This is a genomic window from Spirillospora sp. NPDC052242, from assembly GCF_040679555.1.
In the GTDB taxonomy this organism is placed as follows: Bacteria; Actinomycetota; Actinomycetes; order Streptosporangiales; family Streptosporangiaceae; genus Spirillospora.
The window spans coordinates 1-40,754 of the sequence record NZ_JBFAUZ010000072.1 but is presented as its reverse complement, the minus strand read 5'-3'; the positions used below and the strand labels follow the sequence as shown (position 1 = coordinate 40,754).

The 40,754-nt window shown below is 73.6% G+C and carries 36 protein-coding genes; 23 read left to right on the top strand and 13 right to left on the bottom strand.

Going from position 1 to position 40,754, the window contains the following annotated elements:
- The first annotated feature begins 847 nt into the window (after nt 1–847).
- Nucleotides 848–1,513, top strand: a complete 666-nt coding sequence (locus AB0L25_RS38160; protein WP_500178158.1) for an RlpA-like double-psi beta-barrel domain-containing protein — start codon at nt 848–850, stop codon at nt 1,511–1,513.
- Nucleotides 1,514–1,633: 120 nt separating this feature from the next.
- Here AB0L25_RS38160 and AB0L25_RS38155 read toward each other — a convergent pair whose 3' ends face one another.
- Both AB0L25_RS38155 and AB0L25_RS38150 read right to left on the bottom strand, forming a co-directional pair.
- Nucleotides 1,634–2,749 carry a M20 family metallopeptidase gene (locus AB0L25_RS38155; RefSeq protein ID WP_500178156.1) on the bottom strand — a complete coding sequence of 372 codons (1,116 nt, stop codon included), beginning with the start codon at nt 2,747–2,749 and terminating at the stop codon, nt 1,634–1,636.
- Nucleotides 2,750–2,765: 16 nt separating this feature from the next.
- On the bottom strand, nt 2,766–3,782 hold the full coding sequence (locus AB0L25_RS38150; RefSeq protein WP_500178159.1) for a LacI family DNA-binding transcriptional regulator: 1,017 nt from the start codon (nt 3,780–3,782) through the stop codon (nt 2,766–2,768).
- Nucleotides 3,783–3,933: 151 nt separating this feature from the next.
- On the opposite strand from AB0L25_RS38150, the gene AB0L25_RS38145 reads away from it, so the two are divergent.
- The 8 genes from AB0L25_RS38145 to AB0L25_RS38110 all read left to right on the top strand — a co-directional run bounded on the left by AB0L25_RS38145 (nt 3,934) and on the right by AB0L25_RS38110 (nt 11,187).
- Nucleotides 3,934–4,809, top strand: coding sequence for a BtpA/SgcQ family protein (locus tag AB0L25_RS38145; RefSeq protein ID WP_500178154.1), 876 nt, complete (start codon nt 3,934–3,936; stop codon nt 4,807–4,809).
- Nucleotides 4,806–5,861, top strand: a complete 1,056-nt coding sequence (locus AB0L25_RS38140; RefSeq protein WP_500178152.1) for a carbohydrate kinase family protein — start codon at nt 4,806–4,808, stop codon at nt 5,859–5,861. Before AB0L25_RS38145 ends, AB0L25_RS38140 begins: the two co-directional genes overlap by 4 nt.
- Nucleotides 5,858–6,874 carry a substrate-binding domain-containing protein gene (locus AB0L25_RS38135; RefSeq protein WP_500178150.1) on the top strand — a complete coding sequence of 339 codons (1,017 nt, stop codon included), beginning with the start codon at nt 5,858–5,860 and terminating at the stop codon, nt 6,872–6,874. The genes AB0L25_RS38140 and AB0L25_RS38135 overlap by 4 nt, the downstream gene beginning before the upstream one ends.
- Nucleotides 6,874–7,641: an ATP-binding cassette domain-containing protein gene (locus tag AB0L25_RS38130; RefSeq protein ID WP_500178149.1), complete on the top strand. Its 768-nt coding sequence runs from the start codon at nt 6,874–6,876 to the stop codon at nt 7,639–7,641. The genes AB0L25_RS38135 and AB0L25_RS38130 overlap by 1 nt, the downstream gene beginning before the upstream one ends.
- Nucleotide 7,642: 1 nt before the next feature.
- Entirely contained in the window at nt 7,643–8,689 is a 1,047-nt protein-coding gene (locus tag AB0L25_RS38125) for an ABC transporter permease (RefSeq protein ID WP_500178147.1), read from the top strand.
- Complete coding sequence (locus AB0L25_RS38120; protein ID WP_500178146.1) at nt 8,686–9,753, top strand: phosphotriesterase family protein; 1,068 nt, start codon at nt 8,686–8,688, stop codon at nt 9,751–9,753. Before AB0L25_RS38125 ends, AB0L25_RS38120 begins: the two co-directional genes overlap by 4 nt.
- Before the next feature lie 64 nt (nt 9,754–9,817).
- Nucleotides 9,818–10,564 carry a glutamine amidotransferase gene (locus tag AB0L25_RS38115; RefSeq protein ID WP_500178144.1) on the top strand — a complete coding sequence of 249 codons (747 nt, stop codon included), beginning with the start codon at nt 9,818–9,820 and terminating at the stop codon, nt 10,562–10,564.
- Nucleotides 10,561–11,187: a TenA family protein gene (locus AB0L25_RS38110; RefSeq protein WP_500178143.1), complete on the top strand. Its 627-nt coding sequence runs from the start codon at nt 10,561–10,563 to the stop codon at nt 11,185–11,187. The genes AB0L25_RS38115 and AB0L25_RS38110 overlap by 4 nt, the downstream gene beginning before the upstream one ends.
- Here the strand turns inward: AB0L25_RS38110 and AB0L25_RS38105 are convergent.
- From AB0L25_RS38105 to AB0L25_RS38095, 3 genes are all read right to left on the bottom strand, one after another.
- The gene (locus tag AB0L25_RS38105; RefSeq protein WP_500178141.1) at nt 11,178–12,149 is read right to left on the bottom strand and encodes a TIGR03621 family F420-dependent LLM class oxidoreductase; all 972 of its coding nucleotides are present in this window, start codon (nt 12,147–12,149) and stop codon (nt 11,178–11,180) included. The genes AB0L25_RS38110 and AB0L25_RS38105 overlap by 10 nt on opposite strands.
- Nucleotides 12,150–12,350: 201 nt before the next feature.
- Nucleotides 12,351–12,869, bottom strand: a complete 519-nt coding sequence (locus tag AB0L25_RS38100) for a GNAT family N-acetyltransferase (protein ID WP_500178139.1) — start codon at nt 12,867–12,869, stop codon at nt 12,351–12,353.
- A 59-nt stretch (nt 12,870–12,928) separates the two neighbouring features.
- The gene (locus AB0L25_RS38095; RefSeq protein WP_500178138.1) at nt 12,929–13,999 is read right to left on the bottom strand and encodes a phosphotransferase family protein; all 1,071 of its coding nucleotides are present in this window, start codon (nt 13,997–13,999) and stop codon (nt 12,929–12,931) included.
- Nucleotides 14,000–14,116: 117 nt separating this feature from the next.
- On the opposite strand from AB0L25_RS38095, the gene AB0L25_RS38090 reads away from it, so the two are divergent.
- The 6 genes from AB0L25_RS38090 to AB0L25_RS38065 all read left to right on the top strand — a co-directional run bounded on the left by AB0L25_RS38090 (nt 14,117) and on the right by AB0L25_RS38065 (nt 19,905).
- A complete protein-coding gene (locus AB0L25_RS38090; RefSeq protein WP_500178136.1) occupies nt 14,117–15,409 on the top strand; it encodes an acyl-CoA dehydrogenase family protein in 1,293 nt (430 codons plus the stop codon).
- A gap of 46 nt (nt 15,410–15,455) precedes the next feature.
- Nucleotides 15,456–16,103, top strand: a complete 648-nt coding sequence (locus tag AB0L25_RS38085; RefSeq protein ID WP_500178135.1) for a TetR/AcrR family transcriptional regulator — start codon at nt 15,456–15,458, stop codon at nt 16,101–16,103.
- A 73-nt stretch (nt 16,104–16,176) separates the two neighbouring features.
- Nucleotides 16,177–16,539: a VOC family protein gene (locus AB0L25_RS38080; RefSeq protein ID WP_500178133.1), complete on the top strand. Its 363-nt coding sequence runs from the start codon at nt 16,177–16,179 to the stop codon at nt 16,537–16,539.
- A gap of 52 nt (nt 16,540–16,591) precedes the next feature.
- The gene (locus tag AB0L25_RS38075) at nt 16,592–17,122 is read left to right on the top strand and encodes a DinB family protein (protein WP_500178131.1); all 531 of its coding nucleotides are present in this window, start codon (nt 16,592–16,594) and stop codon (nt 17,120–17,122) included.
- A gap of 153 nt (nt 17,123–17,275) precedes the next feature.
- Nucleotides 17,276–18,709 (top strand): hypothetical protein, encoded by a 1,434-nt coding sequence (locus tag AB0L25_RS38070; RefSeq protein WP_500178130.1) that lies wholly within the window; start codon nt 17,276–17,278, stop codon nt 18,707–18,709.
- Nucleotides 18,706–19,905: an ARPP-2 domain-containing protein gene (locus AB0L25_RS38065; protein WP_500178129.1), complete on the top strand. Its 1,200-nt coding sequence runs from the start codon at nt 18,706–18,708 to the stop codon at nt 19,903–19,905. Before AB0L25_RS38070 ends, AB0L25_RS38065 begins: the two co-directional genes overlap by 4 nt.
- Here the strand turns inward: AB0L25_RS38065 and AB0L25_RS38060 are convergent.
- A complete protein-coding gene (locus AB0L25_RS38060; RefSeq protein WP_500178127.1) occupies nt 19,898–20,776 on the bottom strand; it encodes a PIG-L family deacetylase in 879 nt (292 codons plus the stop codon). The two genes, AB0L25_RS38065 and AB0L25_RS38060, sit on opposite strands and share 8 nt — an antisense overlap.
- 71 nt (nt 20,777–20,847) lie before the next feature.
- Between AB0L25_RS38060 and AB0L25_RS38055 the strand changes: the two genes are divergently transcribed.
- Nucleotides 20,848–21,351 carry an HAD domain-containing protein gene (locus AB0L25_RS38055; protein ID WP_500178125.1) on the top strand — a complete coding sequence of 168 codons (504 nt, stop codon included), beginning with the start codon at nt 20,848–20,850 and terminating at the stop codon, nt 21,349–21,351.
- 37 nt (nt 21,352–21,388) lie between these two features.
- Here AB0L25_RS38055 and AB0L25_RS38050 read toward each other — a convergent pair whose 3' ends face one another.
- A complete protein-coding gene (locus AB0L25_RS38050; RefSeq protein ID WP_500178123.1) occupies nt 21,389–22,024 on the bottom strand; it encodes an NUDIX hydrolase in 636 nt (211 codons plus the stop codon).
- 150 nt (nt 22,025–22,174) lie between these two features.
- Between AB0L25_RS38050 and AB0L25_RS38045 the strand changes: the two genes are divergently transcribed.
- The gene (locus tag AB0L25_RS38045) at nt 22,175–22,753 is read left to right on the top strand and encodes a TIGR03086 family metal-binding protein (protein ID WP_500178121.1); all 579 of its coding nucleotides are present in this window, start codon (nt 22,175–22,177) and stop codon (nt 22,751–22,753) included.
- 77 nt (nt 22,754–22,830) lie between these two features.
- Nucleotides 22,831–24,231: a glutamate--tRNA ligase gene (gltX, locus tag AB0L25_RS38040; protein ID WP_500178119.1), complete on the top strand. Its 1,401-nt coding sequence runs from the start codon at nt 22,831–22,833 to the stop codon at nt 24,229–24,231.
- Between the two features lie 12 nt (nt 24,232–24,243).
- Here gltX and AB0L25_RS38035 read toward each other — a convergent pair whose 3' ends face one another.
- The 3 genes from AB0L25_RS38035 to AB0L25_RS38025 form a co-directional block, all read right to left on the bottom strand.
- Complete coding sequence (locus AB0L25_RS38035) at nt 24,244–26,349, bottom strand: prolyl oligopeptidase family serine peptidase (RefSeq protein ID WP_500178117.1); 2,106 nt, start codon at nt 26,347–26,349, stop codon at nt 24,244–24,246.
- 270 nt (nt 26,350–26,619) lie between these two features.
- Entirely contained in the window at nt 26,620–27,321 is a 702-nt protein-coding gene (locus AB0L25_RS38030; protein ID WP_500178115.1) for a response regulator, read from the bottom strand.
- A gap of 92 nt (nt 27,322–27,413) precedes the next feature.
- Nucleotides 27,414–31,670 carry a HAMP domain-containing protein gene (locus AB0L25_RS38025; protein ID WP_500178114.1) on the bottom strand — a complete coding sequence of 1,419 codons (4,257 nt, stop codon included), beginning with the start codon at nt 31,668–31,670 and terminating at the stop codon, nt 27,414–27,416.
- Between the two features lie 348 nt (nt 31,671–32,018).
- Here AB0L25_RS38025 and AB0L25_RS38020 point away from each other — a divergent pair, with 348 nt between their 5' ends.
- From AB0L25_RS38020 to AB0L25_RS38010, 3 genes are all read left to right on the top strand, one after another.
- The gene (locus AB0L25_RS38020) at nt 32,019–34,430 is read left to right on the top strand and encodes a SpoIIE family protein phosphatase (RefSeq protein WP_500178113.1); all 2,412 of its coding nucleotides are present in this window, start codon (nt 32,019–32,021) and stop codon (nt 34,428–34,430) included.
- Nucleotides 34,431–34,473: 43 nt separating this feature from the next.
- A complete protein-coding gene (locus AB0L25_RS38015) occupies nt 34,474–34,803 on the top strand; it encodes an STAS domain-containing protein (RefSeq protein WP_225961354.1) in 330 nt (109 codons plus the stop codon).
- Between the two features lie 118 nt (nt 34,804–34,921).
- Nucleotides 34,922–35,290, top strand: a complete 369-nt coding sequence (locus AB0L25_RS38010) for an ATP-binding protein (RefSeq protein ID WP_034517645.1) — start codon at nt 34,922–34,924, stop codon at nt 35,288–35,290.
- Between the two features lie 85 nt (nt 35,291–35,375).
- Here the strand turns inward: AB0L25_RS38010 and AB0L25_RS38005 are convergent, their stop codons facing one another.
- Together AB0L25_RS38005 and AB0L25_RS38000 are read right to left on the bottom strand one after the other, a co-directional pair.
- Nucleotides 35,376–36,725, bottom strand: a complete 1,350-nt coding sequence (locus AB0L25_RS38005) for a class II 3-deoxy-7-phosphoheptulonate synthase (protein WP_500178111.1) — start codon at nt 36,723–36,725, stop codon at nt 35,376–35,378.
- Nucleotides 36,726–36,870: 145 nt separating this feature from the next.
- Nucleotides 36,871–37,881: a sigma-70 family RNA polymerase sigma factor gene (locus AB0L25_RS38000; protein ID WP_500178109.1), complete on the bottom strand. Its 1,011-nt coding sequence runs from the start codon at nt 37,879–37,881 to the stop codon at nt 36,871–36,873.
- 130 nt (nt 37,882–38,011) lie between these two features.
- Between AB0L25_RS38000 and AB0L25_RS37995 the strand changes: the two genes are divergently transcribed.
- Entirely contained in the window at nt 38,012–38,365 is a 354-nt protein-coding gene (locus AB0L25_RS37995) for a thioredoxin family protein (protein ID WP_500178108.1), read from the top strand.
- Between the two features lie 208 nt (nt 38,366–38,573).
- Nucleotides 38,574–39,413, top strand: coding sequence for a putative RNA methyltransferase (locus tag AB0L25_RS37990; protein WP_500178107.1), 840 nt, complete (start codon nt 38,574–38,576; stop codon nt 39,411–39,413).
- Here AB0L25_RS37990 and AB0L25_RS37985 read toward each other — a convergent pair.
- Nucleotides 39,351–40,106, bottom strand: coding sequence for a hypothetical protein (locus tag AB0L25_RS37985; RefSeq protein ID WP_500178106.1), 756 nt, complete (start codon nt 40,104–40,106; stop codon nt 39,351–39,353). The genes AB0L25_RS37990 and AB0L25_RS37985 overlap by 63 nt on opposite strands.
- Nucleotides 40,107–40,754: the final 648 nt, after the last annotated feature.

Below are 40,754 nucleotides of genomic sequence, written 5' to 3'. Positions count from 1 at the left end.
CCGCGCCCGCCCCCCTGCCCCCCCCCGCGCCCCCCGCCCCGTTTGTCTTCCCCGCCCCCCGGCCGCCCTCAGGCGGCCGGGGCCGACTCGTTGAACGGGACGGGCGCACCGAACGACGTCCCCGCCCGCCTCGCAACGTTCGGGCCCGCCCGCCGGAGCGCTCGCAGCGCCCGCGGCGGGCCGTGAGCGGCGGGACGGGCCGCGGCCGGCGGCGCGAGGAATGCGGGCTCCCCGCGGGGCGTTACTCCCCGGACACGACGAGAGGGGCGGTAGCCCGCCCGTACGCCGTGAAGGTAGATCGACATCGACCGAGTCAAGCTCGGGCGCCTTCTCCGAGAAGATCCTTTCAAGGACGGGGCGACTGCCCGGGAACGCCGATGGGAAAGGCGATCCGGCGCAGTTCTCGATAAAACGATCTACCTTCTCAAAGGTAAAATATCCCTGGATTTGGCGAAATGCCGGTAATGGCGTATATGCTCGTCGTCAGGTCCTGGTCAAAGAACCCTTGACCTGGGCTGTCACAGAGCCGTCGCTCCCGCCCGCCAGGCGGGGACCACTCTGCCGAATCGCGGCCGCATCCATGCAGCCGGCCGCGGCCGGGCGGGCCTGAGCGCCCCCGGTCGGCAATTCTCCCGCTTCATTCCACCCGCGTCGACGCACGCCCATGCACGGGCGTCCGGCGAACGGCGCGGGCGCGATCCCGCCATGCCCGCGGGGCGCGGCATGCGGGGTCCGCTACGCGGCGGTGCAACTCGAGTCCCGAGTCTCGAAAGCCGTTCCCTCCTGCCCGGACGATCCCTGTCTCCGGCGCGGAACGGCGGTCCTGTTGGCCGAACGAAGGAATCACATGCAGAAGCGAGCGATCAACGTTGTCCTGACCAGCATCACCGGCACCGCACTGGCCGGCATGCTCGTGGCCGGTGTGGCGGCCGCCAGCGACGACGGCGCTCCCGACCAGCAGCGGCTCCTGTCCGAGAAGATCACCGCGCAGGAGCACACCCCCTCCCTTCCGGGCGAGGGCAAGGCGAAGCCCGAGTCCGGGAAGGCCGCCGGGTCCGGCGGCGCCGCGGCGAAGCAGCCCGAGAAGTCGGACGCCGCCAAGGACAAGAAGGACGAGGACGTTCTGCTCAGCGGCACCACGACCGCGTCCTACTTCTGGGACGACGGCTCCGGCATCCGCGGTGACACCGGCGCCCCCGCGAGCGGTGAGCCCATGCAGGAGGGCATGTTCGCCAGCCCGAGCTGGCCGATGATGACCAAGGTCCGGGTCAGCTACGACGGGCGCACCGTCACCGGCTTCGTCGGCGACCGCGGCCCCGGCGAGCCTTCGCACCGCGGCATCATGCTCGACCTCGACACCCACACCTTCCGGTACCTGCTGGACGGCGGGGAGCCCGAGAGCGACTACGACGCGGGCACCGGCCAGGGCCACATCGAGGGCCTCAAGTGGGAGGTCCTGGAGTGGGGCGACGGCGCGGGCGAGCGCGGCGAGCCGCAGCCCTTCGGGTCCTGACCCCCGGCTCCGCGCGACCGCACCCCGCGCGGACGGGTGGACGCCCCGGCGATCTTCGGATCGCCGGGGCGTTCCCCGTTCCATGACCGGTTCGAAGGCGCGACGCGGCCGGGCCGCAGATCAGGGGGTCGCCGGCCGGGAATCGTCGAGCAGCCGCCGGAACGCCGCGTTGGCCTCGCCGATCCGCCGCACCGAACAGGACTCGTCCGTGACGTGGGCCTGCTCGGGATCGCCGGGACCGTAGATCACGACGTCCGGTCCGCCGAGCATCCCCGTCAGCACCGAGGCGTCCGTGAAGTACGTCGCGTACTCGGGCTCGCGCGCGGACGCGCCGGGCGCGAGCAGCTCCAGTACCCGCGCGACGTCCGGGGCGGCGGCGTCCGTCGCGACGCCGGGCAGGTCGACGAGCCGCTCGAGCCCGATCTCCGGCCCGCACAGCTCCGCGATCGCCGCGACGGCCTCGTCCGACCCGAAGCCCGGGACGGTGCGGACGTCCAGCCGCATCTCGGCGCGGTCGGGCACCAGGTTCGGCTGCACGCCCGCGTGGAAGGTGCCGACGTTCACCGTCACCGGCCCGTGCGTCGGGCTCACCGGCCACCCCCGGTGCCCGTGCACCCGCGTCGCGGCGGCGGCCAGCGCCACGAGGGCGTTGCGGCCCAGCTCGGGACGCGAGCCGTGCGCCGACACCCCGCGCGCGGTCGCCCGCAGCCACAGCGTGCCCTTGTGTCCCAGGACCGTTCGGTTCGCGGTCGGCTCCGCCACCACGAGCAGGTCCGTCGGGACGAGCGACGCGGGGTCGAGCCGCGCGGCGCCGTCGCAGCCGGTCTCCTCCCCGAACGTGAACACCAGCTGGAGCGGACGGTCGCGGGCGGCGTCCGCCGCGGCGGCGATCTGGCACGCGACGCCCGCCTTCATGTCGCTGCCGCCGCGCCCGAGCAGCCGCCCGTCCCGCACCTCGCCGCCGAGCGGGTCGAACGACCAGCCGGACGGGTCGGCGGGCACGGTGTCCAGGTGCCCGGTGAAGGTGACCGGCACGCGGGGCACGGCCGGGCCGCGGCGGGCGACGACGTTCGCGCGCCCCGCCTCCGGCTCGTCCACGCGGACGTCGAACCCCGCGCCGTCGAGCACCGCGGCGACCAGGTCGGCGGCGGCGCGCTCCCCGCCGGCCCGGGTGTCGATCCGCACCAGCCGCCGCGCCAGGTCGAGCGCGTCGATCGTCCGGTCCGCCGTGTCCATTCCCGCTCCCTCAGGTTCAGGCGTCCGCGCGGGTGCTGTCGCGCACGACCAGGCTCGGCACCAGCGAGATGTGCGCGGACGGCCCGCGCTCCTCCCGATCGGTCCCGTCCGCGGCGGCCGCGGCCAGCAGCCGGACGGCCTCGGCCGCGATCCGCTCGCGGGGCTGGTCCACGGTCGTCAGCGCCGGCTCGCTCAGCCGCGCGAACTCGATGTTGTCGTAGCCGGTCACCTGCACGCGCCCCGGGACGTCCACGCCGTGCGCGCGGCAGGCGCGGGTGACGCCGAGGGCGATCAGGTCGTCGGCGCACACGATCGCGTCCGGCGGGCCGCCCTCGGCGATCAGCCGCGCGGCGGCGGTCTCGCCCCACTCCACGCTGTAGTCGCCGAGCAGGACATGCTCGGGCGCCACGACGATGCCGAGATCCTCGGCGCGGCGGCGGAACCCGGCGAAGCGCTGCTCGGTCGAGGAGTTGGTGAGCAGCGAGCCGACGAACGCGGCCGAGCGCGCCCCGCCCGCGTGCAGATGGTCCATGACCTGGCGCATAGCGGCGACGTCGTCCACACCGACCCAGTCGGTGCTGGTGCCGCCGACGAACCGGTCGAGCTGGACGAGCGGCAGCCGGTCGGCCGTCTCCTGCACGGCGGCGCCGCTCAGCGTGCCGTGGCTCGGGCTCACGATGATCCCGTCGACGTTGCGGGCGACGAGCGTCGCGAGCCGCCGCGCCTCGACCTCGGGGTCGGAGCGGGCGTCGCACAGCAGCAGCTCCTTGCCCTCGCGGCCGAGGGCGTGCTCGACGCTCTCCACCAGCGAGGTGAAGAACGGGTTGGAGATGCTCGGCACGACCATGCCGACGGTGTCGGTGCGGCTGTTGCGCAGGGCCCGCGCGATCGAGTTGACCTGGTAGCCGAGCTCGTCGGCGGCGGCCCTGACCTTGCGCTGCACGCCCGCGGAGACCGGCCCCCGGCCGGACAGGACGCGCGACACCGTGGCGGTGGACACGCCCGCGCGCTCGGCGACCTGCGCGATCGTCACCCGCTGCAATCGATTACTCCTCCAGTTGCCGCCGACATCCGTGTCCCGCAGGTTAAAGCCATGTTTCGGTGACTATACCCCTTGACGGCCTGGGGATTCGATACCTACGGTTCTCCTCACATTCACTGCAATCGATTACACAGGAGGCCCCATGACGGCGGCGACGGGGAACGAGCGGGCGCTGGGCGTCTTCCCGCCCAGGCCGAACGCGATCGAGGAGCTGTTCGGGACCCGCAAGGTCGTCATCGGCGTCGTGCACCTGCCCCCGCTGCCGGGCAGCCCGCACTACGAGGGCGTCCCGATGGACGACGTCTGCGCGTTCGCGATCGAGGAGGCGCGGGCCTACCTCGACGGCGGCTGCCACGGGATCATCGTCGAGAACCACTGGGACATCCCGTTCCTCAAGCCCGGCGAGCACGGCTACGAGACGGCCGCGGCGATGGCCGTCGTGACCGACCGGGTCCGGCACGCCACCGGCGGGCGGACGGGCGTGAGCGTGCTGTCCAACGCGGCCGAGTGCTCGATCGCCTCCGCGTGGTCGGGCGGCGCCGGGTTCGTCCGGGTCAACCAGTGGGCCAACGCCTACGTCGCGAACGAGGGGATCATCGAGGGGCAGGCCGCGCACGCCGCCCGCTACCGCAGCCGGATCGGCGCCGGGCCGGTGAAGGTCTTCGCCGACGTGCACGTCAAGCACGGCGCGCACGCGATCGTCGCGGACCGCACCCTCGCCGAGCAGACCGAGGACGCCGAGTTCTTCGGCGCCGACGTGCTGATCGCCACCGGTTCCCGGACGGGCGACGCCGCCGCCTTCGACGAGGTCGAGGGCATCGCCGCGCACACCAGCCTGCCCGTCGTGATCGGGTCGGGCATCACCGCCGCGAACATCGGGGAGCTGCTGCCCGCCTGCGACGGCGTGATCGTCGCGTCGTCGGTCAAGGACAACGGCCGCTGGTGGGGCCGCGTGGACGCGGCGAAGGTCCGCGAGCTGACCGCCGCCGCGGCGAAGGCCGGAGCGGAACTGCCGTGATCGTCTTCTGCGGGTACGCCAACGTCGACCTGACGGTCGAGGTCCCCGTGCTGCCCGGCCCGGCGGCGCGCGTGCAGGCCACCCGCGTCCGGCGCGGCGAGGGCGGGATGGCGGCGAACGCGGCGGTGGCGGCCGCCCGGATGGGGGCCGACGCCCGGTTCGCCGGGGTCGTGGGGTCCGATCCGGAGAGCACCGCGTTCCTCGCCGCCCTCGCCGGAGACGGCGTCGACACCCGCTGGACGCCCCGGTCGGGCGTCCTCACCACCGCCGTCGTGCTGCTCACCCCCGACGGGGAACGTTCCATCATCAGCCAGGACGACCTGGTGACGACCGAGCACGTGGCGGCCGCCGCGGCGGCTGCCCGGGAGGCCGGCGCCTGGCTCTACCTGGACGGCTACCGGTTCCCCGCGGCCGCGGACGTGCTCGCCGGCTCCGGGCGGCCGCGCCTGGTCGTCGACCTCGACGGCTGCGACGGGCCCGCCGCGATGCGGGCCGCGCTCGCCGCGGCCGACCACGCGCTCGTCGGCCGCGCGCAGGCCACCGCGTTCCTCGCCCCCGACTCGGCGGACCACGCCGCGGCGGACGCCGCGCTGGCCGCCGAGGCCGCCGCGCATCGGGTAAACCTGGTGGTCACCGACGGTGCGCGCGGCTGGACGCTGTTCGCGCCGGACGGTGCGCGGCACGCCGGGACGGCGATCCGCGTGACGGCCGTGGACGCCACCGGCGCGGGGGACTGCTTCGCCGGCGTCTACTGCGCGGAGCTCGACCGGGGGACCGCCCCGCCGGACGCGGCCCGCGTGGCCGCCGTCGCGGCCGGCCTGTCCTGCACCCGGCCGGGCGCGCGCGACGGGCTGCCGCACCGCGCGTCCGTCCTGTCCCGGATCCGCGCCGAGAACGACTCCCGAACCACCGCCCCCCGCCCGGACGAACCCCGGACGACCGACCCCCGAACCACCGACCCCCGAACGGACGGCTCCCGCCCGAACGACTCCCGCACACCGGCCCCGGACGCGCCCGCCGCGCCCGCCCGGCCCCATCGAGAGGAGACATGATGCGACACACGGTGCGGGCCGTGGTCGCGCTCTGCCTGCTGCTGACGGCGACCGTCGGGTGCGACGTGCAGGCCAGGCGTGAGATCGCGGCCGAGAAGAAGGCCACGGAGAAGGGGCCGCCGCCGCCCGAGCGGATCGCGGAGTCCTGCGAGGTGGACGGACGGCCGCCCAGGATCGGCGTCGTCCCGATCAACCTGCAGGCCCTCTTCTTCAACCAGATCAACACGGGCGCGAAGACGGTCGCGGACAAGGCCGGGGCGCACATGCAGGTCGTCAACGGGGACGACGACTCCACGAAGCAGGCCAACGCGATCGACAACCTGGTCGCGGGCGACTACGACGCGATCATCGTGGACGCGGTCGACACCGAGGGCATCAAGCCCGCGATCCGGCGCGCGAAGGCCGCCGGGGTGCCGGTCGTCGCGGTGGACGCCACCGTCGACGACCCGGCCGTCGCCACCCAGGTCGGCACCGCCAACGCCGAGGGCGGGAAGCAGATCGCCGCGGAACTGCTGGAGATGTCCGGCGGGAAGGGCGAGATCGGCGTCGTCGGCGCCCTCAACAGCACCGTTCAGAACGAGCGGCAGAAGGGCTTCACCGACGCGGTCGCCGCGGGCGGCATGAAGATCAAGACGGTGGTGGACGGCCGCAACATCCAAGAGCAGGCCCAGACCGCCGCCGAGAACCTGCTGACCGGCAACCCCGGCCTGCCCTACGCGTACGCGACGGGCGAGCCCGCGCTGATCGGCCTCGCGGCGGCCGTCCGCAGCCAGGAGCGCACCGACGACATCGAGGTCGTCGGCTGGGACCTGTCCCAGCAGGCCGTGGACGGGCTCCGCGAGGGCTGGATCGTCGGCGTCGTCCAGCAGAACACCTTCACGTTCGGCCACGCCGCCATGAACGCCGCGATCGACCTCGCCTGCGGCCGGTCCGCCCCGGCGGACGTGCCCGTCCCGACGCAGATCGTCACGCCCGCGAACGTCTCGGACTACCTGTACTACCTGGAGAAGTGATGACCGAAGCACCCCTGGTCTCACTGCGCGGCATCACCAAGTCGTTCGGCGCGGTGAAGTCGCTGCGCGGCGTCGATCTCACGCTGGCGCCGGGCGAGGTCCTCGGCCTCGTCGGCGACAACGGCGCCGGGAAGTCCACGCTGATGAAGGTCCTCGCCGGCGCGCTGCAGCACGACGCCGGGACGATCGCGATCGACGGCCGCGAAGTGCGGTTCGGCAGCCCCGCCGACGCGCGCCGCGAGCGGATCGGGATCGTCTACCAGGACCTCGCGCTGTGCGACACGCTCGACGTCGCGAGCAACCTGTTCCTCGGGCGCGAGCCCCGCAAGGGACCGTTCATCGACCGCCGCACCATGCACCGCCGGGCCGCCGAGACGCTGTCGGAACTGCACGTCCGCGTCAAGTCGACGTACCAGGAGATCGGGCACCTGTCCGGCGGGCAGCGGCAGGCCGTGGCGATCGCCCGCGCGGTGTCGTTCAAGCCGCGCGTGCTGATCCTGGACGAGCCGACGGCGGCCCTCGCGGTCGCCGAGGTCCGCCAGGTCCTGGCGATGATCAAGGACGTCGCGGCGCAGGGCGTCGGCGTCATCCTCATCACCCACCGGCTGCAGGACCTCTTCGAGGTCTGCGACCGCATCACCGTCATGTACGAGGGCCGCAGCGTGGACGACGAGCCGGTGTCCGCGCTCGACATCGAGCGGCTCGTCGCCCTGATCACCCGCTCCGGCGCCGCCACCGGGTCCGAGTCCACCGAGGAGGTGGCCTGACATGAGCGTGCAGGCCCCGCCCGCGCCCACCGTCCGCGCCGAGACGCCCGGCCTGTGGGAACGTGCCAACAAGGCGACCCTGGCGATGGCGGGCGTGACCGTCGCGCTGTTCGCGGTCTTCGGGATCGCCTCCGACAACTTCCTGACCTTCGACAACATGTCGAACCTGGCGACGCAGGTCGCGATCACGCTGATCGTTGCGGTGGCGATGACGTTCGTGATCACCACCGGGCAGATCGACCTGTCGGTGGGCTCGACGGTCGCGTTCGTCGCCGTCCTCACCGCCGAGATGCTCCGGGCGGGCTGGGACTCCTCGCTCGTGATCGTCGCGGCCCTGCTGGCCGGGCTGTTCTGGGGCGCGGTGAACGGCTACCTGTCGGCGTACCACCGGATCCCGCCGTTCATCGTCACGCTCGCGACGATGTCGGTGATCCGCGGGCTGGCGCAGCTGTGGACCGAGGGGTTCTCGGTCCCGATCGACGCCCGCCTGTACGTCGCCAAGATCGGACGCGCGGAGTTCCTCGGCTTCTCCGCGCTGGCGTGGATCGCCCTCGGCACCGTGGTGATCGGGGCGGTGCTGCTGTCCAAGACCCGGTTCGGCAACTACATCAACGGGATCGGCTCGCAGGAGGAGTCGGTCCGCCGCGCCGGAGTGAACACGAACCGCATCAAGATGGTCGCGCTGATGCTGACCGGTCTCGCCGCGGGCGTCGCCGGGCTGCTCACCGCGGCCCGGCTCGGCTCCGGGTCGGCGAACTCCGCCCAGGCGTTCGAGCTGACCGTGATCGCGGCGGTGGTGCTCGGCGGCACCGACCTGTTCGGCGGCCGCGGCACGATGACCGGCACCGTCATCGGCGCGGTGATCACCGGGGTGATCGCCAACGGGCTGACGCTGCTCGGGGTGAGCCCGTTCCTCACGCCGATCGTCACCGGCATGGTGCTGCTCGCCGCCATCTGGCTCAACCTGCGCGGTCACGGCATCGCCGAGCTGGGCGCGCACCTCCTGGGCCGCGGCCGCGGACGGGACCGCGCGAAGGAACCCGCGTGACCGCGGAGCGGCCCGGCCCCGGCGCGGCGGTCGAGGTGACCACGGTGACCGGCCCGGCGTCCAGCGCGGACCTGGGCCTCACCCTCACCCACGAGCACCTGCGCAACGACGTCCGGAAGGCGGTCGGCGCGCCGGCGGACCCCGGGCTGGCGTTCCTGCGCGACGCCCGCACGACCCCCGAACTGGCCTGGCTGCTGCGCGAGGAGCCCTACGCCTGCCTGGACCACTGCACGCTGGACGACGACGCCGCGATGCTCGCCGACCTGCGGGCCTTCGCGGCCGCGGGCGGCGGGACGGTCGTGGACGTCACGCCCGGCGGCCTCGGCCGCGACCCGGACGTCCTGCGGGCGTTCGCCGAGCGCAGCGGCCTGCGGATCGTCATGGGCTCCGGCTGGTACCTGGAGCCGTACCACCCGCCGCACCTGGCCGGGACGGACGAGCGGGACCTCGCGGCCGAGCTGGTCGCGGAGTTCACGGGCGGCGTCGCCGGCACGGGCGTCCGTCCGGGCGTGATCGGCGAGATCGGCGTGTCACCGGACTTCACGCCCGCCGAGCACCGCGCGCTGCGGGCCGCCGCCCGCGCGCAGCGGGAGACCGGCGTCCCGCTCTACGTGCACCTGCCCGGCTGGCAGCGGCGCGCGCACGAGGTCCTCGACATCGTCCTGGACGAGTACGGCGTGCCGCCCGGCGCGGTGGTCCTGTGCCACATGGACCCGTCCCACGACGACCCGGGCTACCAGCGCGCGGTCGCGGACCGGGGCGTCTGGCTGGAGTTCGACATGATCGGGATGCCGTTCCGCTACCCGGGCGAGGGCCAGTCGCCCGCCCCGCACGAGACCGCCCACGCGATCACGTGGCTCGTCGTGCACGGGTACGGCGGGCGGCTGCTGCTCAGCCACGACGTGTTCCTCAAGAGCATGCTCACCGCCTACGGAGGCAACGGCTTCCGGTACGTGCCGACCCTGTTCGTCCAGCGCCTCGCCGATCTCGGCGTGCCGCGCGACGTGGCGGAGGGCCTCCTGCGCGACAACCCCGCGCGGCTGTTCGAAGCCGCCGCGGCCTGACCGGCGCGGTCCCCGCGACCGGCCGTCCCCCACGAACGACCCCATCCGAAAGAGAGGAACCACAGTGAGCCGCGTCCTGATCGCAGGAGAGAGCTGGGTCACCCAGTCCACCCACATCAAGGGGGTGGACTCGTTCACCACCACCTCCTACGTCACCGGCGTCGAGCCGCTGCGCCGCGCGCTGGAGGGCCGGGGCCACGAGGTGGTGCACATGCCCGCCCATCTGGTGCCGGCCGAGTTCCCCGGGGACGCGGACGCCCTGGCGGCCTACGACGTCGTCGTCCTGTCGGACATCGGCGCGAACTCCCTGCAGCTCGCCCCGGAGGTGTTCGAGCGGGCCGTCCCGGGCCGGGACCGGCTCGGCGCGCTGCGCGACTGGACCCGGGACGGCGGCGGCCTGCTGATGGTCGGCGGGTACCTGTCGTTCACCGGTTTCGAGGCCAAGGCCGCGTTCCGCAACACGGTCCTGCACGAGGCGCTGCCCGTCGAGCTGCTGCCCGAGGACGACCGGGTGGAGCTGCCCGCGGGGGCCCGCGCGGCCGTCACGGGCGCCGATCATCCCGCGCTGGGCGGCGTGACGGGCGACTGGCCGCTGCTGCTCGGCTACAACCGGGTCAAGGCCCGGGAGGGCGCCGAGGTCCTGGCCACGCTGAACGGCGACCCGCTGGTCGCCGTCGCCGGGTACGGCACCGGCCGCTCGGCGGTGTTCACCTCCGACTGCTCGCCGCACTGGGCGCCCCGGCCGTTCTGCGAGGACTGGGACGGCTACGCGAAGGTGTTCGGCGGCCTGGTCGAATGGCTCGCGGCGTGACGCGCTCGCGGGCGCTGCTCGACGCGTGCGCCGAGCCGCTCGAGCGGGCCGCGGCCATGCGGTTCGCCGAGGACGTCCGCACGGGCGCCGTCGGCGTCCAGGAGTTCGCCGACTACCTGGAGATCGAGGCGTCGTTCGTCGCCACCGCCGCGCGGCTGCACGGGCTGGCGATCTGGGACGCGCCGGACGCCGCGGCGATCGAGCGGAACGCGTCGGCCGTCCACGCGCTGACCACCGAGCAGGCCGACTACTTCCGCGCCGCCCGCGCGGCCTGGCCGGTCCCGGCGCGTCCGGGGGCGGCGGCGCGCGGCGCGGTGCTGTCGGAGTTCGCGCTGGCGGCGGCCCGCGAGGGCGGGCACCCGGCCGTGGTGACGGTGATGTTCGCCGCCGAGAGCCTGTACCTCGCCTGGTGCGGCCGGGCGCACCGGGAGGGCCGGGTCCCGGCCGGGCCGGTCGCCGACTGGGTCGCGCTGCACGCGGGCGATGCGTTCCGGCGGGGCGTCGAGGCGCTCGCGCGGGAGGTCGACGCGATCCCCGCGGACGTCCCGGACGACCGGCTCGCGCGCTGGTTCGCCGGGATGCTGGAGGCGGAGATCGCCTTCCACGACGCCGTCTACGCCTGACGCGGCCGGTCCGCCCGGCCCGCGAGGAGCGCCACGACCGGCGCGAACTCCTCCATCGCCGAGTCGGGCACCTGGTAGTAGGTGAACCCGTAGCGCTCCCGGCGCCCGGTCATCTGCTCGGCGATGTGCTCGGGCGGCCCGACGAACTGGGACGGCATGCCGAGGACGAGGTCGGCGGAGGCGGCGCCCCACCCGCGCGCCGCCGCCACCCGGGCGGCGGCGGCGCGGGGATCGGCGCCGAACCGCGGCGTCACCATCATGCTCAGCTCGACGTCCCGGTCCCCGGCGGCCTCCCGGACGCGGTCGACCTTGCGGGCGATCGTGTCCGGGAGCCGCTCGGTGATCTCGTCGGAGATGGCGCCCTCGGGCAGCGCCCGCGGCAGGATCCCGACCGTGTCGGCGTGCCGCCCGGCGATGCCGAGCATCCGGGCGCTTCCGGCGCCGACGACCAGCGGCGGGCGCCGCGCGGGGCGCGGGAAGACGGTCAGCCCGTCGATCCGGTAGTGCTCGCCGGCGAACACGGTCTTCTCCCCGGCCAGGAGGCTCCGCAGGATCCGCAGCGACTCCTCCAGCCGCCCGACGCGCGTCCCGGCGTCGTCGAACGGGATCCCGGCGGCCGCGTACTCGGCCCGCAGCCATCCGGCGCCGACGCCCAGCTCGAACCGTCCGCCCGACAGGTGGTCGAGCGTCGCGGCCTCCTTGGCCAGCAGCACCGGGTGCCGGTGGTCGTTGGCGAGGACCATCGTGCCCAGCCGCAGGGTGCGGGTGACGGCCGCCGCCGAGGCGAGCGCGACCATCGGGGCCAGCTGGTCGCCGAAGGGCTCGGGCACGAAGTGGTCGCGCAGCGTCAGCGTCGCGTAGCCCAGCTCCTCCGCGCGCCGCGCGGTGGCGGCCAGTTCGGCGCCGGACCGGATCGACTCCCCGACGACCCCGAAGCGGAACGCGCGTGCCTGTTCGTCCATGGCATCGAGCATGGCGCGCGGCACGGGACGGCGCTGGCGGGAAAACGACGCGGACCTGGGGAACGGCGCGGAGCCCGCGGACGCGCAGACCGGCGGGACGGGCGAGCGGCTCGGTCGCCGTCCGTGCGGCGTAAGGGCGTCACCGACTGCCCGGCCCCACCGGTCCCTTCCAGCGTGCGTCGCGGACGGCGCGTCCGCAAGTCATGGCGTGCCCCGCGGTTCGACGCGCTGGGCGAGCAGCCGTCCCGGCCAGTCGCCGACCGTGAACTCCGCCACCGGCTCGAAGCCGTTCCGGCGGTAGTACTCCACGAGCCGCCCGTCCCCGCCGCCGTAGCAGTCGACGCGGAGCAGCCGCGCGCCGCGCGCGGCGGCCTCCCGCCGCGCCTCGCCGATCAGGGCCGCGCCGACGCCGTGCCCGGCGAACGCGCGGTCGGTGACGAGCAGCGTGATGTACAGCTCCGGCTCGTCGGCCGCGGCCACGTAGTGCGGCGGCGTCGGGCCGGCCGCCATGAACCCGGCGGGACGGCCGTCGATCTCCGCCGCCCAGATGCCGTCGTCGCGCGCGATGCCGCTGATCCGCTCCACCCGCCGCGGATCCCGCGACCAGGGCTCGGTGCCCCACTGCCCGGACCGTCCCTCGCCGACGAGCCATGCCACCGCGCCGTCCAGCATCGCCAGCATCGCGGGCGCGCTCTCCGGGCCGCCCCGGCGGATCTCCATCGTGACACCTCCGCCGCCGATCATCGCACGGCGGGACGGGCGGGACGGCCGGGCCCGCGTCAGGCGGACGCGATGAAGGTCTGCGCGCGGCGGAAGAGCCCGAGGGTGATCGAGTGGAGCAGGTCGCCGGTCTCGCGCGGCGCCTTCCCGGCGCAGGCGCGGGCGTGCGTGCCCTCCAGGACGATGCCGAGCTTGAAGCACGCCAGCACCGCGTACCACCGGATGGACGACAGGTCGCGCCCCGCGACGGCGTCCGCGCGGCCCGCGTAGGCGTCGACGAGCTCGTCCGCGGCGGGCAGCCCGCCCGCGGCGCCGAGCGGCCCGGCGAGCGCGGCGCTCTCGTCGTCGCGGTCCGGCCAGGTGGCCAGCAGCCAGCCGAGGTCCAGCAGCGGATCGCCGATCGTGCACATCTCCCAGTCGACGATCGCGGCGATCTCCGGGCCGGTGGGGGAGTACATCAGGTTGGCCAGGTGGTAGTCGCCGTGCATGATCCCGGGCCGCCACGTCTTCGGGCGCCGTTCCTCGAGCCAGCGCGCGACGTCGTCCAGGCCCGGGATGTCGGGGCCGGGGTAGCCGTCCAGGGCGCCGTACGAGTCGAGTTCGGCGGTCCACCGGCCGACCTGCCGCTCCAGGAACCCGGCCGGCTTGCCGAAGTCGGCGAGCCCGACGGCCTCGTGGTCGACCGCCCCCAGCGCCGCCAGCGCGCGCGCCGCGTTCAGCCCCATCTCGTGCCGGACGGACGCGTCCTTCGCGTGCGGGTCCGGGAGGGTCACGGAGGCGTTGAACCCGTCGACCGGGGTCATCAGGTAGAACACGGCGCCGTTCATCACGGACTCGTCGGGGCAGGCGGCGACCAGGCGCGGCGCGGGCACGTCCGTGCCGTCCAGCGCGCCCAGCACGCGGGCCTCCCGGCGCAGGACGTCGTTGGTGCGGGCCCGCAGGTGCGCGGGGCCGCGCCGCAGCACGTACTCCCGGCCGCCGCGCCGGAAGCGGACGAGCGTGTTCTGCGTCCCGCCGGTCAGCGGCGCGACGTCCTCGAACGGCCCCTCGGGCAGGCCCCGGGCGTCCATCCACCCGGCGAGGACCTGGAAGTCCACGAGCGCGCGATCGATCTGCTCAGGCTGCTGCACGGCGGGGTCCCTTCGACACGGCGTAGTACCGGAGAGTAACAGTCATGCACTTGCATTACTCGTTCAAATGCCTGCATTATCGGCGGGACGCCAGCCACCGACGGCAGGAGACGCGCCATGGCATGGGACTTCGAGACCGACCCCGCCTACCAGGAACTTCTCGACTGGGCCGACGCCTTCGTGCGGGACGAGGTCGAACCGCTCGACCTCGTCCTCGGCAGCCCGTACGACAAGTCCGACCCCCGCTACAAGACGCTCGTCCGGCCCCTGCAGGACCGGGTCCGGGAGAAGGGGCTGTGGGCGTGCCACCTCGGCCCGGATCTCGGCGGCCAGGGCTACGGCCAGGTGAAGCTGGCGCTGCTCAACGAGATCCTCGGCCGGTCGCGCTGGGCGCCGTCGGTGTTCGGCTGCCAGGCGCCCGACTCCGGCAACGCCGAGATCATCGCCCACTTCGGCACGCCCGTGCAGAAGGAGCGCTACCTGCGGCCGCTGCTGGACGGCGAGATCTCCTCGTCGTACTCGATGACCGAGCCGCACGCCGGCGCCGACCCGACCCTGTTCACCACGCGGGCCGTCCGCGACGGGGACGGCTGGGTCATCAACGGCGAGAAGTGGTTCTCCTCCAACGCCCGGCACGCGGAGTTCCTGATCGTCATGGCGGTCACGAACCCCGACGTCAGCGCGTACGAGGGCATGTCGATGTTCATCGTCCCCGGCGACGCGCCCGGCCTGGTCACCGTCCGCAACGTGGGCGTCGGCGGGGAGCGCGAGGGCTCGCACGGGTACCTGCGCTACGAGGACGTCCGCGTCCCGGCCGAGAACCTCCTCGGGGACGAGGGCGGCGCGTTCGCCATCGCGCAGACGCGGCTCGGCGGCGGCCGGATCCACCACGCCATGCGGACGATCGCGCAGGTCCGCAAGGCGTTCGACATGATGCTGGAGCGGTCGGTGTCCCGGCAGACCCGCTTCGGGCCGCTCGCCAAGATGCAGATGACGCGGGAGAAGATCGCCGACAGCTGGATCGAGATCGAGCAGTTCCGGCTGCTCGTCCTGCGCACCGCCTGGCTGATCGACAAGCACCGCGACTACAAGAAGGTCCGCAAGGACATCGCCGCCGTGAAGGCCGCGATGCCGAAGGTGTACCACGACGTGGTGCAGCGGGCGATGCACCTGCACGGGGCCCTCGGCGTGTCGAACGAGATGCCGTTCGCGTCCATGATGATGGGGGCGCAGGCGATGGCGATCGCGGACGGGCCCACCGAGGTCCACAAGATCACCCTGGCCCGGCAGCTGCTCCGCGACGTCGAGCCGGTCGAGGGCCTGTGGCCGTCCGAGCACCTGCCGACACGGCGGGAGGCGGCGCGCGAGCGGTTCGCCGAGGCCCTGGAGCTCGCGATCGGCGAGGAATGACGGACGACTGACGGACAGGTGACGGACGAGTGAGGGACGGCGCGGGATGAACGACACCCGGGAACGGCTGCTGGACGCCGCCGAGCGGCTCTACGCCGAACGCGGGGTGGACGCCGTCAGCCTCCGCGAGATCGTGCAGGAGGCGGGCGTCCGCAACGCGACGGCCGTCCAGTACCACTTCGGCGACCGCGCGGGGATGGTCCGCGCCGTGTTCGCGCGGCACGCCCCCGAGGTCGAGGCGCGCCGGCACGCCCTGCTGGACGCCTGCGAGGCGGACGGCGGCGGCGACCCGGAGGCGGCCGTGCGGGCCCTCGCCGCCGCGCTCGTCCGCCCGCTCACGGCGCGCCTCGCCGACCCGTCCGGGCGCGCGTTCCTGCAGATCTGGGCGGACGTGCTGAACCGCCCGACCCCGATCGTCCCGGTCGCCGTCCTGGACGACCCGTCCGACAGCCTGTGCCGCTGGCGCGCGCTCGTCGAACCCCTGCTGGAGGAGGACGCGGCGCGCCTGCACCGCCGGTTCACCGCCGTCCGGTACGCCGCCATCGAGGTGGCGCGCCGCGCCCGCTCCGGCCCCCGCACCGACGACCGCCTGTTCACCAGCTACCTGATCGACGTCGTCGCCGCGATCCTCGGCGCCCCGGTCTCGCCCGAGACTCGCCGCCTCGCCGCCGAACGCGACGCCGCCCGCGGGTGACATTCGTCCAAGACGGGCCCGCTCCCGGGGGCGCAGAGTGGGCATGTAACCCACGATGACCAGGGAGGACGACATGGCGAACGAGAAGAACGGCGCGATCAGCCCGATCGTCGGCTACACCGACGTCGAGAAAGCGCTGGCGTGGCTCGAGCGGGCGTTCGGGTTCGAGGTGCAGGCGGTGCACCGGGACGACGACGGCACCATCGTCCACACCGAGATGCGGCACGACAACGGCGTGTTCATGCTGAGCACCGGCAACCCCGGCAAGGCGGCCAACTACGTCGTGGTGACCGACCCGGACGCCCACCACGACCGGGCCGAGGCCGCGGGCGCGGAGATCTTCCGCGAACTCGCCGACCAGGACTACGGCTCCCGCGACTACGCCGCCCGCGACCTGGACGGCAACGAGTGGTACTTCGGGACCTACCGGCCCTGACGGCCCGGAAAACCCGGAGACTCGGGACGGGTCCCTCTGCCAGGGTTGGCCGATGACCATTTCTCGAACCGAGCTGCTGCGCTGGCAGTTCGACTTCACCTGGGCCCTGTTCGAGTACCACCTCGACCGGCTCGTCCCCGCCGACCACCGGTGGGAACCGGGGCCGCTGTGCTGGACCGTCCGTCCCACCGCCGACGGCGGCTGGGAACCGGACTTCGCCGAGACCGAACCCGACCCCGTGCCGGTCCCGACCGTCGCCTGGATCACCTGGCACATCGGCTGGTGGTGGAGCGTCGCCCTCGACCACGTGCACGGCCGCGCCCCGCGCGACCGCGCGGAGATCGTGTGGCCGGGGGAGGAGAAGGCCGTCGAGTGGCTGCGGGGCCTGCGCGTCGAGTGGGCGGAGGCCCTCGACGGCCTCACCGACGCCGGCCTCGACGCCCGCGCCGCGTACCCGTGGCCGGAGGACGCCGGATACACCGTCGCCCACATGGCCGGCTGGGTGAACGCCGAGCTGATGAAGAACGCCGCCGAGATCGGGCAGCTCCGCATGCTGCGCGCCGCGACCGCGGGGGAAAAATGAGCGGAACGCGCTGATCTTCCGGTGCTACGGTTCGGGAGCCGGCCGCGGGACTCCAGGTGCGACTTCCGGAACCCGCCTTTACAGCGATGATTCGCCGCTCGCGCCCCCCATTCCCCGGCCGGCACCCCCCACACCCGGCCGGAGCGGGACGCCATGACCGAGACGTTCGCGGACCTGATCGCCTGCGAGGACGCGCTGATGTTCGTCAACGCGGCGATCACCTCCACGGGGCAGCGCGAGTTCCACCACGAGCAGGGCGACCAGCGGCTCAGCCTCGGCTTCCTGCACGAGTACATCCTGGAGAACTACCGGGACCTGTACGCCGCGGCGCTCGCGCTGAACGTCAACGACCACAACGCCGCGCTGATCGTCCGGAACCTGCTGCTGCGGGCGGGCGACGTGGACGTGGAGCGGCGGCGCCGCGAGGGACGGCTGATCGCGCGGCGGCTCGAGCTGCTGCCGCCGCAGCGCGTCTACCGGCTGTTCCGCGAGCTGCGCCGCCGCGGCGTCAACAACCGGCGCACCCGCGCGATCATGCGGGACTGGATGGCGGCCCGCCCCGACCCCGCGTTCGACGCGGTGAAGTACCGCGACGCCGTCAAGGGCGCCATGCGCCACGCGCACGTGCGCCCCGGCGACGCCGCCGGCGGGGAGCTGGGCCCGTTCCTGTTCGCGCCGCGCACCGTCAAGCGGTTCGGCACGCCGATCTTCGAGACGTGGCGGCGCGCGCACTACGAGCGGGAGGCGCTGTACGAGTTGCCGTACACGGTCGCGGAAGGGTTCGCCGCCAAGCACAAGGTGCCCCGGGACGTCTTCCTGGAGCGCATCGAGGCGCGGATGACGCGGCTCGAACGGCTCCGCCTGCAGGAGAGCGCGGGCGTCGGCGTAGACCTCGGCGCGATGCCCCTCACGCGGCTCGCGACGTACGTGCTGTCACTGCCGCTGGACGACCGCGCCCGGCGCCGCGCGGAGCTGACCGGGGCCCTGCGCACGTCCGCGCGGCGCGTCGCGGGCGCCGCGCGCGGCTCGTGGGGCCGGGTGGCCGCCGTCCTGGACGACAGCCACTCGACGTCCGGGTCCGGGGCGAAGCGCCGCCGCCCGCTCGCCGTGGCGCTCGCCGCGTCCTACCTGCTGGAGGCGCTCGCGAAGGAGTACACGCCGCTGTGGACGTCGGGCCGCACCGACGAGCTGATGCTGTACCCGTTCGGGCCGACGCCGCTCGGCGAGCGGATCCTGGACGCGCTGGAGACCGGCCCCGAACGGCTGATCATCGTGTCGGACGGCTGGGACAACGCGCCGCCCGGCCTCGCCGCGGACGTCCTGCGGATCTGGCGGTCGCGCCTGGACCCCGGGCACCGGTACGGCGGCGCGCAGCGCGTCCAGATCACGCACCTGAACCCGGTGTACGACGCCGACGACTTCGACGTCCGCCGGCTGGCGCCGACCGTCCCGACCGCCGGGATCCGCGACGCCGAGGACCTGCCGACCCTCGTCGAGCTCGCCCGCTTCGCCGAGGGGCGCGTCGGCCTGGCCCGGCTGCAGGCGCACCTCGACGACCGCACCGCACGCTTCCTGGAGAGCCCATGACGTTCAGCCTGGACGGGCTGGAGACCCGCCCCTCGCAGACGTGGGGCTCGATCCGGCTGGTGCCGCTCGTCCGCGACGAGCCCGTCCCGAACCTGCGGCTGCACCGCGTCGTGTACGGGGAGCCGCTCTCCGTCGTGGACGTCGGCGACCGCACGGCCTACGCGTCCTACATCCCGCACGCGTTCGTGGCGCAGTGGAGCGACGGGGATCGGCTCCCCGCCGCCTCCTACGGCGCCCGCCTCCTGGAGCGCGACACCGCGCCCGCGCCGGAGCGGATGCCGATCCGCACCGTCCGGCGCATGGCGCGGAAGGCGGGCAAGGACCGGCTCCGGTTCCTGCCGCTGCACCTGGCCGTCGAGGGGTACCTCGCGCTGCACTTCGGCGGGCCCACGATCGCGTGGGAGGAGTGGTCGCACCGGGCGATCGCCCAGGGGCTGTCGCCGCGCGCCGAGGCCGCCTACCTCGGCCTCCAGGTGCGCGGACTGGAGGACGCGCTGCGGGTCTTCGAGATCCACCCCGGCCAGTGCGGGGTGCTGGTCTACGTCGCCGACGCCCTCGCGAGCGCGTTCGTCGTCCCGCACCCGGACGACTACCGCGCGCTGCACGCGACCCTCGTCGAGGACATGTTCGGCGAGACCGTCTACGTCCACGGGCTGCTCGGCGCGCGGGCCGGGGACGTGTCGGCCGGGATCGACGACGCGCAGATCCGCTCGCTGGCCGACCTGCGGGTCGCCGCCGACCTCGGCCGCGCGGAGTGGGCCGAGTTCCACGACGGGGTCATGGCCCGGTGGATCTTCGACGAGCGCGGCACGTACCGGCACGTCCAGCGGCTCTACGGGTTCCACCTCACCCGCTTCCTGCCGTCGTTCGAGCTCAAGCGGGAGAACCACATCGGCGAGGCCATCGTCGACGAGGACGCCCGCGTCGCCTACCTCAAGACGTTCCGGCTGTCGGACGGGCAGATCCGCCGCGGCCACCTGCTCAGCCGGCTGGCCGGGCACGACTGGAGGCTCCGGACGGCCGCTGCCGCGATGAACGTGACCGAGGCGAACCTGGCGCTGCGGCTCGAACGCTCCGGCTTCGGGTACCTCCTGCGCCAGGACGTCCTCGACCACTACCGCGCGCAGGCGCGGCGCGGCGAGACCTACCGCCCGCGGCCGGCCGACGCACCCCCGGACGACGGCGCGGTCACCTGAGCCCGGCGAACAGGTCGTCCTCCCGGTCCGGGGCCGGGACCCGGCTGAACCGGCGGACGAACGACTCCCGCGCGAGCACGAGCGGCCGCACGTCCTCCGGCATGCGCAGGATGAAGATGTTCTCGCCCTGGCTGGCGTGCGCCTGCAGCGCCTTGAACTTCCGCTCGGTGTAGGCCGACACGTCGACAGTGGTCGTGACGAGCTCGTCGGGGGTGCCGAAGTCGTCCGGCGGCTCGAACCCGAGATCGATGCCGAATTCGCGGGCGCCCTCGATCATCTGCCGGATCCCGGACCGGGGGATCGCGGTGTAGTAAAGCTTGTCGGGCACGCCGGAGCGCTCGGCGGCGGCCACCGCGATCCGGTGCGCCATGATGTGGTCGGGGTGCCCGTAGCCGCCGTTCTCGTCGTAGGTGACGACGACCTGCGGCCGGTACTTCTCCATCAGCGCGACCAGGGGCGCGACCGCGTCGTCGAGCGGCACGTTCGCGAACGCGGCCGGGTCGTCGTTGCCCGCCCACCCGACCATGCCGGAGTCGCGGTGGCCGAGCAGCTCCACGTGGTCGATGCCGAGGTGCCCGGCGGACTCGGCCAGCTCGGCGAGGCGGCGCCGCGCGACCCCGTCCGCGTCGTGCCCCGGGTCGCCGGGCTTGAGACCGCCCTCGTCGTCGCCCTGCTCCCCGTTGGTGCAGGTCACCAGCACCGTCCGGACGCCCTCGGCGGCGCAGCGCGCCAGCACCCCGCCGGTGCCGAGCACCTCGTCGTCGGGATGGGCGTGGACCGCCATCAGCGTCAGTTCCTGGTGCATCGCGTGCGGCTCCTCGGCTTCTCCGGGGGAGGACGTCGGGGTGACGTCCGGCTTGTCGTCCGGCACGATCAACCTTACGGCGGCCGAACCCGGAAAATTACCTCCTCATCCGCGCCCCGATCGCTTACCGTCCAGGTATGGGGTCGCCGGTGATTCTCCTGGACGTCGACGGGGTGCTGAATCCTTTCCAGAGGCCGAGCCGTCGTTTCAAGCGGCACCGGTGCTCGCCGAACGGCATCACCTACGAGCTGTGGCTCAACGCGCGGCACGGGCCGGCGCTGCTCGAACTGGCCGAGTCGACCGGCGCCGAGCTGGCCTGGGCGAGCTACTGGTGCGACAACGCCAACATGTGGATCGCCCCGCGGATCGGGCTGCCCGTGGCGCTCCCGTACGTCCCCATCCCGCAGTTCCCCGGCGTGGACGAGGGCGTCTCGCTCGGCGCGTGGAAGGCGCGGCACGTCGCCGCCTGGGCCGAGGGCCGCCCGTTCGTCTGGTTCGAGGACGAGCCGGACGCGACCGAGCGGATCGCCGCCGCCCCCGACGTCGCCGAGCACCTCCTCGTCGAGATCGACCCGATGGTCGGGCTCACCGACGAGCACCTGCGGGCGGCCGGCGACTGGCTCCGCGCGCTGACCCGCTGACCGCGCGGCGCGCCCCGGGCCCGTCCGGTGGCCCGGCTCAGTGGCGCGTCCAGTCGGGCTGGGCGAAGTCGGCGACCCGCGCCCGCCGGCCCAGCAGCACCACCTCGCGGAACTGCCACAGCAGCGCGCCGGTCGGCGCGTGGACCCGCCAGTCGGGGGCCAGCCACATCTGCAGCATGCTCCCGCCGTCCGGCTGCGGCACCCACCGCGGCGTGTCGTCGTCCGCGAGCCGGCGCAGGCTCGTGTGGTGCACCGACCGGACCTCGCGCGGATCGGGGACGAGCGGGCCGGGATCGTCCAGCACCACCACGATCGGGGTGATCGCGAACCCGGACGCGGCCGGGAAGTCGTCGAGCCGGCCGAGGACGTCGGCGGCGCCCGCCGCCAGCCCGACCTCCTCGCGCAGCTCGCGCAGCGCCGCGCGCTCGGGCGTCTCGCCGTCCTCCATCCGCCCGCCGGGCAGCCCCCACTGCCCGGCGTTGCGGCCGCGGTCGGCGCGCTTGATCAGGATCATCGAGGGCACGCCGTCGTGCTCCAGCACGCACAGCACGACCCCCGCGCGGCGCATGCCCGGGGCGTCGGGGACGGTCGTGTGGGCGAACGCGGCCAGCCGTTCGGCCGCGACCTCGCGGAACGCCGCGAGGTCGTCGAGGGGGGACGCGGGAGGGGCCATGGGCCGATCCTGCCAGGATGCCCGGCGCCCCGCCGGGTAGGGGTGGGCGCAGCGGGGCCGCCCGGCCGTGTCGCGTTTCTCCAAGACGGCGGAGCGGGCCCCCGCGTAAGGTGGCCGCGTCGATTCGAACAGATGAGCGAAGGAGGGATCATGGACCTTCGTCACCGGATGCTTCCCGCCGCCGAGGCCGCGGCGCGGATCGTCCTGGAGATACCGGAGGCCCGGCTGGACGACCGCACGCCCGACCCCGAGTGGAACGTGCGCGACCTGGTCAACCACCTGATCCTGTGGACGTCCCGGGGCGAGACCGCCGCCCGCAAGGAGCCGACGACCGGGCCGGGGGAGGACCACGACTTCACGGCCGAGCCGCGCTGGGCCGAGCGGTTCGAGGAGCAGGCGCGGCGGACGGCCGAGGCGTGGCGCGACCCCGCCGCCTGGGAGGGCACCACCAGCCTGACCGGCAACAAGGAGGGCATGCCCGCCCCGTTCATCGGCGGGATCCTGTACGGCGAGTTCGTCGTGCACGGCTGGGACCTCGCCGTCGCCACCGGACGCGACCCCGGGTTCCCGCCCGAGGTCGTGCAGGACGCGTGGGAGCAGCTCGTCCCGACCGCCGAGGTCGGCCGCGAGTACGGGGCGTTCGGCCCCGAGGTGCCCGTCCCCGAGTCGGCGCCGCTGCTCGACCGGCTCGTCGGGCTCGCCGGCCGCGACCCGAACTGGCGGCCCTGAACGGCCCTGACGCCGTTTTGGCCGAGCGGCGGGTAATCGGGGCGCGATCCGGTGCCCGCGCGCTCTACGCTGGTGACATGTCTTCAACGTCTTCGATCCGGGTTCGATTCGCGCCGTCGCCGACGGGCATGTTCCACGTGGGCGGCGCCCGCTCCGCGCTGTTCAACTGGGTGATGGCCGCGCAGTCCGGCGGCACGCTCGTCCTGCGGATCGAGGACACCGACGCGTCGCGCAACAGCCCCGAGTGGACCGAGGGCATCATCCGCGCCCTCGCCTGGCTCGGCATGGACGGCGAGCAGTACGAGGGCCCGTACTTCCAGTCGGCGAACGCCGACAAGCACGCCGAGGCCGCTCACACGCTCCGGGACGCGGGACGCGCCTACTACTGCGACTGCACCCGCGAGGCCGTCATCGCCCGCACCGGCGACCAGCACAAGGGCTACGACGGGTTCTGCCGCGACCGCGGCCTGGAGCCGGGCCCGGGCCGCGCGCTGCGCTTCCGCACCCCCGACGAGGGCCAGACCGTCGTCGTCGACCTGCTGCGCGGCAAGCCCGTCTTCGAGAACGCCGTCCTGGAGGACTTCGTCATCGCCCGCGCCGACGGCTCGGTCACGTTCCTGCTGGCCAACGCCGTCGACGACATGAGCCAGGGCATCACGCACGTCGTGCGCGGCGAGGAGCACCTGTCCAACGCGCCCAAGCAGCAGCTGCTCTGGGAGGCGCTCGGCGGGGAGCCGCCCGTGTGGGCGCACGTCCCCGTCATCGTCAACGAGAAGCGGCAGAAGCTGTCCAAGCGGCGCGACAAGGTCGCCCTGGAGGACTACCGCGCCGAGGGGTACCTCGCCGACGCGATGCGCAACTACCTGATGCTGCTCGGCTGGGCCCCGTCCGGCGACCGCGAGATCGTCCCGTGGGACGTGATCGTCGACGAGTTCCGCATCGACGACGTCAACACCTCCCCGGCGTTCTTCGACGAGAAGAAGCTGCGCGCGTTCAACGGCGAGTACATCCGCGCGCTGCCGGTCGAGAAGTTCATCGCCGAGTGCCTGCCGTTCCTGCAGGAGGCGCCGTTCGACGTGGACGTGTCCGTCTTCGCCGAGCTCGCGCCGCTCGCGCAGACCCGGATCGCGCTGCTGTCGGAGATCGTCGAGATGATCGACTTCGCGTTCCTGGACGAGCCGCCGGTCGACGAGAAGTCCTGGGCCAAGGCCATGAAGGAGCCCGCCGCCGAGATCCTCGCGGCGGCCGAGCGGGCCTACCTGGACGCGCCGTGGCGCGCCGACGAGCTCAAGGACCGGCTGGAGCGGGTCGGCCAGGAGCACGGGCTCAAGCTGGGCAAGACCCAGGCGCCCGTCCGCGTCGCGGTCACCGGCCGCACCGTCGGCCTGCCGCTGTTCGAGTCGCTGGAGATCCTCGGCCGCGACCGCACCCTGGCCCGCATCGCCGCCGCGCGCGCCAAACTCGCCGCCGGGGCCTGACCCGGCCGGCCCTCACCGGCCCGCGGCCTCCCCGTCACGGGGGAGCCGCAGGCCGGTGTGGGCCGCGCAGAACGCGAGAACGTCGGTCTGCAGGCCGAGCCAGCGCGACAGCGAACGCCCGCCGTGCCCCACGTCGGCCTCGCAGCGCAGCAGCACCGGACCGGACGACGATGTCGCGTGCTGCAGCGCCGCGGTCATCTTGCGGGTGTGCATCGAGTCGACCCGCGGGTCGGTCCGCGGGCACGTGAGCAGCACCGGTGGGTAGCCGGTCCCCGCCCGGACGCGGTGGTAGGGGGAGTAGCCGAGCAGCACGGCGAACTGCTCGGGATCGTCGGGGGTGCCGAACTCCTCGGTCCACAGCCGCCCGATCCCGAACCGGGGGTACCGGATCATGTCGGTGACCGCGTCCGAGATCACCGCCGCCGCGTACAGCTCCGGGTTCCGGACGAGCGCGGCGGCGACCAGGAACCCGCTGTGCGAGGAGCCCCGGATCGCGAGCCGGCCGGGCGCGGTGTGCCCGCCGTCGATCAGCGCGCGGGCGGCGGCGGTGAAGTCGTCGACGGCGTTGGGCTTGTTGACGCCGCGGCCCGCCGCGTGCCACGCCGTGCCCTCCTCGCCGCCGCCGCGCACGCTCGCGACCGCGTACGCGCCGCCCGCGTCGACCCACGCGGCGATCGCGGGCGAGTACGCGGGCGGGGTGGACGCGCCGAACCCGCCGTAGGCGCTCAGGATGAGGGGGCGCGGCCCGCTCCCCGCGGACGGCGCGATCACGTGCATCCGCACCGGCGTGCCGTCGGCCGAGCGGTAGGTGATCCGCCGGACGTCCGGACGCGCGCGCACGGGCCCCCGCGCGCCGTCCGGCGCGTCCTCGGCGACGCACGACCCGTCGCGGACGTCGACGCGGTGCACGGCGGGCGGGGTGGTGTAGTCGGTGTAGACGAACCAGGCGCGGGGGCCGCCGCCGGGCGGCGCGGTCAGCCGCGTGACGGTGCCGTGCCCCGGCACCGGGAGGTCCCGCAGGACCGTCCCGTCGGCCGCGTGCAGGCGCAGCTCGCTCGTCCCGTGCCGGGTGCGGAGGGTCAGCAGGCGCGGTTCGCCCGTGGCCGGGTCGGTGAGCGCCGCGTAGTCGGCGAGGACGCGGCCCGGCTCCTCCGCGACGACGGTGCGCCATCGGTCGGCGCGCGGATCGGCGGGGTCGACGGCGCAGAGCCGCCCGAACGGCGCGCCCCGGTCGGTCACGGTGACGATCCCGCCGTCCGGCGCGAACTTCAGCACCGCGCGCGTGCCGTCGGCGGTGCCGTCGTGGACGAGCACGGGCTCCAGCCCCCGCGCGCGTTCGTCCGGCGCGTCGGCGAGCCACAGCAGGTTCCCGGACGTGGCGCCGGGCGCGGCGCTCAGCATGATCCGGCGCCCGTCCGGCCCGATCGTGACGGTCAGCTGGGGAAGGGCGGTGGCGAACAGCACGGGGTCGTCGGCGGGGTCGGCGCCGACGCGGTGCAGCCGCAGCCGCCGCCCCGCCTCGAGGCCGGGCCCCGGCGTGTCGACGTAGCAGAACGCCGCGCCGCCGCGCAGCCAGGCCACCGGAGTCGCACGGCCCGGCTCCAGCGGCCCGTCCACGAGACCGCCGCCGGCCACGTCGAGGACCCACAGCAGCGGCCGCTCGTCCCCGTGCCGCGTCACCTGGTAGGCCAGCAGCCCGCCGCCGGGCGACGGACGCCAGGACCCGAGCGTCGTCGCCCCGGACGCGTCCAGGGCGAGCGGATCGAGCAGCACGCGCGGCGGCTCGTCCGGCCCGGCCGTCATCAGCACGGGCAGCTGCATCTCCGGCGTGCGCCGCAGGAAGAACCGGCGGCCGCGCCGCCACACCGGGGGCGAGACCGCCGGGACGGCCGCGCCGCCCGCACCGGCCGCCGCCGCCAGCAGCGCCCGCCACCCGTCGCGGTCGGGCCAGCCGCCGGCGTGCCGCGCGAACGCCTCCGCCTGCCCGTCCAGCCACGCGGCGCAGTCCGGATCGTCGGCGTCCTCCAGCCACCGGTACGGATCCGGCACCTCGTTCCCGTGCAGAAGGTCCACGACCGCGTCCCGGCGCGCCGTCGGCCACTCCATCGCCGTGCTCATTCTCGCCCCCTCATGGCCGAGGGCTCCCCGCCGGTGCGGGAAGCCCTCGGACACGCCTGGTGCCGGCTCAGTTCTGGTCGCCCTCCATCAGCTCCTGGCGCCAGCCCTCCAGGACGATGACCTCGTCGGACAGCAGGCCGATGGGCAGGCCGGGAAGCTCGTTCATGTCTACCTCCAGTAACGCTGCGTAGCGATTTGGACGCACACAGGTATACCAGCTCCCCGGGGAGCACAAAAGCGGTTCCGATGAGACTGCGATGAGAAACGCGCTCAGGACTCCTCGGCGGGAACGTCCGCGGCGGACGCGCCCTCCACCGGGGACTCGTCGACCGCGAGGGCCGCGCGCAGGCCGGACAGGCGGCGCTCCAGCTCGTCCATCTCGTCGCGCAGCGCGGGCGGCACCCGCTTGCCGAGCAGCTCCGCCTGCTCCTCGACGGCCTTCAGCAGCTCGTCGAGCCGCCCGGCGAGCGCCCGCCGCGCCGCCGGGCCCGACTCCTCCGCCGGCCGCGCCTCCAGCAGCGTCGACTGCTCCCGCAGCAGCGCGGACTGCTCCCGCAGCAGGGTCGTCTGGTCGCGGAGCTGCTTGTTCTTGTTGTGCAGCTCGACGAACACCGACACCTTGGCGCGCAGCACCCACGGGTCGAACGGCTTGGAGATGAAGTCGACCGCGCCCGCCGCGTACCCGCGGAACGCGTAGTCGGGGTCGCTGTTGACCGCCGTGAGGAAGATGATCGGCAGGTCGCGGGTCTTCTTGCGCCGCTTGATGTCGCGCGCCGTCTCGAACCCGTCCATGCCCGGCATGACGACGTCCAGCAGGATGACCGCGTACTCGTCGGTGAGCAGCGCCTTGAGCGCCTCCTCGCCCGACCTGGCGCGGACCAGGTCCTGATCGAGGGAGCTGAGGATGGCCTCCAGCGCGATGAGGTTCTCCTCGCGGTCGTCCACGAGCAGGATCTTCGCCTTGTCGTCCACGCGCGTCCCTCCGATCCGTCGGCCCGCCGTCCTGGCCCGCGACCGCACACGTCCACCCACGGCAGACCCTACTGCCCGCGGCGCAGCACTCCTCAGCGGACGACGGAGGGCTGCAGCCAGTTCCTCATCACGTCGAGGAGATGGTCCACGTCGACGGGCTTCGGCACATAGTCCGACGCGCCCGCCTCGAGGCTCTTCTCCCGGTCGCCCTTCATCACCTTCGCCGTGATCACGATGATCGGCAACTCCGCGAACTGCGGCATCTTCCGGATGGCGGACGTGGTGGCGTAGCCGTCCAGGCCCGGCATCATCACGTCCATCAGCACCAGCGCCACGTCGGGGTTGCGGTGCAGGAGGTCGATGCCCGCCTGCCCGTCCTCGGCGTACAGGACGTCCATCCCGTAGCCCTCCAGCACGCTGGTGAGCGCGAACACGTTCCGGACGTCGTCGTCGACGATCAGCACCTTGCGGCCCGACAGGACGGTGTCCAGGAAGTCCGCGGGCGGCTCCTCCGGCATGCCGTCGACGGCCTGGTCGGGCTCCGCGCGGCGCCGCCCGCGCACCGGGCGCCGCTCGCCCCGCCGGCCGCCCTCGGGCGCCGCGGGCGCGGCCTGCGCGGCGGGCGCGGCGCCCTCCGCGGCCTCCGCCGCGTTCTCGGCCGGGGCGATCGCCGGGACGTCCGGCTCGGCCACCGCGCCGTCCTGCGGCGCCCGGCGGCGCCCGTCGGACTCGCTGTACTGCGCCGGCAGGTACAGCGTGAACACGCTGCCGTGCCCGGGCTTGCTCTCGGCGTGGATCTCCCCGCCGAGCAGCCGCGCGATGTTCCGGCTGATCGACAGGCCGAGGCCGGTGCCGCCGTAGCGGCGGCTGGTCGTCCCGTCGGCCTGCTGGAACGCCTCGAAGATCACCTGCAGCTTGTCGGCGCTCACCCCGATCCCGGTGTCGATCACGCGGAACGCGATCACGTCCGGGGTGTTCCACAGCGCGGGCAGCGTGAAGTCGATGTCCCCGGCGCGCTCGATCAGCAACCGGACCTCGCCCTCGGCGGTGAACTTCACCGCGTTCGACAGCAGGTTCCGCAGGACCTGCTGCAGCCGCTGCTCGTCGGTGAACAACGTCCCCGGGACGTCCGGGGTCACCTCCACGCCGAACTGCAGGCCCTTGTCCTGCGACAGCGGACGGAACGTGGCGTCCACGTAGTCGACGAGCGCCGGCACCGACAGCCGCTGCGGGTGCAGCTCCATCTTCCCGGCCTCGACCTTCGCCAGGTCCAGGATGTCGTTAATCAGCGTCAGCAGGTCCGTGCCCGAGTCGTAGATCGTCTGCGCGAACTCCACCTGCTTGTCGGTCAGGTTCCCGCCCTGGTTCTCCGACAGCAGCTTGGCCAGCACCAGCAGGCTGTTCAGCGGCGTGCGCAGCTCGTGCGACATGTTCGCCAGAAACTCCGACTTGTACCGCGACGAGATCGCCAGCTGCTCGGCGCGCTCCTCGAGCGTCCGCCGCGCCTGCTCGATCTGGTAGTTCTGGATCTCGATCGCGCGGTTCTGCTGCGCCAGCAGCGCCGCCTTCTCCTCCAGCTCGGTGTTGGAGTGCCGCAGCTCCGCCTGCTGCCGCTGCAGCTCGTCCGACCGCTCCTGCAGCTCCCCGGCCAGCCGCTGCGACTCGGCCAGCAGCGCCTCGGTGCGGGTGTTGGCGCTGATCGTGTTCAGCGTCACCCCGATCGTCTCGATCAGCTGGCTGAAGAACGCCAGGTGGACGTCGGTGAACCGGCCGAACGACGCCAGCTCGATCGCGCCGAGGACCGTTCCCTCGAACACGATCGGCAGCACGATGATGTTGACCGGCGACGCCTCGCCCAGCCCGGAACCGATCTTGACGTAGTCGGCGGGCGCCTCGGAGATCAGCAGCGGCCGCCGCTCCTGCGCGGCCTGCCCGACCAGGCCCTCCCCGAACGCGAACCGGAGGGTGCCCTTCTGCGTGCGCCGCCGCGTCCCGTACCCGGCGATCAGCACCAGCTCGGTCTCCTCGCCGGACGGCTCCGCGAGGTAGAACGCGCCGTACTGCGCACTCGCCGTCGGCGTCAGCTCCCGGATGATCAGGTTCGCGACCTGCTGCAGGTCGCGGTGGCCCTGCATCATCCCGCCGATCCGCGCCAGGTTCGACTTCAGCCAGTCCTGCTGGTCGTTGGCGCGCGTCGTCTCCCGCAGCGTCGCGACCATCAGGTTGACGTTGTCGCTCAGCTCCGCGACCTCGCCGCGCGCCTCCACGGTGATGGTGCGGGTCAGGTCGCCCTCGGCGACCGCGCTCGCGACCTCGCCGATCGCCCGGACCTGCGTCGTCAGGTTGCGGGCCAGCTCGTTGACGCTCTCGGTCAGCCGCTTCCAGGTGCCCGAGACGCCCTCGACCTCGGCCTGCCCGCCGAGACGTCCCTCGCTGCCGACCTCGCGCGCCACCCGGGTGACCTCGGACGCGAACGACGACAGCGTGTCGACCATCGTGTTCAGCGTCGTCTTCAGCTCGAGGATCTCGCCCTGCGCGTTGACGTCGATGCGCCGCGTCAGGTCGCCGTGCGCGACGGCCGTCGCGACCTGCGCGATGTTGCGGACCTGGTAGGTCAGGTTGGACGCCATGCCGTTGACGTTGTCGGTGAGGTCCTTCCACATGCCGCCGGCGCCCGGCACGATCGCCTGGCCGCCCAGCCGCCCCTCGGTGCCGACCTCCCGCGCCACGCGGCTGACCTCGTCGGCGAAGGCCGACAGCGTGTCGACCATCGTGTTCAGCGTGTCCTTCAGCTGCAGGATCTCGCCCTGGGCGTCGACCTCGATGCGGCGCGTCAGGTCGCCCTGCGCCACCGCCGTCGTCACCTTCGCGATCCCGCGGACCTGCATGGTGAGGTTGTTCGCCATGCCGTTGACGTTGTCGGTGAGGTCCTTCCAGACCCCGCTGACGCCCGGGACCCGCGCCTGGCCGCCGAGGCGTCCCTCGGTGCCGACCTCGCGCGCCACGCGGGTCACCTCGTCGGCGAACGCCGAGAGGGTGTCGACCATCGTGTTGACGGTGTCCTTCAGCTCGAGGATCTCGCCCTGCGCGTCGACCGTGATCTTCTTGCCGAGGTCGCCCTGCGCGACCGCCGTGGTGACCTGCGCGATGTTGCGGACCTGGAACGTCAGGTTCGACGCCATGCCGTTGACGTTGTTCGTCAGGTCCTTCCAGACGCCGCTCACGCCCGGCATCCGCGCCTGGCCGCCGAGGCGTCCCTCGGTGCCGACCTCGCGGGCGACGCGGGTGACCTCGGAGGCGAACGCCGACAGCGTGTCCACCATCTGGTTCACCGTCAGCTTCAGCTGCAGGATCTCGCCCTGCGCGTCGACGGTGATCTTCTTGCCGAGGTCGCCCTCGGCGACGGCCGTCGTGACCTGCGCGATGTTGCGGACCTGGTACGTCAGGTTGTTCGCCATCGCGTTGACGTTGTCGGTGAGGTTCTTCCAGACCCCGCTGACGCCCTGCACCCGCGCCTGGCCGCCCAGCTGCCCCTCGGTGCCGACCTCCCGGGCGACCCGGGTCACCTCGTCGGCGAACCGCGACAGCTGGTCCACCATCGTGTTCACGGTGAGCTTGAGCTCCTGCAGCTCGCCCGTCGCCTCCACCGTGACCTTGCGGGTCAGGTCGCCCTTCGCGACGGCCGTGGTGACCTCGGCGATGTCGCGGACCTGCGCCGTGAGCCGCCCCGCCATCGCGTTCACCGCCGCCGTGACGTCCCGCCACCGGCCGGTCATGCCCCGCGACGGCGCCTGGCCGCCGAGGCGTCCCTCGGTGCCGACCTCCCGGGCGAACTGCGTGACCTCCCAGGTGAACTGGTCGAGCAGCTCCACCATGCCGTTCACCGACCGCGCCATGCGCAGCAGCTCGCCGCGCATCGGCCGGCCGGCGACCCGCAGCTCGACGCGCCGGCTCAGGTCCCCCGCGGCGACGGCCTCCACCACCTGGTGCATGCCGACGGACAGGTCCGTCAGCTTGGCGATGATCGCGTTGGCGTCGTCCACCGCCCCGGCCCACGAACCCTTCAGCGTGCCCGTGGCCAGCCGTCCGCCCAGCCGGCCCTCCCGGCCGATCTCCCGGCGGACGCGGGTCAGCCCCGCGGTCAGCTCCTCGCCGTTCTGCCGGATCTCCTCCAGCAGTGCCCCGGCCACCGCCACGGCGCCCTCACCGGGCAGATCCAGCTCGGCCTTGGCCTTCCCGTCGCGTACGGCGACCAGCGCCTTCAGCAGGGGGGCGAGGTCGGCGTCGCTGTAACGCGGCGTTGTGTCGCGCGACCCGCCGGAGCGGGCGCGAGACGCGGTACGCGGCATGCTATTCATCCTCCTGGCCCGCGTTCGTGGGATACCGGATGCCACTGGCTCCTTTTCCGGGCCTTGTCTCCCGGCCGCTTTCGGCGGCCTCCCGGCCGCATCTGTACTCTACGTTGCCGGACGGCCCGGAGGCCCGAATCACACTCTGCCGGTCAACGGACGGTAACGGCCGCGCATCCGTGCACGTAGTCTTCGTGTTACGGTCTGTCGTGTCGTGGCGGGGGCTCGGCGCCCCCAGACTCGGAGGTGCGGTGCGGCCCCGGCGCGCGGCTCTCCTGGCCGGGCGGCCTACCAGTCTGTCACGATAGCCAGACCGGGGCAGTGGACGCATCGAACGAGGGACGACAGTTGGATCGGCAGACGGCGTCGGCCACCTTCCCGTCCGCCGCGGCGGCGGTCGCGGACGCACGCCGCTTCGTCCGGAAGGTGCTCGCCGACTGGGGCATGGACGAGATCTCCGACGACGCGATCCTGGCGACCAGCGAGCTCGCCACCAACGCGATCGCCTACGCGGGGACGTCCTTCGAGGTCACCTGCCGGCTCGAGGGCGCCGACGTCGAGATCGAGGTCCGCGACCGGCACCCCACCCGCGGCATCGAGATGCCCGGCGTCACCGCGTCCAGCGGGCGCGGCCTCCCGTCCATCGCCACGCTCGCCGACTCGTGGGGCGTCTCCTACGACCGCCGCACCAAGGGCGTGTGGTTCCGGCTGCCGCGTCCCGGCGCCGAGGCGCGGCCCGAGGACGGCCGCGAGCCCGCGCACGAGGACGCCCGGGGCCCCGAGACCGCCGACGCCGACGCCGAGGGCGCGGCTGGCACCGGCGCCGAGCCGGCCGACGCGGCCGCCGCCCGTCCCGCCGACGCCCCCGTCGACCTGACGACCGCCGACCGGGGCACGACCGACCTGGGCACCGCCGACCGGGCAGCGGCGTCGCCGAACGGCGCCGCCGCCCTGCGCGAGCGCCGCCTGCGCGAACGCGCCGCGCACCCCCGCCAGGCCGATGCGGCGGCCGACGCCGCGGTGGCCGCGGACGCGCGCGTCGCCGGCGAGGGCGTCGGCGAGGTCCCCGCCGACGGCGCCCGGCTGCTCCGCTCCCCGGCCGCCGTCGAGTCCATGCAGGACGGCGTCGCCGCCGTCCGCGAGATGCTCGGCGCCGAGGGCGCGGCCATCCTGCTCACCGAGCGCGACGGCCGGCTCATCATGGGCGCGTCCAGCGGCACCGCCGCCGAGATGCCCCTCGGCGAACTGTCGGTCGCCGGGCTCGCCCCCGCCGTCCGCGCCGGATCCCACTGGGTCGCCGCGGACGCCGCCGACCCGATCGCCGTCGCCCTGCGGGCCCAGGCGGTCACGGCAGCGCCGCTGGAGTCCCAGGGCCGCCTCACCGGCCTTCTCGTCGCCGTCTCCACCGCCGCGGACCGCTTCACCGAGAACGACGGGGCCCGGACCGGACGGCTCGCCGAGGAGCTGTCGCTGTCCCTGGAGAAGGCCCGGGTCGGCGAGCTGGAACGGTCCTGGCGCGGCTGGCTCAGCTTCGTCGCCGAGGCCAGCGACCTGCTCGCCGGCACCCTCGACCAGGAACGCACGATGGCGCTCGTCGCGCAGCTCGTCGTGCCGCGGCTCGCCACCTGGTGCGCCGTCTACACCGTCGCCGAGGCCGAACCGGCCCGGCTCGCCTACGTCTGGCACGCCGACGAGAACCGCGCCGACGGCCTGCGCGCCCTGCTCGACGAGGCCGGGCCCGCCCCCGCCATGGACGTCCCCGGGCCCTGGCACGGCTTCGCCGACGCGCCCGCGGACGTCCGCGCCGCCGCCGGCGACACCGCCGCCGACCAGGTCTACGCGTTCCCGCTGATCGCGCGCGGGCGGCGCATCGGCACCATCCTCATCGGCCGCCCCGCCGGCGACCGCTTCGCCCGCAGCGCCATCGAACTGGCCGAGGAGCTCAGCCGCCGCGCCGCGCTCGCCGTCGACAACGCGCGCCTGTTCTCCGCCCAGACCGCCATGAGCAGCGCCCTGCAGCGCAGCCTGCTGCCGCCCGCGATCCCCGAGATCCCCGGCCTCGAGGTCGCCGTGGTGTACGAGCCCGCGGGGGAGGGCAGCGAGGTCGGCGGCGACTTCTACGACGTCTTCGAGAGCGGCCCCGGCGGCGCCGCGCCCGCGCTCGAGGACGTCGCGCCCGGCCGCTGGCGGTTCGCGATCGGCGACGTGTGCGGCACCGGCCCGGAGGCCGCCGCCGTCACCGGGCTGGCCCGGCACGCGCTGCGGATCCTCGCCGCCGAGGACATGTCCGTCCCCGGCGTGCTCGGCCGGCTCAACCGGCTCATCCTCGGCGAGGGCGAGCGCGGGCGGCTGCTCACCCTGCTGCACGGCGAGATCACCGCCCGCCGCGCCCGCGACGGCGTGACCATCCGGCTGACCAGCGCGGGGCACCCGCCGCCGCTGATCCTCGACCCGGACGGCGCCGTGCGCGAGGCCGCCTCGTCCCAGCCGCTGCTGGGGGTGTTCGACGACGTCGACTTCCATACCGATACGGTCGAACTCCGCCGGGGGGAGGTGCTGCTGTGCGTGACCGACGGCGTCACCGAGCGACGTTCCGGCGGCCGGCTGCTCGGGGACGGCAACGGGCTCGAGCGGCTGCTGGCCGGCTGCACCGGGCTCAGCGCGGGGGCCGTCGCCGCCCGCATCCAGCGAGCGGTGCGCGACTTCGGCCCCGAGCCGTCGAACGACGACGTTGCCCTGATAGTTCTGCGGGCGTCATGATGGAGACCAACGATCGGTAAGGTGGGGTGGCGTGGGGCTTGCCTTGCACACGACACGACAGGACGGCCGCGCGACGATCACCGCGCGCGGTTCCATCGACCTGAACTCCTCCGATGAGCTGCGCTCACGGCTGACCGAGCTCGTCGACGCGGGCGAGCGGGCCGTCGTGGTCGATCTCGCCGCGGTCGACTTCTGCGACTCATCGGGCTTGAACGTCCTCGTCCGCGCGTACAAGCACGCGCGGGCGCAGAACGCCACGCTCACCGTCACCGGCGCTTACGGACGGGTAGAGAACGTCCTGCGCACGACCGGCCTGGACCGCTTCCTCATGGAGGACGCGGCGGAGGAGACGGCGTCCGACGGCGGACGGTGACCGGTGCGCCGCGACGGCGCACCGGCGACCGGCACACCGAGGACCGGCACACGGGAGTTCGGGACATGACGGAGCGGGACCCGATGCAGAACGGCGAGCGGGCGGAGTGACCGACCCGATGACCGAGACCACGCTGCGCGCGGCGCCGCAGACCGAGGCGGTCGAGTACGCGCGCCGCCTCGCCGCGCGCACCATGCGCACCTGGGCCCTCATGGAACGCGAGGAGCTCGTCACCGCCATCGTGGCCGAACTGGTCGCCAACGCCGTCCGGCACGCCGGGACGGCGCTGGAGCTGCGGCTGCTGCGCGGCGCCGGCCGCGTCCGCGTCGAGGTCCGCGACCGCGCCGCCCAGCTGCCCCGCCTCACCGTCCCCGGCCCCCTGGACGAGTCGCACCGCGGCCTGTTCATCGTCGACCGCTTCGCCACGTCCTGGGGAGCCGACCCGGTCACCGGCGGCAAGGTCGTCTGGGCCGAGGTCAGCATCTGACGGACGCCCGCGACGCCGGACGCCCGAAACGACGGCGCCCGGCGATCCCGCGGAGGGACGGCCGGGCGCGCGCGCCGCACGAGGCTCAGACGGACTTGCGGTACAGCTCCGCGACCATGAACGCCAGGTCGAGCGACTGCCCGCGGTTCAGCCGCGGGTCGCAGGCCGTCTCGTAACGCTGGTGCAGATCGTCCTCCACCAGCCCGTGCCCGCCGCCGACGCACTCGGTCACGTCGTCGCCGGTGAACTCGATGTGGATGCCGCCCGGGTGCGTGCCGAGCGCCCGGTGCACCTCGAAGAAGCCCGCGACCTCGTCCAGGACGTCGTCCAGCCGGCGCGTCTTGTGCCCGCTCGGCGCCTCGAACGTGTTCCCGTGCATCGGGTCGCACACCCACGCCACCGGGGCGCCGCTCTGGTGCACCTTCTCGATCAGCGGCGGCAGCGCGTCCCGGATCTTGCCCGCGCCCATGCGGGTGACGAACGTGAGCCGCCCCGGCTCCCCGTCCGGGTTCAGCCGGTCGATCAGCGCGAGCGCGTCGTCGGCCGTCGTCGTCGGCCCCAGCTTGACACCGATCGGGTTGCTGATGTGCCGGAGGAACTCCACGTGCGCGCCGTCCAGCTGCCGGGTGCGCTCCCCGATCCACAGGAAGTGCGCCGACACGTCGTACGGGCGGCCGCTCAGGCTGTCGATCCGGGTCAGCGCCCGCTCGTACTCCAGCAGCAGCGCCTCGTGGCTGGAGTAAAACTCCACGCCGTGGAACTCGTCCGGGTTCGCCCCGCACGCCTTCATGAACGTCAGCGCCCGGTCGATCTCGCCCGCGAGCTGCTCGTAGCTGCGCCCGGCCGGGCTCTGCTGGACGAAGTCGCGGTTCCAGGTGTGCACCTGCCGCAGGTCGGCGTACCCGCCCTTGGTGAACGCGCGGCACAGGTTCAGCGTCACCGCGGAGCAGTGGTACGCCTTCAGCAGCCGCTGCGGGTCGTTGCGGCGCGACTCGGCGTCGAACGCGAACCCGTTGACGGCGTCGCCCCGGTACGCGGGCAGCTCCACGCCGTCCCGCACCTCCACCGGCTTGGACCGGGGCTTGGCGAACTGCCCCGCCATCCGCCCGATCTTCACGACCGGGACGCTGGCGGCGTAGGTGAGCACGACCGCCATCTGCAGCAGGGTCTTCAGCTTGTTCTTCACGGCGTCGGCGTTCGATCCCTCGAACGTCTCGGCGCAGTCGCCGCCCTGCAGGACGAACGCCTCGCCGCGCGCCACGTCCGCGAGCCGGTCCTTGAGCTGGTCGCACTCGCCGGCGAAGACGAGCGGCGGCTGTGCGGCGAGCTCGGCCGCGACCGCCCGGAGCTCGTCCGGATCGTCCCATTCGGGCTGCTGGAGGGCGGGGAGGGAGCGCCAGGCGTCCAGATCCCCAGAGGGCGTGGAAGTACTCACGTGAAAAGGCTATGGCACGGTCCGGCACGGCGGGGCCATCCGCCCCCGGACGGACGGCGCCGTGCGGCCCGGAAAGCGAACCGGGCGGCCCCTTCGGGACCGCCCGGTGACGTGTTCGGACCGTGGTGCGGGCCGCGGCCGCCGCTCACGCGGCGCGGCTGCCGGCGCCGGCCCGGACGGGACCGTTCGCCGCGGCCGGCGCGCCCGCCAGCGCCCGCCGGCCGCTCAGGTCCGTCTCGTTCGCCAGCTGCCGCAGGCGCCGCAGCGACCGGTCGGTGATCTGCCGCACCCGGTTGTGGCTCAGGCCGTACCGGGCGCCGATCTGCGCGTACGACAGGGGCTGCCCGCTGTCCATCCCGAACCGGGCCCGCAGGATCGCGGCCTCCCGCTCCGGGAGCCGGTCCAGCAGCCGCGCGAGGCCCTCGACGTCGTCCAGTGCGAGGATCTCCGCCTCCGGCGTGACGGCGTCGGGATCCTCCAGCAGGTCGCCCATCGGCGTCTCGCCGGCGTCGTCGACGGTCGCGTCGAGGCTCGCCGGGTCGCGCCGCCAGCGCAGCAGCTCGTCCACATGCTCGGCGTCGGCGCCCACCGCCCCGGCCAGCTCCTCGCGGGTCGGTTCGCGGCCCAGCTCGCGGCCGAGCTGCCGCTCGGCGCGCCGCAGCCGGGAAAGCTCCTCCTCCACATGGACCGGCAGCCGGATCGTGCGGGCCGTGTGACTCAGCCCACGCCCGATCGCCTGCCTGATCCACCACGTCGCGTACGTGGAGAACTTGAAGCCGCGGCGGTAGTCGAACTTCTCCACCGCCCGCATCAGCCCCAGGTTCCCCTCCTGGATGAGGTCGATGAGGGGCAACGAGTCGGTCGGGTACTTGCGGGCGATCGAGACCACGAGCCGCAGGTTCGCCTCGACGAAGCGCTGCTTCGCGCGCAGCCCCGCCGCGGTCAACTCCTCCAGCTCCTCGCGGGACACGCCCTCGGGCACGTTCCCCTCCTCGAGGAGCTGTTCGGCGTACAGGCCCCCTTCGATCGCCTTCGCCAGATCGACCTCTTCCTCCGCGTCCAGCAGGGGGGTTCGGCCGATCCGGTCGAGGTACGCCCCGACAAGGTCCTTGTCGGTGACGTCGACCCTGTCGCCCTTGGTACGGGTTGCAGCCATCCTGACCCTTCTCCGGTGCGATCTCCCTATGGGGACAACGCTAATTACCGCTCTGTGATTCCCAGCGGGGAATACTCCGAGGCTGTAAGCCGCTCTACGGACCTGATACCCCGACTGAGGAGAATCCGACATGGCGACCGTGAACCTCACCGTGGACAACTTCGACGAGGTCGCCCAGGGCGACGGGATCGTGCTGGTCGACTTCTGGGCGTCCTGGTGCGGCCCCTGCCGCCGGTTCGCGCCCGTGTACGAGAAGTCGTCGGGCAAGCACGACGACATCGTGTTCGGCAAGGTCGACACCGAGGCCGAGCCCGAACTGTCGGAGCGCTTCCGCATCGCCTCGATCCCCACGCTGATGGCCATCCGCGACGGCGTGATCGTCTTCGCGGAGCCCGGGGCGCTGCCCGAGCCGATCCTCGAGAACGTCATCGAGCAGGTCCGCGGGCTGGACATGGACGACGTCCGCGCCCGGATGAAGTCCTGACGCGGGCGGAGCCGCCCATGTGCGGGCGGAACGGCCGGCCGCGCCCGGCTGTTCCCCGCGACCCGCCACCGGTGGGACACGCCGGGTGACGAGCGCGACGCCCGGCGGGTGACGGGACGGGGACGCTCGATCGAATCCGCGGCGGCACGATGGCAAAGAAGGCCGCCGCGCCGCCCGTTCCGCCCGGTGAATGGACGATGATGGACGGATGCTCGTCGATGTCGTGCCATACCTGGTGTGCCCCGTGTGCGGAGCGGACCTCGCGATGGCGGAAGGCCGGCTGCACTGCCCGTCCGGACACGCCTTCGACATCGCACGGCAGGGCTACGCGAACCTGCTCCCGGGCAACGCCCGTCCCGGCACCGCCGACACCCCGGAGATGGTCCGCGCGCGCGCCGAGTTCCTGGGCGCCGGCCACTTCGCCCCGATCGTCGACCGGCTCGCCCGGACGGTCGCCGCGACGCTGGACGGCCGGGGCTGCGTCCTGGACGCGGGCGCCGGCACCGGGTACTACCTGGCCCGCATCCTCGACCGGACGCCCGGCGCCGTCGGCCTCGCGATCGACATCTCCAAGCACGCCGCGCGCCGCGCCGCCAAGTCGCATCCGCGCGCCGGCGCCGTCGTCGCCGACCTGTGGCGCCCGCTGCCGATGCGGGACGGCGCCGCCGACGTCGTCGTGAACGTGTTCGCCCCCCGCAACGCCGCCGAGTTCCACCGCGTCCTGCGTCCCGACGGGCCGCTGTTCGCGGTGACCCCCTCCCCGGGACACCTGGGGCCGCTCGTCGAGTCGCTCGGACTGATCTCGATCGACGAACGCAAGATCGAACGCACCGACGCCGCGCTGGCCGGGTACTTCAAGCCGGACGGCCGCGAGCGCCTGGACGCGGAGGCCGTCCTCACCCACGAGGAGATCACCACGCTCGTGGGCATGGGACCGAGCGCGCATCACGTGCCGGAGGAGGCGCTCCGGGAGCGCCTCGAACCGCTACCGGATCCGCTGCCCGTGCCCCTCTCCTTCGTCCTGTCCGCCTACCGCCGGCTCGAATAGCCGCGCGGGAGCGGCCCCCGCGAACGTGACCGACACCTGCGGAACCTCGCCCGGCTCCATCGGATCCCCGACGTGGGGGAGACCGTGCCGCCCGTACGCGAAGGACGTGGAGACGGACCGGACCGTCGCGGCGAGGATCACCCGCTGGAGCGCCTGGCCCGCCCGCAGCCACTCCACGGGGGAGTCGCCCCGCGTCGTCAGCAGCGCCCGCCGGACCCCGTCGCCCGGCCCGGCCGGCAGCACATGGAGCCCGGCGCCCTCCAGCCGCGCCGCCTCACCGAGTTCGTTGACGACCGCCGGCGACGGCCGCCGCCCCGCGACCGGAGGGGTGAACGGGCGCAGCGTCGCCGCGTAGAGCAGCCGCTCGTCCCGGGTCACGCGATGCCGCCCCACGAGCCGGACGGTCGCCAGGAGCGTCGGGCGCTCGACGTCCGGCAGGAGCCGCACGACCGGCGCGTGCCCGAGCTGCGCCGCGGCGAGCCGCAGGTTCACCAGGGCCGCGCCGCTGCCGAGATGGAGCGCGCGCCCGCCCGGATCGTCCGTCGGGCGGAACCTGCCGCGATCGGCGTGGACCTCGATCAGGCCCGCCACGACCTTCAGCCGCCATGCGTGCACGTCATGGATCGTCGGCCCCATGGTCGCCGCGACCACCAGTCGTTCCGCCGAAGCGCGGATTCCGACGGACACACTCACGAGGCGTTCCTCCTCACTCCGGCCGGTTCCTTGCCGGGCCGGACCGCGGGCCCGCACCGCCGACCGTCCGGTCCGCGGGGAACGGGACGCTCGGGAACACGGGCCTGCGACGGTACCGCAAGCGTGACCTCGCGCACATAGGTTGTGAACTGGGGTTATGATGGGAAGAAACGGACCGGCGAGAGCATTGTCGAGAAGAGTGGCGCGAGGGCCCGATTTGACGGTCCGACAAGGGCGCTCTAATGTTCTTCCTGCCCGAGGGGATGCAGAACGCCGCAAGGCGGTCGGCCCCAGGGGACGTCGGGTCACGGAAAAACGGTTCGAGCCACACTCGGGCTGTTGTACGATGGAACGACACGCCCGGAACGGGATGCAGGACGCCGACACGGCGGCCGGCCCGCAGGGCACTCCCACGAGACGATCGAACGGACTCCGTGTCCGCAACATCGCCGCGCGGGACGGACAAGCCTCCGTCGAACGAATCGATTTCGATCGGTCCGCTTGACACCGGAAGCGAGTCTGGTAAGTTAGAAGGGTTGCCCCGGAGCAAGGTCCGCGAGAGCGGGACCGAGCGCGGTGGGTGTCCGTTTCTTGAGAACTCAACAGCGTGTTAAAAGCCAGTGCCTTTAACGATTCGGCCGGCAGGCC

Bases quoted from the DNA above. Each gene is read 5' to 3' on its own strand.
- gltX (WP_500178119.1), top strand. From the start codon at position 22,831: ATGTCTTCAACGTCTTCGATCCGGGTTCGATTCGCGCCGTCGCCGACG.
- AB0L25_RS38125 (WP_500178147.1), top strand. From the start codon at position 7,643: ATGAGCGTGCAGGCCCCGCCCGCGCCCACCGTCCGCGCCGAGACGCCC.
- AB0L25_RS38075 (WP_500178131.1), top strand. From the start codon at position 16,592: ATGACCATTTCTCGAACCGAGCTGCTGCGCTGGCAGTTCGACTTCACC.
- AB0L25_RS38055 (WP_500178125.1), top strand. From the start codon at position 20,848: ATGGGGTCGCCGGTGATTCTCCTGGACGTCGACGGGGTGCTGAATCCT.
- AB0L25_RS38160 (WP_500178158.1), top strand. From the start codon at position 848: ATGCAGAAGCGAGCGATCAACGTTGTCCTGACCAGCATCACCGGCACC.
- AB0L25_RS38050 (WP_500178123.1), bottom strand. From the start codon at position 22,024: ATGGCCCCTCCCGCGTCCCCCCTCGACGACCTCGCGGCGTTCCGCGAG.
- AB0L25_RS38010 (WP_034517645.1), top strand. From the start codon at position 34,922: ATGACCGAGACCACGCTGCGCGCGGCGCCGCAGACCGAGGCGGTCGAG.
- AB0L25_RS38100 (WP_500178139.1), bottom strand. From the start codon at position 12,869: ATGGAGATCCGCCGGGGCGGCCCGGAGAGCGCGCCCGCGATGCTGGCG.
- AB0L25_RS38035 (WP_500178117.1), bottom strand. From the start codon at position 26,349: ATGAGCACGGCGATGGAGTGGCCGACGGCGCGCCGGGACGCGGTCGTG.
- AB0L25_RS38045 (WP_500178121.1), top strand. From the start codon at position 22,175: ATGGACCTTCGTCACCGGATGCTTCCCGCCGCCGAGGCCGCGGCGCGG.
- AB0L25_RS38085 (WP_500178135.1), top strand. From the start codon at position 15,456: ATGAACGACACCCGGGAACGGCTGCTGGACGCCGCCGAGCGGCTCTAC.
- AB0L25_RS38105 (WP_500178141.1), bottom strand. From the start codon at position 12,149: ATGGACGAACAGGCACGCGCGTTCCGCTTCGGGGTCGTCGGGGAGTCG.
- AB0L25_RS38135 (WP_500178150.1), top strand. From the start codon at position 5,858: ATGATGCGACACACGGTGCGGGCCGTGGTCGCGCTCTGCCTGCTGCTG.
- AB0L25_RS38145 (WP_500178154.1), top strand. From the start codon at position 3,934: ATGACGGCGGCGACGGGGAACGAGCGGGCGCTGGGCGTCTTCCCGCCC.
- AB0L25_RS38090 (WP_500178136.1), top strand. From the start codon at position 14,117: ATGGCATGGGACTTCGAGACCGACCCCGCCTACCAGGAACTTCTCGAC.
- AB0L25_RS38065 (WP_500178129.1), top strand. From the start codon at position 18,706: ATGACGTTCAGCCTGGACGGGCTGGAGACCCGCCCCTCGCAGACGTGG.
- AB0L25_RS37990 (WP_500178107.1), top strand. From the start codon at position 38,574: ATGCTCGTCGATGTCGTGCCATACCTGGTGTGCCCCGTGTGCGGAGCG.
- AB0L25_RS38080 (WP_500178133.1), top strand. From the start codon at position 16,177: ATGGCGAACGAGAAGAACGGCGCGATCAGCCCGATCGTCGGCTACACC.
- AB0L25_RS38130 (WP_500178149.1), top strand. From the start codon at position 6,874: ATGACCGAAGCACCCCTGGTCTCACTGCGCGGCATCACCAAGTCGTTC.
- AB0L25_RS38070 (WP_500178130.1), top strand. From the start codon at position 17,276: ATGACCGAGACGTTCGCGGACCTGATCGCCTGCGAGGACGCGCTGATG.
- AB0L25_RS38025 (WP_500178114.1), bottom strand. From the start codon at position 31,670: ATGCCGCGTACCGCGTCTCGCGCCCGCTCCGGCGGGTCGCGCGACACA.
- AB0L25_RS38000 (WP_500178109.1), bottom strand. From the start codon at position 37,881: ATGGCTGCAACCCGTACCAAGGGCGACAGGGTCGACGTCACCGACAAG.
- AB0L25_RS38155 (WP_500178156.1), bottom strand. From the start codon at position 2,749: ATGGACACGGCGGACCGGACGATCGACGCGCTCGACCTGGCGCGGCGG.
- AB0L25_RS37995 (WP_500178108.1), top strand. From the start codon at position 38,012: ATGGCGACCGTGAACCTCACCGTGGACAACTTCGACGAGGTCGCCCAG.